We start from the raw sequence: 57103 nt of genomic DNA on the forward strand, positions 1-57103 counted from the left end.
TCTGGTGAATACCACCAAATCCGCCGTTACTCATCACCAGGATCGAATCGCCTGGCTGGGCTTTCTTCGCCACCATTTCCACCAGCGTATCGATATCCGCGCTCCACTGCGCTGGCTGAATGCACGCCTCGGCCACATCGGAAACCTGCCACGGAATATGGTGCGGCTGGAACAGGAACACTTCGTCTGCGCGGCCCAGCGATGGCGCTAATTCGTTCTTGCTCACGCCCATCTTCATGGTATTTGAGCGTGGCTCCAGCACCGCCAGAATGCGTGCGGTGCCGCCCACTTTGCTGCGCAGCGCCGCCAGCGTGGCGAGAATCGCGGTAGGATGGTGAGCGAAATCGTCGTACACCTTGATGGCGTTCACTTCACCGCGCAGTTCGAGACGACGACGCGCATTGATAAAGCTGCTCAGCGCTTCACCGGCATCCACCGGTTTCACCCCAACATGACGCGCCGCTGCAATCGCCATCAGGCCATTGTGCATGTTGTGCTCGCCCACCAGCGCCCAGTTCACTTCGCCGACTTTCTCGCCGTCGAGCCAGATCTCCCAATGTGAAGAGTCGGGCGTCAACTTTTTCGCCTGCCAGTGACCGTTATCGCCCACCGTTTCCTGCTCGCTCCAGCAGCCCATCGCCATCACTTGCTTGATGTTGTTGTCGTGCTCCGGCAGCAGGATCTTGCCCTGGCCCGGCACGATACGGATCAAATGATGGAACTGCTTCTGGATGGCGCGCAGATCGTCAAAGATATCCGCGTGATCGAATTCGAGGTTGTTGAGGATCAGCGTGCGCGGGCAGTAATGCACAAACTTGGAACGCTTGTCGAAGAACGCGCTGTCGTACTCATCCGCTTCGATGACGAAGAATGGACTTTTTCCTAATTTTGCCGAAACCTCGAAGTTTCCTGGCACACCACCGATGATAAAGCCCGGTTCCAGGCCGCAGGCCTCGAGAATCCACGCTGCCATGCCGGCTGTGGTGGTTTTGCCGTGGGTTCCCGCCACCGCCAGCACCCAACGATCGCGCAGGACGAAATCGTGTAGCCATTGCGGGCCGGAGAGGTAAGGAATGTTGCGTTCCAGTACCGCTTCGACACAAGGATTGCCGCGCGTCATCGCGTTACCAATGATCACCAGATCCGGTTGCGGATCGAGCTGGCTGGCATCGTAACCTTCAGTCAATTCAATGCCTTGCTGTTCCAGCAACGTGCTCATCGGCGGATAGACATTGGCGTCTGAGCCGGTCACTTCGTGTCCCAGCGAGCGCGCCAGCATCGCCAGTCCGCCCATGAAAGTGCCACAAATCCCGAGGATGTGAATACGCATAAAGAGATCCATTACTCAAAAGTTCGGCGCACAGTGTAACGCCGAGTTGAGAGGGAAGAAACGGATTAGGACTATGGTTTTTAAAGTTCAATCGGCTAAACTGCGCTCATACGTTGGTAGCTTGTTACAGCTGCTGCCACTCCATCGTAGATGCAGGGAATGTGTTATGAAAACGTTAGGCGAATTCATCGTCGAGAAGCAACACGACTTTCCACACGCCACAGGTGAACTGACGGCGCTGATTTCTTCCATTAAGCTTGGCGCTAAAATTATCCACCGCGACATCAACAAAGCGGGTCTGGTGGATATTCTGGGTGCCAGCGGCGTGGAAAACGTGCAGGGTGAGCAGCAGATGAAGCTTGATCTGTTTGCCAACGAAAAGCTGAAAGCCGCCCTGAAAGCACGCGGCGTGGTGGCCGGTATCGCGTCGGAAGAAGAAGACGAGTTCGTCATCTTTGAAGGCTCTGAGAATGGCAAATACGTTGTATTAATGGATCCGCTGGACGGTTCTTCAAACATCGACGTTAACGTTTCCGTCGGCACCATTTTCTCTATCTACCATCGCATCAGCGAGCCGGGCACGCCAATCACCGAAGCCGACTTCATGCAGCCGGGCAACAAGCAGGTTGCCGCGGGTTACGTGGTTTACGGTTCTTCGACCATGATGGTTTACACCACCGGCGTGGGCGTGCATGCGTTTACTTACGATCCGTCGCTCGGCGTATTCTGCCTGAGCCACGAGCGCATGACCTTCCCGGAGAAGGGTTACACCTACTCGATCAACGAAGGTAACTACATTCGCTTCCCGCAGGGTGTGAAGAAATACCTGAAGTTCTGTCAGGAAGAAGATATCGCCACCAAGCGCCCGTATACCTCGCGCTACATTGGTTCACTGGTGGCCGATTTCCACCGTAACCTGCTGAAAGGCGGCATCTATCTCTATCCAAGCACCGCCAGCCACCCGAAAGGCAAGCTGCGTCTGCTGTACGAATGCAACCCAATGGCCTTCCTGGCGGAGCAAGCGGGCGGTAAAGCCAGCGATGGTGCCAATCGCATCCTCGACATCCAGCCAGAAACGCTGCATCAGCGCTGCCCGTTCTTCTGCGGCAACGACGCAATGGTAGGCGACGTTGAACGCTTTATCCGTGAATATCCGGACGACCATTCAGCCTAAGTCTTTTCCCGCTGTGCAAAGCCCGCCTCCGTGCGGGCTTTTTGTTGCTGCCTACGAAAGCAGAGACGCGACTACACGGAATTGCGCCATCGAATCCTGCAACTGCTGCGACTGCGCTTCCAGCGATTGGGTGGCAGCGCTGGCTTCTTCGACTAACGCGGCGTTCTGCTGCGCGGCTTCATCCATCTGCGTCACCGCCTGATTCACCTGCTCGATACCGCGACTCTGCTCTTCCGAAGCAATGGAGATCTCTTTCATCAGCGTAGTCACGCGCATCACTTCGCTGGAGATCTCATCCATGGTTTCACCGGCGCGCGTGGCCATATCGCTGCCTTCTTGCACCCGCGTCTGCGATTCTGCGATGAGCTCGCGGATCTCTTTGGCGGCGGTGGCGCTACGACCAGCCAACGTGCGCACTTCATTAGCGACCACAGCAAAACCGCGCCCTTGTTCACCGGCACGCGCGGCTTCAACCGCAGCGTTCAGTGCCAGGATGTTGGTCTGGAAGGCAATGCCATCAATCACGCTGAGGATGTCGCCAATGCGATTGGCGCTTTGGGTGATCTCCTGCATCTTCTCCATCACGTAGCCAACCACTTCGGCACCGCGATCGGCACTGTCGGAGACATTGCTGGCGAGCTGATTGGCCTCTTTGGCGTTGCTGGCATTGAGACGCACGGTGGCGGTGAGCTGTTCCATGCTGGCCGCGGTTTGCTCCAGCGAAGCGGCGGACTCTTCGGTACGCTGCGAGAGATGCACGGTGCCCGCCGCTAACTCGCGGCTTCCCACGTCAATCTGCAAGCTGGCTTCGCGCACCTGACTGACCGAACTGCTGAGCGCCAGCTGCATATTCGCCAGCGCCTGATTGAGACGGCCTAATTCACTCTTTCCGGCTGCGGGCAGCGGCTGGGATAAATCGCCGGCCGCAATTTGCTCCAGATGCACAATCGCGCCATCAAGTGGACGCAGCAGCAGACGACGCAGCAGTTGCCAGGCAATGACGATCAGCAATAGCGTCAACGCCATCGCCACGCCAATCATGATTTTCATCTGCCACTCATTGTGTGCAGCTTGCGCCAGACGTGTAGCTGAGACTTCATCAGCATAAACGGCAAAATCATGCACGGCTTTCGCGTAGTTGCTTGCCAGCGTTGAGAGGTTGCCTTCCAAAACCTGGTAATATTCGTCGGTATACTGCTTTTGTAACGCATCCATCATCGGCACGATAGCGCCCTTATGATAGGCAGCGAACGAAGTAGCCACGGCATCGGCGAGGATTTTACCCTGAGCCGTTACCGTTCCGGCATCAATAAAGGCTTTCAGATGACGCTGGGAGCTGGTGACATCCTCCTCAGCTTGTTTGGTGACGCTGGCGCCATCCTCCAGTAATCCGATTTCGATTTTGCGCACGGCCAATGCGGCGCTGCCACGCGCGCGCATGAGATCGGCGTTGCTTTGGTACAAACTGTTCAGTTCGATTCCCTGAATGCGGTTAATAGCATCCAGTGATTGATTGCCTGCGTTGATGGCAGAGATGCCCATCGCGCTGACTGCCAGCAGCAGCAGCGTCATAAAAGCCAAAAGCGTGAGTAATGCAGTACGAATTGATAGCTGTTTGAACATGATTATCCCCGTTTGCAAGAAAAGGCAGAAATCCGCTGGCCCTAAAACGGAAAGATTATCGGCAGTTGATCGCGGAAACTTTATCCATTGTTGATGGTCAACTGGCTGACGATCATCCAGACTTCACTTTTACTGAACTCTGCCCCCGCAAAATTTAAGGAATGAAACGATGAAAAAATGGCTCCCGATGGCGTGTTTGTTGGTCAGTGGTTTTGCGGCAGCGCAACAAAACCCTATCGATCAGCAGCTCGATCAGTGTCTGAATAAGGAATCCAGCACCGCCGGCATGTCTCAATGCTACGGCACCGCTAATAAAGCCTGGGATAAAGAGATGAACGCGCAGTACACCCAAGCAATGAAAAAATTAACCGGCGCGCCTAAAGACAAATTGCGCAGCGCCCAGCGCGCGTGGCTGACCTATCGAGACAGTTGGCTGGATGCCAGCCGCAGCTATTTTGTTAGCAGCCAGGGCACGATGGCCGCGCTGTCAGTTGGTGCGCAGGGCGTCAGTCTGGTGCGTAATCAGGCGCTGATGTTGCAATCAATTAACAAAGGCAGTTGCGCCAACCCCGACGATTGTTGATTAATGTAAGCGTTTAATACGCTTAGCGCTGGCATCGGCCAGCGCGCCCATTAATCTGCAGGGAGAAACCATGGCTGCTTATGCCTCCACCATCATTCTTGTTTGCCTCGCCGTCCTCAGCTATTTCGTTCATAACAGCGCCGTTACCATCTCGATTCTGATCCTGCTGGCGATCAAGCTCACCCCGCTGTCGCAATTCTTTCCCTATGTGGAAAAACAGGGCATTCAGATTGGCATCATCATCCTCACCGTTGCGGTGATGGCGCCGCTGGCCAGCGGTACGCTGCCGGCTTCTTCGCTGTTGAAATCGTTCGCCAACTGGCAATCGATTATCGCGATTGTGGTGGGGATTTTCGTTGCCTGGCTGGGCGGACGCGGCGTGAACTTTATGAGCGTGCAGCCGTCGGTGATTGGTGGGCTGTTGATTGGTACGGTGATTGGCGTGGCCTTCTTCCGTGGTGTGCCGGTTGGGCCACTGATTGCGGCGGGGATCGTCTCGCTGTTTGTCACGGCGAAGTAGCGGGTTGGAGCATTCCGAAACGCCAAAAAGGGGGCATACTTTCAGAGTCAGTTGGCTATAATAGCCGTCACTCAACATATGACTAATGAAGGAAAGCCAGATGAGTTTGAACCAGGTGCCTGCAGGTAAAGAGTTGCCAGAAGATATCTACGTTGTCATTGAGATCCCGGCTAACGCCGATCCGATCAAATATGAAGTCGACAAAGAGTCTGGCGCCCTGTTTGTAGACCGTTTCATGTCTACCGCCATGTTCTATCCGTGCAACTACGGCTACATCAACCATACCCTGTCTCTGGATGGTGACCCGGTTGACGTGCTGGTGCCAACCCCTTATCCGCTGGTGCCGGGCTCAGTGATCCGCTGCCGTCCCGTTGGCGTGCTGAAAATGACCGACGAGTCTGGCGAAGATGCCAAACTGGTTGCGGTGCCGCACACCAAGCTGAGCAAAGAGTACGATCACATCAAAGATGTGAACGACCTGCCAGAACTGCTGAAAGCGCAGATCACCCACTTCTTCGAGCACTACAAAGATCTGGAAAAAGGCAAATGGGTGAAGGTTGATGGCTGGGACAACGCAGAAGCGGCCAAAGCTGAAATCATCGCCTCTTACGAGCGTGCGCAGAAGAAATAAGATTCTTTTCTGCCACGCATAAAAAAACACCGTCCAATGGACGGTGTTTTTATTTATGCCTCTGTTTCGCCATCTCGCCTTAACCAGTCACCGCTCGCGATATGCGTGCGACCCGCGACTGAACGCTGATAGACATACAGCCAGGCACTGCCGTAAGGCGTCTGAATAAGCTGGCGTTTGTATTCGCCATTTTTGGTGCGCAAGGCATCCAGTTCGCCGAGCGTGCTGGCGTCAATGCGATACACCTCGCAATAAACGCTGCCTTCTCCTTCCACCACGCCCGGATAGTGACCCAGATTGTAGAGATCAAACCCCACAATCTGATGGTCGCCGAGCCACTGCGCATTCGTCATCCAATGACTGTTTCCCTGTTTGCGCCGTAAACTGCCATAGACAATTATTCGCATTGCTAAAACTCAAACTGATAGAGCAGATCCAGTGCCTGATCGAGACCCGACACGGCTTCTAAATAGAGTTTGGGCATCAGGCGATAACGCAAGGTTAAGGTCGCCAGTGAATCAAATATGCCAACACCGTATTTTACTTGTAGACCCGGCAACACGTAACCACTCACCTGCACCTGCTGGCTATCGCCTACGCCAGCGGTATCAACCGCGAGATTACTGACACCGAAGGTCTCGCCGATTTTACCCACAACCTGACCACTTTGCGCAACCCCCAATCCCACCAGCGCGGAAGTTAATGCGTTGCTGTCGCCATCGCTGTTGAGTCCCTGACCACGTAACAGGTAAGAAAGCGCCTCTTGCTGTGACATCGCCGGATCGGAGAACACTTCCACTTTCGGCTCATCCGCCAGCCCGGTTACCCGTAATCCGGCGGTGACATCATCTTCAGTGGCCTCAGGATTACGGATCGCCTCGAGATTGACGTAAGGCTGGTCCGGCGGTCCGGCGAATTGCAGCTCACCTTTACGCACCAGCAGATCCTGACCATAAGCGTGGAAGCGGCCGGATGGGATGTTGATCTGGCCATTCAAGCCGAGGCCGTTTTTATCCTGCACCAGTTTGAGATCGCCATTCAGCCTGGCTTTTAGGCCAAATGCCGAGAGCCGCACATCATTACCGACGTGGATCACCAGATTGCTGTTGATCGGAATCGCCGCCGTTTTCGGCTGAATCGGCTTGAGATTTTGATCCAGCATCACTTCATCAGAGGAGACGCCGGTGGCGCTTTCCGGCACTTCCTGCACGGTAATGCGCGCCCACGGAATATCCACTTTGCCGTCAAGGCTGAACGCGGCCGGCGTGGCTGCAAACACCAGATCCGGCGAGACATCCATGCGCACCATTGGCGGCACGGTAACGCGGATACGGCTACCTTGCGCCGCCACGCGCGCGCGCCAGTTATCCAGCTGGCTCCAGTCGGCGTTGCCGCTCAGGTTAAGATTGCCCTGCGCCGTCTGAATCATGCCGTTGAGCGTTGAGCTCATGCCGTTGAACACCATGTTAAGGTTGGCGGCGGTGAGATCGACCGGCATAAAGCTGCCGTCGACATCCACATCGCTCAGCCCCAACTGACCAAACACCTGCGGCTGCTGCAACGTGCCGCCAAGGCGCAGGTTGCTGTTCAGGTTGCCTTTAATCTTCTCGCCCTGCATCAGCGCCGGATTCAGCATCGCCAGCGAAATATTGCTGATGCCGATGTTGCCCGACAGCTGACGCCGATTCTCAGGATCGGCGATCTGCACATTGCCGCTCAGTTGGCCGTTGTTGACGATATGGATCAACCAATCAAGCTGTGCGCGACCGTTACGCAGCGCCGCATTCAGGTTCAGCGTGTCGAAGGCGATAGGCAAACTGTTGCCCTGCACGTCTTGCTCCACTTTCACGCCGCTGCCTTTCAGCGCTAAGGTGCCGGTTGGCAGCGCGCCGTCGGCGGTCCAGTTAACGCGCGCATCACCACTGAACACGCCGTTCAGTTTGGTGGCATCGGTGAGGAACGGTTTGATCATCGCCAAATCGAAGCGATTGAGCACCACATGCGCATGTCCGCTGGCACCGGCTTCAATCGGTTCCGGTACGCACAGCTGCGCGTTCGGGTTCTGCCAGCAGTGCGGCCCAATGGTGGCGGTCTGCTTGCTGTTGAGGTAATCAATCGCCATCGCCCGCGTCAGTCGCCATTCGCCTACCGGCGTGTCGAAACGCGTGTTGTTGAGATTGCCCTGCCAGCGCTCGGTTTTGCGATCAAAGCTGCCGTTCAGCGCCAGCTGACCGGAAACCGGTTCGCCCTGTACCTCGAGCCTCAGCTGATGCTGCTTTTCGTTGCCGTCGGCGTTCAGCGTTAACAGGTTCACTTTCAGCGCGTCCTGCTGCAGCTGTTCCACGCGCAGTTGCAGCTTACCGGCGATCTGATCGCTGGATTTCACATCGCCCTGTAACGCCACGCGACGGATCTGCAACTGCTGCCAGCGCAAACCGGTAGCCGTGAGATCGGCCAGCAGCTGCGGCGCTTGTAAGGTGCCGCGTGCTTTGATGGTGCCTTTGGCGACGCCGCCCAGGCCCGGCAGCGCGTTATCCAGCTTTGGCGCATCAATGCTGGCGTCGAGATTGAGCGTGTCGCCCAGCTCGCCCTTCACGTCCAGATGGTTGCGACCCAGCGCAATGTTAAGGCCGGGCACTTTCCACTGGTTATAGCTGTTGCCAGTCAACGTACCTTTGGCGCTCACCGCGTTCTGCTTAACATTTCCTTTCAGCTCCAGCTGCGGCACGCTGAGCTGCCAGGTTCCGCCGTACAAGCTGCCGCGCGTGGCAATTTTGCCCTCCAGCTTCGCTGGCCAATCCGGATACTGTTTGGCGGTGTTGATGCCGGACAGCGTCAATTCGCTGCGCCAGCTGATGGCTTTGCTCCAGTCCACCAGCGCCGTCAGATCGATATTGCCCTGCAGTACCGCCACGCGCAGCTTATCAAGATTGAACTGCTGCTCGTTGCCTTTGCCGTCCAGCGCAATACTGGCAGGCGGCACGCCTTCGCCTTTCACCGCAGTGCGCAGCGACATCACGTAATCGGTGGCTTTGCCTTTGAACTGATAATCGAGATTATCCGCCTGATACTGCACCGCGCCGGTGAGCGGCCAGCGCAGCTGCGGGCTGTTGAGTTTTAGCGCCAGCGGCAAACCAGCGACCGCAGGCTGCGTGGTCGCATCCAGCTGCGCACGCACCGGACCGGAAAGATTCAGCCCGAGCTTCAGCTCGTCACGCATCGCGCCTGCAAGGTTCATTTTGATCTTCTCGCCCTTAATTGGGTCGAGATTGAGCGTGCCGTTCAGCGCAAAATTCACCGGCCAGTTATCGGCCAACGTTGCTTCACCGCTGGCGTTCACCTGCCCTTGCGGCGAATCGACATCGAAGGTTTCTAACTGCAGATGACGATCGGCGGTTTTGGCTTTTAACAGCAGACGCGTGATTGAGATGTCGGTATCGCCGGTGATGCGCAGCTGTTCGCCCAACAGTTCCTGCACGGTGATATCCAGCGGCAGCTGGAAGTCCGGCATCTCTGGTAATAGCGGCTTAGCGAACATCGCCTGCAGCGTTTCGCCCAGCGGCTGTTCATCCGGCTGCGGCTGCTGCACTTTTGGCTGCACCACCTGCTCATCCACCACTTTGGCCGCTTTCGGCAGCGCGATCAGCAGGCTTTGGATATGGGTTGGCGTCAGCGTCAGTGCGCGATCCTGCCACTGCAGGCCGCTGGTAAAGTCGAGCAGGGAAATTGCGGTGTCATCCACTTTTACGTTGATGTTATGCAGGCCGACTTTGCTGAGCGTGATTGGATACGGCGTGCTGAGATTGGTGCTGCCGCTCTCCTCTTCCGGCGGCGGGGCGCTGGCCGGTGCCATTTTTTTGCTATCGACCACCACGCTGACATCCTGCAGCGCGATGTCATTGACACACACCGACGAATGCAGCAGGCAGTTGAGATTCAGCGCCAGGTGGAAACGTCCGGCATCCACACTGACGCCCGGCATTTCATACTTCACGCCGCTTAGCGTTAGATCGCGCCAGCCACCTTCCACCTGTTTGATCGACAAACCTGGCACCCAGCGATCGGCGCCTTTCAGCAGCAGATGCAAACCCGGCGTGGTGCCCACCAGAAACGCGATGCTGCCCAACAGCAGCACCAGAAAAATACCGATGCCAATCAGGACCTTTTTCCACAGCTTCATAGTTCAGGCCCCAATCCTACATAAAATTGCAATCCATGCTCCTTGTCGTCGCCAATCGGCCGCGCGATATCAAACTTGATCGGCCCGACCGGAGAAGACCAGCGCACGCCGAAGCCGGCGCCGGTTTTCAGGTTGCTCTGCTTGATGTCGTTGACCGCTTCACCGGAATCGACGAACACCGCGCCCCACCATTTGCCGGTCACGTTGTATTGATATTCAAGCGAGCCGGTGGCCATTTTCGAGGCGCCGGTCAGCTTGCCGTTATCATCACGTGGCGATACGTCTTTATATTTGTAGCCGCGAATACTGCGATCGCCACCGGCGAAGAAGCGCAGATCCGGCGGCACTTTGTCGAAGTCGTTGGTTTCGATCCAGCCCACATTGCCGCGCGCCACAAAGCGATGCTTATCGGCGAGCGTGCGAATCCAGACGTTTTGCGCCTGCATGATGACGAAATCAACGTCCGAACCCCATGTGGTATCCGACACGTCCACCGAGTAGCGCTGCGAATCACCCCACGTCGGCATCAGACCGCCGCGCGAACGGGTGCGGTTCAGGCTAACGCCCGGATAGAGCAGCATAGTGGTGTTGGTCACGCTGGCCTGGGTAAAGTGATCGAGGCTCCAGCGCAGGTTGATTGCCTTCTGCCAGCCGCTGCTGCTGTCCCAGTTTCGCGACATCGCCAGCGTGGTGGTATCGGCTTTGGTGTCGTTGAGATCGGTACGCTTCACACCGCCGGAGAAGGTGTAATACTGCTCCAGCGGACTTTTCAGCAGCGGGACTTTGTAGCTGAGATCGAGCTGCTGCTCCGGCGCAGAAACGTAGGCGCTGGCGGCCAGGCTGTGGCCGCTGCTGTTAATCCACGGTTTTTTCCACGTGCCTTTAATGCGCGGCCCGACATCGGTGGAGTAACCGACGCCGGTTTCAATGGTGTTCTCCACGCGTGGCGATACCACCGCATTCAGCGGCAGCACTTTGCTTTGACGGCCTTTATCAAACTCAGGCGCGACCACCACCGAGTTGAACCAGCCGGTCGCCGACAAGCGGCGGTTAAGTTCGGCCAGATCGCGCGAGCTGTAGTAATCGCCCTTTTTGAACGGCACCAGATTTTGCAGATAGGCTTCGTCGATTTGCGAGCCCTGGAAACCGACATCACCGAAACGGTAGCGCGGGCCGCTATCGTAATTGATGTCCCAGAAGGCTTCGCGCCGTTCAACCGAAACGCCAAGCTGGCTTTGCTTAAAGTCACCGTCGAAGTAACCATTACGCAATGCCAGGCTGGAGAAGCCGTTTTTAAATTTGTCATAGGCGCCGTGATTCAGCTGTGTACCGACTTTCGGCGTGCCCTGTTTGACCCAGGCTTGGTAATCCTTGTCGGTGCGGGCTTCACCTTCGATCACAATGGTGCTGCCGCCGATCTTGACCGGTTCGCCGGGCTTAACGTGTGCGATCAATACCGGACGACCACCTTGCGGCGGTGCCGGGCGCGATTCAAAATCGATCTCCGGTTCGTAATAACCCAGTGCCCGCAGGCCTTCTTTGATCGCTTCCGCAACGCGCGCGCGGAAACGGCCGTCGTTCGACACCTCGTCACTGCCGATGGTGGACAAGCGTGCCCTGACGTTCTTTTGCAAATCCCCGCTAAGACCGTCCAGCTGCAAGCGCACTTTGGCTGCCTCAACGGCAGGTGCAGCAAGCAACAGGCTGGCCAACCAATAAATATGAAATCGTGGCACACGTACTCCTGTTAATAATGCCGGCCCCTATTCCGCAGGGGCATTTATTCTCTGGAAGGGTATCACCAGCGCGCGTTTACCCATCAGCATAGCCGCTCTTTTCCCCCTACTGGCGCAAATTTAGCGACTAAGCCAAATTGTGACCTATTGTGGGTAAATGTGCTAAACGATACAACAACCAAGGCGATTCTTGAGCTCGCGAATGACGCTCACTCAGATTAATCCGACCCCCTGATGCGCGCCTATAGCGGCATGATAAGCGCTGCTGCTATAATCAGCGACCAGCAGGCCTCGCCTGCACCCTTTCTGCCCCGACGTTAACCTTATCTTGTCGAAATGGCGCAGACATTTTTGGCACGGATAGCCTGTTTGACTGGCAAGTACCGGACGTACGCCCATTCCCGCGCTGCCCAGGCCAAAAATGACAAGTGATTAACCCAACGGACCTTTTATGCTCGATAGCTTGCTTGTCATTCTTTTACTGATCGTCATCAGTTCATTTTTCTCCCTTTCGGAGATCTCGCTGGCCGCCGCCCGTAAGATCAAACTGAAGCTGCTGGCTGACGAAGGCAATATCAATGCCCAGCGCGTGCTGAAGATGCAGGAACAACCTGGCATGTTCTTCACCGTAGTGCAGATTGGCCTGAATGCCGTGGCGATCCTCGGCGGTATCGTCGGCGATGCGGCGTTTTCGCCCGCCTTTAATAGCTTATTCAGCCGCATCATGGCACCCGAATTGGCTGAACAGCTCAGTTTTATCTGCTCCTTCACCATCGTGACCAGCCTGTTCATTCTGTTTGCTGACCTGACGCCAAAACGCGTCGGCATGATTGCACCGGAAGCCGTAGCGCTGCGCATTATCAACCCGATGCGCTTCTGCCTGGTGGTGCTGCGTCCGCTGGTGTGGCTGTTCAACGGCCTGGCGAACGTCTTCTTCCGTCTGTTCAAACTGCCGATGGTGCGTAAAGACGACATCACCTCCGACGATATCTATGCGGTGGTGGAAGCCGGTGCGCTGGCGGGTGTGCTGCGTAAGCAGGAACATGAGCTGATTGAGAACGTGTTTGAGCTGGAATCGCGTACCGTGCCGTCATCAATGACCTCGCGCGAGAACGTGGTGTGGTTCGATTTGCACGAAGATGAAACCACGCTGAAAACCAAAATCGCCCAGCATCCGCACTCGAAATTCATCGTCTGCGATGGCGATATCGACCACATCGTCGGCTATGTCGATTCCAAAGAGCTGCTGCTGCGTGTACTCGGCAATCAAAGCCTGACGCTGAACAGCGGCGTACAGATTCGTTCAGCGCTGATTGTGCCGGATACGCTGACGCTTTCTGAAGCGTTGGAAAGCTTCAAAACCGCTGGTGAAGACTTCGCGGTGATCATGAACGAATACGCACTGGTGGTGGGCATCATTACGCTGAATGATGTGATGACCACGTTGATGGGCGATTTGGTGGGTCAAGGTCAGGAAGAGCAGATTGTCGCGCGCGATGAGAACTCATGGCTGGTCGAAGGCGGCACGCCAATTGATGACGTGATGCGCGTGCTGGATATCGATGATTTCCCGCAGTCTGGCAATTATGAAACCATCGGCGGCTTCATGATGTACATGCTGCGCAAGATTCCGAAGCGTACCGACTTTGTGAAGTTTTCCGGCTACAAGTTTGAAGTGGTGGATATTGATAGCTACCGTATCGACCAACTGCTGGTTACGCGTATTGATGAACGCCCGCCGGTGCTGAATGTGAACAAAAATACGGTGGATGAATCTGAGTCGTCCCAGGATCGCAATTGATGGCGACAAGCCAACAACCGCACTAAAAACTGAGGGCGCCATCGGCGCCCTTTCTTATGCTTACTTAGTTGTACTCGGCTTGCAGCCGCAGCACCTGGCGATTGATTTCTGACATCACGCTGAGATGCTGTTTATCTTTGACACGCGGCAACATCACTTTGCCCTTATCAAACTCGAACGCGCCCACGTCCTTGATGTACAACCTTCCTCTAAATAGCGTTTTGACATATTTCGCAATTTGCAGCGGATTATAGCGCTGGAAGATCTTCATGCTGTTTAACTCCTAAAATGTTTAATACGCTCCGTCGTCACCAAATTTGGTACGAACCCGTGAAGCGCAAATGAGGCATAACTATAGAGCATCCTTTCTTAGCCGTGTTCCGAAAAGGTGAATTATTTACTGAATTGACACATCATTACAGAATACTCTGTTATCAGCCTCACTAAACCCAGTATAAACCTTCACTCATTATGGAATTGTGGCATAGGTTGCAAACCTGTTAACTCATTGCGACAGACGCATCATCCACGCCTAATATTGCAGGAACATGAACAACTGGTCGGATCACCAAGGAGAGTAATAAATGCGTTTGAGACACACTGTGATAGCACTGGCACTCTTGCTGCCGGGCCTGGCTGCGGCACATGCCTTCAAACTGGGTGAACGCGTGCCAGCCGTTGGCGTTAACGACAAAGGAGAGCTGGTTTATCAACAAGATGAAGATAAGTTTAGCTACAAATCCTGGAATAGCGCGCAGCTAAGCGGAAAAGTTCGCGTTATCCTGCATATTGCCGGGCGCTCTTCTGCTAAAGAGCAGAATGCGGCGTTAATTGAAGCCATCAAAGCTGCGCATCTGCCGCACGATCGTTATCAAACCACCACTATCGTCAATACCGACGATGCGATTCCGGGCACCGGCATGTTCGTGCGCAGCAGCCTTGAGAGCAACAAGCAGCAGTTTCCATGGTCGCAGTTTATCGTCGATAGCAACGGCAGCGCGCGTCAGGCCTGGCAGTTGGAGAAAGGCGGATCCGCGATTGTGGTGCTGGATAACACCGCACATGTGCGCTACGTCAAAGATGGTCCGCTAACGCAGGACGAAGTGCAGCAGGCGATGAAGTTAATTCATGAGTTGTTGCAGAAGTAAACGGAAGTTGCCGTGGACGGCCAATACGAATGCATCCAGGCATTGCACATTCTTTAGCGGCGCGATTTATTGCGTACTAAATTGCGCCGCTGAAAGCTTAAAACAATGAAACGCGGAAACCGGGATTGAGGAAAGATTCGCGTGGGGTGTAATCGAGGGTTTTCCCCTGCCAGTCATGCACATGCGCACCAGCCGCAATCGCCACCGCATGGCCTGCGCCGGTATCCCAGATGTTAGTGGGCCCGAAGCGCGGATAGAGTTGCGCGCTGCCTTCGGCTACCAGACAGAACTTCAGCGATGAACCAATCGCGGTGGTTTGATGCTCGCCGAGCTGGTGCAAATACTCCTGCAACTCGGTATCGCTCTCAAAATGCGAACGGCTAACCACCACTAACGGTGGACGCGCTTCACGCGCATGAATCTGCGTCTGCTGGCCGTTCTCTTCCTTCCAGGCTTTACCTTCAGCCGCCGAGTACATCACGCCTAGCACGGGCGCATACACCACACCCAATACCGGTTTGCCATTTTCGATCAGCGCAATGTTGACCGTGAACTCGCCGTTGCGCTTGATGAACTCTTTGGTGCCATCCAGCGGATCGACCAGCCAGTATTTCTGCCAGTGCTGACGCACATCCCAGCTCGGGGGATCCTCTTCAGATAGCACCGGCACCCCCGGCGAAAGCGCCGTCAGACCTTGCACAATCACGCGATGCGCCGCGAGATCGGCCGCGGTAACGGGAGAATCATCCGACTTGCGGGTCACGTCAACCGGCTCTGCGCCGTTATAAATCTGCATAATGGCATCGCCCGCATCACGCGCCAGCTGACAAATTTTATCTAACATTCTTTACCTCTTTTCCGCTGATTCTGCCTGTCAGACACCAACCGCCAATCTGTCCTTATTCTAGCAGTTGTCATTCAACAGCCTGCGACTGTGCTGTCTGCTACGGCAATCTATTTGAATATCAATACCATAGTTCATCATCGGCGGCTATGGCGGGATGCTGAATGCGCTTTTAGCGCGGCCCGGCGGGAGATATTGGATGAAAGTCCGAGCTTCATCACAAATTGAAATGATAATTCGTCATGGTTTTACATTATTTTGAGAGGCCCATTGGACCGAACAAGGAGCAAGCGATGTTCAAAGCGAGCATGTCGTTATTGGCACTCTGTATAACTGCCGCCACGGTACAGGCTGCTACCGTGGATCTGCGCATTCTGGAAACCACCGATCTGCACAGCAACATGATGGATTTCGATTATTACAAAGATACGCCGACGGAGAAATTTGGCCTGGTACGCACCGCCACCTTAATTCAGCAGGCCCGCGCGCAAGCGAAGAACAGCGTGTTGGTCGATAACGGCGATATTATTCAGGGCAGTCCGCTGGGCGATTACATGGCGGCGAAAGGGCTAAAACCGGGCGAAGTTCATCCGGTATATAAGGCGATGAATACGCTGGATTACGCGGTCGGAAACCTCGGTAATCATGAGTTCAATTACGGTTTACCTTATCTGCAAAAAGCGCTGGCCGGCGCGCGTTTCCCTTACGTCAACGCCAACATAATCGATGAAAAGAGCGGAAAACCGCTGTTTACGCCCTACTTAATCAAGGAAACCACCGTTACAGACCGTGACGGTAAGCCGCATACGCTGAAAATTGGTTACATCGGCTTCGTTCCCCCGCAGATTATGGTTTGGGATCGCAACAATCTGCAGGGAAAAGTGCGGGTTGATGACATCACTGAAACAGCGAAGCGCTATGTGCCGGAAATGCGCGCAAAAGGTGCTGAAATAATCATCGCTATTCCGCACTCCGGTTTGAGCAGTGAACCCTATCATGCCATGGCCGAAAATTCGGTCTATTACCTCAGCCAGGTTGCTGGCATCAACGCCATCATGTTCGGTCACGCTCACGCGGTGTTCCCGAGCAAAGAGTTTGCGGCAATTAAAGGCGCTGATATCGCCCAAGGCACACTTAACGGTATTCCGGCGGTGATGCCCGGTATGTGGGGCGATCATCTGGGTGTGGTCGATCTGGTGCTGAATAACGAGGGCGGAAAATGGCAGGTTGCGCAGGGCAAAGCCGAGGCACGTCCAATTTATGACAGCGCGGCGAAAAAATCGCTGGCTGCCGAAGATGCCGATCTGGTGAAAGTGCTGGAGCAGGATCACCGCGCCACACGCGATTTTGTTGCCAAACCGATCGGTAAATCCGCCGACGTGATGTACAGCTACTTGTCGCTGGTGCAGGACGATCCCACGGTGCAGATCGTTAACAACGCGCAGCGCGCTTACGTCGAGCACTTTATTCAGGGCGATCCTGATCTTGGCCGCTTGCCGGTGCTCTCCGCCGCCGCGCCGTTTAAAGCTGGCGGCCGCAAAAACGATCCCGCCAGCTATGTCGAAGTGGAGAAAGGTAACCTCACTTTCCGTAACGCCGCCGATCTCTATCTCTATCCCAATACGCTGGTGGTGATGAAAGTCAGCGGCGCACAGGTGAAAGAGTGGCTGGAGTGTTCAGCCGCGCAGTTTAATCAAATCGATCCGCACAGCAGCAAACCGCAAGCGCTGATTAACTGGGATTTCCGTACCTATAACTTTGATGTGATCGATGGCGTGCAGTATCAAATCGATGTCACGCAGCCGGCGCGCTATGACGCAGAGTGCTCGCTGATTAACAAGGGGGCTTCGCGCATTAAGGATCTCAGCTGGCAAGGCAAACCTATTGATCCTCAGGCCAGTTTCCTGGTCGCCACCAATAACTATCGCGCTTATGGCGGCAAGTTTGCCGGCACCGGCGATAAGTATGTCGCCTTCGCGTCGCCGGATGAGAATCGCTCGGTGGTTGCCGCTTATATCAGCAGCGAAACCAAAGCGCATGGCGAAGTGAAACCGCAGGCCGATCACAACTGGCGTTTAGCGCCGATTAACAGCAGCACGCCGCTGGATATCCGTTTTGAGACCGCGCCCGGCGCGAAAGCAACGAAGTTTATCGAGCAGCACGCCGATTACCCGATGAAAGCAGTGGGCAGCGATGAGATAGGTTTTGCGTTGTGGCAGGTGGATTTGCAGAAGAAATAGTTGTTATAAGCGGGTTGCCAGATGCGTAGCTGGCACCCTGCTCTGATGTAATACCGCCAAAATAATAATGCCTTTCTGGCCTGGCTGGTAATAAACCATGTGGCTGACATAGGGAAAGCTGAGCACACCTTCTGCAACATCCAGCGCTCTGCTTTTTCCCAATGCCGGCATTTCTGCCAGCGTGCGTAACGTCTCCTGCAAACGCCTTAAATAGATTTTTGATTGCGCATCACCCCAGTTCTGCATAGTGAACCGGCGAATATCGACAAGATCCTGTCGCGCTTCATCCGTAAGCTGATAATTAGCCATTTAATCCAGCAGTTGGTCGAAAAAGGTTTCACCATCGGTCAGTTGTCCGTTGGCAATATCATTTCTGGCTCGGGCAATTTTTTCCTGCAAAAATTGCTGCTTCATGGCCTCTATCGCCTGATACTCCTCAGCGGAGATGACCACTGCTACCGGCTTTCCATTACGGCTAATCTGGACCGGCTCACGCTGCGCTTTCAGCAGCATATCGCCAAATTGGGTTTTGGCTTCGTTGGCGGAAAGTGAATGCATACCGCACCTTTCGTGTGAATCGTTCGATTCGCACATTATATACGCTGATTAATTTAAAATCAGCTTGTTCTACAGATATAAAAAAACCGGCACGATCGTGTGCCGGTTTTGAGAATCAACTTGGCGACTTACAGGATTTCCAGCAGCTCAACTTCGAAGATCAGGGTGCTGAATGGCGGGATGGAGGCGCCAGCACCGCGTTCGCCGTAAGCGAGGTTGTGTGGAATCGCCAGTTCCCACTTGGAACCGACTGGCATCAGCGTCAGCGCTTCGATCCAGCCGGCGATTACGCCGCTAACCGGGAATTCTGCGGGTTCGCCACGCGCGACTGAGCTGTCGAATACCGTGCCATCGATCAGTTTGCCGGTGTAATGCACGCGCACACGATCCTGACGTGAAGGAATTGGACCTTCGCCCTGCGTGATGACGCTGAACTGCAGACCGGTTTCGGTGCTGCTTACGCCTTCGCGTTGTGCGTTCTGCTCAAGGAAAGTCTGACCTTCAGCCGCCATCGCTTCTACACGCTCACGACGCACGCCTTCAGCGCGCTCGTGCACTTCACGCAGTGCGCGATGTACCACGTCAACCGGGACGGCCGGTGAGTTCCCTTCCAGCGCGTCGCGCAGGCCGGCGAGCAGTGCTTCTGGCTGCAGACCCTGCAGTCCAGACTCTTGCAGCTGCTGGCCTACCTGTAAACCGATACCGTAACTTGCTTGTGATTCGACGCTGTCGAATGAAGGGGTCGTCATCTTGATTCCTTAATCCCGGAGAAAAATAGAACCGGCAGCATACCAGCGCGGGCGGCTGGCGTAAAATCTCACGCGCCGCAGATGACATTTCCCGGCGAAACGGAAACAATACAGCGGTCAAATTTTTCAATGCTGCCAGGCACTTCCTGTCAGCATTGCTCATACTATAGCTGTGGCGTGGTTTTCACCCGCCACCGTCGGAACAAGAGAGAATACATGGGCCAGATCGCCCCACGACGTCGCAGGACGCGCGCACCGCGTACTTTATTACCTTGGTTGCAACGTTGGCTGCCGCGCATTCCGCGCCAGGCCGCCAGCGAGGAGGATTCACGAATGGCTTCCGATCACCCTTCCCGCGTTCCCGCCGCACTACAGCGCGTCTGGCATTTGCTGGATGATGTGCGCTGGATGGATCCGCTACCCGCTTTGCATCGTCGCGGCATCGTCATTGCCCTGCTGGTGCTGCTGCTGGCGTTTCTCTGGCCGAGCAGCACGCCGCAATATCCGGTTGAGCGTCCGGCGGACACTGGCGCTAAAGAAGTGCCGATGCAGGCGGAGATCTACGACAATAATCAACAGCAAAACACGCCGGCGAAAACCGATTCGCAGGGCGAGTGGCGCACCTATAATGTGGCATCAGGCCAGACGCTGGCGCAGCTGTTCCGCGACAATAATTTACCGGTGAATGATGTGTTTGCCATGGCGCGAGTCGAAGGTGATGGGCAGCCGCTGAGTGCGTTACAGAATGGTCAGCAGGTGAAGATTCGTCAGAACGCGCAAGGCGTAGTGACCGGTTTAACGGTCGATGGCAGCAACGGTCCGGTGCTGTTTACGCGTCAGCCGGATGGCAGCTTTATCCGCGCTCAGTAAAACGCAGAAACAAAAACGCCGGCACATGGCCGGCGTTTTCGCATTACTGAGTGAACTTACTCAGCAACTACATTCACAACCAGTTTAGCGAAGACTTCGCTATGGATCTGGAAGTCAACTTCGTGCTCACCGGTGGTGCGCAGTACGCCTTCTGGAAGACGAACTTCGCTTTTAGCCACTTCAACGCCAGCTGCAGTTACTGCATCAGCGATGTCACGGGTACCGATGGAACCGAACAGCTTACCAGCGTCGCCTGATTTAGACGCGATGGTTACGTTGCCCAGTGCGTTGATTTTCTCTGCACGTGCGTTAGCAGCAGCCAGAACGTCAGCCAGTTTGGCTTCCAGTTCAGCGCGACGTGTTTCGAAGAACTCAACGTTTTTCTTGGTAGCAGGAACAGCTTTACCCTGTGGAACCAGGAAGTTACGAGCGTAGCCCGCTTTAACGTTAACCTGATCACCCAGGCTGCCCAGGTTTGCTACTTTATCAAGCAGAATAACTTGCATTACCTTATCCTCTTAAAGTCGTTAATGGACAACTACCGATTACTGATGACGATCAGTGTACGGAAGCAGGGACAGGTAGCGAGCGCGCTTGATGCAACGAGCGAGCTGGCGCTGGTATTTTGCACGAGTACCGGTAATACGGCTCGGGACAATTTTACCGCTTTCGGTAATGTAGTTTTTCAGTGTAGCGATATCTTTGTAATCAATCTCTACAACGCCTTCCGCGGTGAAACGGCAGAACTTGCGACGACGGAAATAACGTGCCATTTGGCTAGTCTCCAGAATCTATCAAATCAATCTGCTCGGCATGTAACACCATTCTGCTCTGACCATTGCGTGCCTGATGGCAGCTAATAAAGCCTTCGAGAGTGAGTTGCGTGCCGACCGTTATATGTTGAGTAATCACCTGATGGGTGCTGCCGCTGATAATCACCGGCATTTGACACCAGGCTTGCCGGTGGAAACCGGCTTCCTCTTGCACAGAACGATGCTCAAGCACGAACTGGCAATGAGGAATCCCTGACGGACTGACTTTTCGAACCGGCGTCTTGCACACAGTGCCAGACAGGCGCAGTCGATTTGCCGTCATGTCGGATTACTCTTCAGAATCCCCAGCATCTGAGTCATCAGCCGATTCGTTAGCAAAGTCTTCGCGGCGATCACGACGCTCATCTTTAGCTTTAACCATCGGAGATGCTTCAGTTACCGCGTGCTTAACGCGCATAACCATGCTGCGGATAACGGCGTCGTTGAAGCGGAAGTTAGTTTCCAGCTCGTCAATCACTTCCTGCGGCGCTTCTACGTTCATCAGAACATAGTGAGCTTTGTGCAGTTTGTTGATTGGGTAAGCCAGCTGACGGCGGCCCCAGTCTTCCAGACGGTGAATCGTGCCCTGTGCACCGGTGATAGCACCAGTGTAACGCTCGATCATACCTGGAACCTGTTCGCTCTGGTCAGGATGGACCATAAATACGATTTCGTAATGACGCATCGATAGCTCCTTACGGATTATTCAGCCTCCTGTCAGGGTCAGCTGCGGCCCACGGAAGCAAGGAACGTTATAGGTTGCGAATCATTTAAAAAATGAAACACACCTCTGAATGCAGCTGAAAAATTGACGCGTAATCATACTGGCGTCCTTGCGGAAACTCAAGCGCACAATTCATCAAATGGCGACTATCGTGCCAGCTGATGCGGCTTTTTGTGCTAAGTGAAATGCATCAGTGAGTTAGAGAAGGTTTTATCAAATTCTCTGAAGAAGGCGTTCAAAGGGACGATCTGGCGGCAAATTGGTTAAGAACTACACTGTTTACAGGCGCAACGAATTCCGCTTTTCGCCGCGTCTGAGAGTGCAATCCCTGGAGTGAGGAGTCGATAATGAAAACGATCATTTTCGCCACTTTACTGGGTCTCTTCCTGTCTACACCCGCTCTTGCCAGCTCCGCTGACTTCGCGCAGCAGATGAGAAGTCACAGCAGCAACGCGGCATCAGGCTATGTCTACGTCAATCGGCTGGATGCGCCTGCAAGCAGTAACCCAGTCAGTGCCAATACCAGCGCCGCCGAACGGTTGTCATCACAACTCTGATTCGGCAACCTAAACGGGCTGGCGCCAATCACGCCAACCCGCATTTTTATAAATGATGTTTAAAGAAACTGACCAGCGCCGTCAGGGCCGCTGGCGTGATTTTATGGCCGATGTTTTTTTCAGATAGCGTGGTCACATGGTGATCGAGTTCTGCCTCGCCTAAGGCTTTCTGCAAACGCGCCGTTTCAGCAAAGGGCACCACTTCATCCGCTTCGCCGTGCCACAACAGCAAAGGTCGATTCGCCAGTTTCTCCAGCTGTTCGCTGGGATCGTAAGGCGCCAGCGGTGCTAAACGCGCGGCAAAAGCCTCTTTCTGCTCTGGCGTGCGCGCCACCAGCGGCGGAAACAGCGTATGACTCAGCTGCATGAAATAGCCGGAACCCATCAAACACGCCACGCTGTGAATCTGTGGATAGCGTGCCATCGCGCCCAGCGCGGTCATGCCGCCCATTGAGGCGCCTGCCACGGCAAAACGCTCATCCGCAATCCAGTCGTTATCGCGCAGCGCCTTTTCCAGCAACGGCACTTCATCGATGTTCTGTTTAAGGATCTCCCAGAAGTGGGTCATCCTCGCGTCGGTATCACCGTTGTAACGTGCGCCGTGCATGTCCGCATCGGGCATGATCACGCGGAAACCAGCCTGCGCCAGCGCCACGGCAAAGTAGCTGTAAACCTCTTTCGATGAGGTAAAACCGTGATAGAACAACACCGTCGGCAAGCGCGCCTGGCGCTGCCCGGCCGGTGATGCGTGGATACATTCAATGCCTGCCAGATGCTCCGTTGCCAACTCAATCATACCGCCTCCATTGAGAATGATTATCACTGGACTCAGTGTAAGCGCTGCCTGACAAAATGCGAGCCACTTCACATTAAGTTTGAATAATTTCTGCCCTAAACATTTAGCCCACTTTGCCGTTGATCTTGTACCCCTTCAATAATCTCAAAAGGTACTTTATGAAGCGTCTTTCTCTCAGCGCCATGGGTCTCGGAATCAAGCTGTCTGTATTGACGTCTTTGAGCGTGGCAATTGTGCTATTTACGCTGACCTTGACCCTGAGCCATAACGCGGCACGTCAGCTGGAGCAGCTGGCAACCGACGATATGCAGAATCAGGTGCAAGGCATTAATGAAATGGCCACCATGTTCAACGCCACGCTGTCGGAAGAGGTGGCAAATTACACCAAACTGTTCCAAAGCTTCCTGCCAAAACGTTTTAGTCGTGACGACAGCGAACGTGTGCAGGTAGGTGAATTCAGCACGCCAACGCTGCGAGCGGGATTGAAAACCCTCAACCTCGATCAGATCGCGGTAGATGATTTTCTCGATCGTACTGGTGCGGTATCCACCATCTTCGTGCGTGACGGCGAAGATTACATCCGCATCGCCACCTCGCTGAAAAAAGAGGATGGCAGCCGCGCGGTGGGCACCAAACTGGATCGCAGCAGCGCCGCCTGGCGCAGCGTCAATCAGGGCACGGTCTATCGCGGCCTGGCGACGCTGTTCGGCCATCGTTACATTACGCAATATCAGCCGGTGCAGGATAGCAGCGGCGCGGTGATCGCTATTCTGTTCGTCGGGGTACAGATCGACGCGCAGTACGCGCTGATGCGTGACAAAGTGCTGGCGCGCCATCTTGGTGACAGCGGCACCTTCTCGGTGTTGAATGGGACGCCGGGCAGCAGCCAGGGCCAATATCTGTTTGATCGTCACGCTGAAGGCAAACTGCCGCGCTGGGATAACGCCACGCAGCAGCAATTGCTTAGCCAGCCGAGGGGATTAGTGGCGATTGAACTGGATGGCGAAACCAAACTGCTGGCGTGGCAGCAGCTGCCGGGCTGGAACTGGATCATCGCCGGAGAAGTGAGCCGTGCCAGCCTGCTGGCGCCAATCACGCACAGCCGTAACCTGTTTATGGCGATTGGCCTGGCGCTGGTGATCGCGTTTGCCATTGGCTTTATGTGGTACAGCCGCCGCGCCATCACGCGTCCGCTGCAGCAGGTGATCCATCTGGCAGAACAGTACGCCGCTGGTAATCTACAGGCACATCTCGACTCTTCACGTCGTGATGAGATTGGTCAGCTGGTCAGCGCGATCAACGGCATTGGCGATGGACTGGAGAAAGTCGTTAGTCAGGTACGTTCGGCGGCGCGGGAAATCAGCAGCGGCACCGATACCATCGCCGCCAGCAGCTCCAGCATCAGCGAGCAGATTGGCCGTCAGGCCAGCAGCGTGGAGGAAACCTCGGCCAGCATGGAGCAGTTTGGTGCCACCGTGGCACAAACCGCTGCCAACGTGCGGCAGGCGATGGCGCTGGTCGGTGAAGCGGCTAATACCGTGAATCACGGCGGCAGCACCGTGGCACGTTCGGTGGAAACCATGTCGGAGATTCGCGTGGCGTCGCAGAGCATCGCCGATATCACCCATGTGATTGAGTCGATCGCCTTCCAGACCAACATTCTGGCGCTTAATGCCGCGGTTGAAGCCGCTCGCGCCGGTGAACACGGTAAAGGCTTTGCCGTGGTCGCGGCGGAAGTGCGCGCGCTGGCACAGCGCAGTGCTACGGCAGCCAAAGAGATTGATGGGTTGATTGCCAGCTCCATCGATAAAGTGGCGGCCGGCCATACGTTATCTGAGCAGACGCGCGATGCAATGAGCCATATCGTCAATCACATCGAGCAGGTTAAAACGCTGATGGGTGAGATCAATATTGCCGCGCAGGAACAGGCGGCGGGCATTGGTCAGGTGAACCTGGCGATGAATCACATCAGCCAGGCCACGCATCAAAGCAGCGATATGATTAACCAGTCAGAAACCACCGCCAATCATCTGAGTAAGAAAGGGCATCATCTGACGCAGCTGGTGAGCATTTTTCATCTGAAGGACTAAAAGCCACAGGAAGATGGCTTACACTTGAGCCATCTTCCTGCTTCAGGAGTTGCTATGCGTACTCTCTATTTGGCCTTAATGCTGCTGCTCAGCGGCTGCGCCGCTTTCACCACCACGCCACAAGCTCCGCCGCCGCCCACGCAGCACGCGCAGGAGATTTCACGCGCGCAAAGTGTTGGTCTGCCAAAGCTCGGCACTATCACCGCCACCACACGCGGATCGCCGGATGATGCGCAGCGCGCTATTGCCGCTAAAGCCAATCAGGCGGGTGCGGTTTACTATCAAATTCTGATGCTGGATGAAACCACCCTTCCCAGCTTCTGGTACGCCACTGCCATTCTGTATGGCGCGCCTTCAACCGGCGCTGCAGCGCAACAGTAAGCGCGCGCAGAGATCGTCGCTTAATGCCCGTGTGCCGCGCAGATCAAGCTGCTGCTGACACCAGCCATCGGCCAGCGGCGGCTCTGCCACTTTCAGCAGAATCGCGGCACTTGCCAGCTGCAGTAACTCGCGCGTGATTTCTCGCGCCTGCCCTTCACGCGGGTTCGCGAGCTGCAAGCGTAATTGCCGCCAGCGGCGATCAAAGTGACGATTACTGCCCTTCACCGCCTCAAACTCATCGTGCAGCATGGTCATCACCTCGGCGTGACGACCGAGCACCCGCATGACATCCAGGCACATCACATTGCCGGCGCCTTCCCAGATACTATTCACTGGCATCTCACGATAAAGACGCGGCAGCTCGCTCTCTTCGCAATAGCCAATGCCGCCCAACACTTCCATCGCTTCTGCCACAAAAGGCATGCCCGCCTGGCAGATCACAAATTTGGCGGCGGGTGTGAACAGACGTGCGTATAAGCGCTCATGTTCGCTGGCCGGTGTTGACCAGGCGCGCGCCAGCCGCAGCAGCAGTGCGGTTTGCCCTTCCAGCTGTAGTGCCTGTTGCGCCAGCACCGCGCGCATCAACGGTTGATCGATAAGGTTCTTGCCCATCACCTGACGCTGCTGCGCATGATGCACGGCAATCGACAGCGCACGGCGCATCTGTCCGTGACTGCCCAGCGCGCAGTCGAAGCGCGTCATGCCGCCCATTTTGAGGATCAGCCGTACACCTTCGCCCTCTTCGCCCATCAGCCAGCCGATAGCATCCTGAAATTCCACTTCAGCGCTGGCGTTGGAGCGATTGCCGAGCTTGTCTTTAAGGCGTTCGATGCGAATGGCGTTGCGCGTGCCGTCCGGCAGCAAGCGTGGCAGGAAGAAGCAACTCAATCCCTGTGACGTTTGTGCCAGAATCAGATGCGCATCGCTTTGCGGGACCGAGAAAAACCATTTATGGCCGGTGATGCGATACGCTTCGCCCGCCCCGCGCACGCCGAGCGTTTCGGCGCGTGTGGTGTTGCTCAACACATCGGTGCCGCCCTGTTTTTCCGTCATGCCCATGCCAATCAACAGACCGCGTTTCTTGTTGCCAGGCAGATGATGCGCATCGTAACGATCGCTGAGCAGCGCTTCGCGCCAGTCCGCGTAGGGTTCAGGCAGATGATTCTGTAGCAGCGGAATGGCGGCGTGCGTCATCGTCACCGGACAGAGCGAGCCGGCTTCCACTTGGGCATGCAGGATAAATCGTGCGGCACGCGCCACCATCGCCTGTGGCTGAACGTCGGGCTGCCAGCTGAGATTGTGAAGCCGACTGGCGCATAATCCCTGCATCAGCAGATGCCAGGCGGGATGAAAACGCACTTCGTCGAGGCGTTCACCGCGCGCGTTGTAGCGCAGCAGTTCAGGCGCTTCGACGTTAGCTAAGCGGCCTAGTTCAAGGGATTCGGCGCTGCCAAGTTGCAAGCCGACGGAAGCCAGCCATTCGCGATCCCAGCTGGCACCTTCGCGTGCAACGGCCTCGCACAGGGCGATATCGCGCGTGAACAGATTGCTGTTACTGAGTGGATGGGGCTGATTAAATACGGTGTGAGTGGTCCAAATCATATAACGTCCTCCTCATACTCATTTTTCAAGTATGAAGAGGATGTGCAGTTATGCCTGGCCTGGAAAATTTTTTGCGGCGGGGATCACGCCTGACGCTGACGAACGGCTTCGAACAAGCACACGCCGGTGGCAACTGACACGTTGAGTGACGAGACGCTGCCTGCCATTGGGATGCTGATCAGCTCATCGCAATGCTCACGCGTTAAACGACGCATGCCTTCACCTTCCGCGCCCATCACCAGCGCCATTGGGCCGGTCATTTTGCTTTGGTAAACGGTGTGATCGGCTTCGCCTGCGGTGCCCACCACCCAGATGTTGTATTCCTGCAGCAAGCGCAAGGTACGCGCCAGGTTGGTGACGCGAATCAACGGCACGTTTTCCGCTGCGCCGCTGGCCACTTTCTTCGCGGTGGCATTCAACGGTGCTGCGCGGTCTTTTGGCACGATGACCGCATGCACGCCCGCAGCATCCGCGCTGCGCAGGCAAGCACCGAGATTATGCGGATCGGTAACGCCATCCAGCACCAGCAGGAACGGCTTCTCAAGGCTCTGCAGCAGATCCGGTAAATCACCTTCCTGATACTGCTTGCCCGGCTTCACGCGCGCCACGATGCCCTGATGCACGCCGCCTTCAACCTGGCTATCGAGCCATTGACGGTTCGCCACCTGCACCGGGATTCCCTGAGCTTCCAGTGCGAGGATCAGCGGCTGCAGGCGACGATCGTCGCGGCCTTTAAGGATAAAGACTTCCTGAAAACGCTGAGGATCACGCTCCAGCAGCGCCTGCACGCTATGAATACCAAAAATTATTTCACTCATTACTTTGCTCAAGGTTGGATTTAGATCGTTGAATTCGGAGATTCAGGTGCGCATGAATGCGCACCCTACAACGGTTTCGTCAGGTCGCCCTGCAAGGCGACCAAACTATCAGGCTTCGTCAGGCTGCTTCTTCGACGCGCGCTTAGACTTGGTGGCGGCGGCGATTTTACGGGTTTTCTCGGAGACTTTTTTGCCTTTTTTCTCGGTTTTAGCCGGTTTTTCAGCAACCGCAGGCTTTTTCTTCTCGCTGCGGAACGCTGAATCAGGTTCGAAAGTGCCCTTCTTGCCGGCATCACGACGACGCTTGGCTGGCGGTTTGCCACCGCGTTTCTCACGCTCACGTTCGGTTTTGCCTTCGCCGCGCGGTACACGCTTGCTGGAAATCAGCGCGAAGTCGATTTTACGCTCGTCCATATGCACGGCTTCAACGCGCACTTCCACCGCATCGCCCAGACGATAAGTACGGCCGCCGGATTCACCAATCAGACGCTGACCCACCGCATCGAAGCGATAATAGTCGTTATCCAGCGAGGAAACGTGCACCAAACCATCGATAAACAGTTCGTTAAGACGCACGAAGAAACCAAAGCCGGTCACACTGGAGATCACGCCGTTGAACACGTTGCCGACCTGATCCTGCATGAAGTCACACTTCAGCCAATCGGCAACATCGCGCGTGGCTTCATCAGCACGGCGCTCGGTCAGTGAACAGTGCTGGCCCAGCTGCAGCATCTGCTGCATGTCGTAGTGATAGCCGCCGGTCGGCGTGGTGATGCCATCCACTTCGCCGCGCTCTTTTGCCAGCAGATATTTGATGGCGCGATGCAGCAGCAAATCCGGGTAGCGGCGAATCGGCGAGGTGAAGTGCGCGTACGACGCCAGCGCCAGGCCGAAGTGACCCCGGTTTTCAGGATCGTAAACCGCCTGTTTCATCGAACGCAGCAGCATGGTTTGCAGCATTTCTGCGTCTGGCCGATCGGCCACTTGCTTCAGCAAGGCGGCATAATCGGTCGGGTGTGGCTTAGTGCCACCCGGCAGGCTTAAGCCCAGCTCGTTCAATACGGTACGGAAGCTTTTGATGCTGTCTTCGCTTGGACGATCGTGATCGCGGAACAGCGCAGGCTCTTCATTTTTCTCAACAAAACGCGCTGAGGCGATATTGGCGAGAATCATACACTCTTCAATCAGCTTATGCGCATCATTGCGTGACGTGCGCTCAACGCGCTCAATGCGACGCTCGGCGTTGAAGATGAACTTGGGTTCATCGGTCTCAAACGAAATGCCGCCACGCTGCTCGCGCGCGGTTTCCAGCACCTGATACATGTTGTGCAACTCGTGCAGATGAGGAACCTGAGCCGCGTATTGTTCACGCAGATCGGCATCACCTTGCAGAATGTTCCACACTTTGTTGTAGGTCAGTCGCGCATGGGAATTCATCACCGCTTCATAGTGTTTGAAACCGGTAAGTTTGCCGCTGGAGGAGATGGTCATCTCACACACCATGCACAAACGATCAACCTGCGGATTCAGCGAGCACAAGCCGTTGGAGAGAATCTCCGGCAGCATCGGGATAACCTGCGACGGGAAATAGACCGAGGTGCCGCGCTGATGCGCTTCATCGTCCAGCGGCGTGCCCGGACGTACGTAATAGCTGACGTCGGCAATGGCCACCCATAAACGCCAGCCACCGCCGCGCTTCTTCTCGCAGAAAACCGCATCATCAAAGTCACGCGCATCTTCACCATCAATGGTGACCAGCGGCAACTTACGTAAATCAACACGTCCCAGCTTCGCTTCTTCCGGTACTTCTTCTTTCAGCTTAGCGATCTGCTTCTCAACTTCTTCCGGCCATGTGTGCGGGATTTCATGGGTGCGCACCGCCATATCGACCGCAAGGCTGGTGCCCATATCGTCACCCAGCAGCTCGGTCACTTTACCGATCGCTTTGGTGCGACGCGTCGCACGTTGGGTGATTTCAACCACCACCACTGAACCCATACGCGCGTTAAGCGTTTCTTCTTGCGGGATCAGGATGTCGAAACTCAGGCGGCTGTCATCCGGCACCACAAAACCGGTACCTGCATCGGTAAAGTAGCGGCCGACGATCTGGCTGTTACGTGGCTCAAGCACGCGCACCACGCGCGCTTCACGACGACCTTTACGATCGGCGCTGCCTGGCTGCGCCAGAATCACGTCGCCGTGCAGGCAGAATTTCATCTGCTCAGCAGAGAGATAGAAATCATCTTTCTGACCTTCTACGCGCAGGAAGCCATAGCCATCGCGATGGCCAATCACTTTACCGCGAAGCAGATCAAGACGTTCTGGCAGGGCGTAACATTGACGGCGAGTAAACACCAACTGGCCATCGCGCTCCATGGCGCGCAGACGACGACGCAGCGCTTCCAGCTGCTCTTCGCTGGTGATATTCAATTCCTGCGCGATGTCATCGCGGCTGGTCGGCTTTTCGCGTTTTTCCAGCAGTGCCAGAATAAATTCGCGGCTTGGAATTGGGTTTTCGTATTTTTCAGCTTCTCTATCCTGATAAGGATCTTTTGACATTACGGTTCCTCCGATGTCATTTAATTTGGATTGCCACCGGCGGTTCGGACAATAAAAGTTGGTACAGCGAATCGTTATCTTTGACCAAATCGGCCAGCGTATACTTGTCCAGTTCCTTGAGGAATAGCTGGACCGCATCGTGCAATGCTTTACGCAAACGACAGGCTGGCGTGATCACACACTCGTCGCAGTTCACGAGCTGCAATGGCTCCATTCTTCGCACCACATCGCCAATGACGATTTTTTCCGGGTCCATGCCTAAACGAATTCCGCCGTTTTTACCGCGTGTTGCGGCGACAAAGCCAGCCCGGCTAAGTTGATTGATGATTTTAACCATATGGTTACGCGACACCCCGTAGGTATCGGTGACTTCGGTAATGTTGGTCTGCTTACCTTCCGGTAACGTCGCCATGTAAATCAAGGCACGCAGACCATAATCGGTAAAACTTGTTAGCTGCACATATACCTCAGTGAATCATCGAACGTTATGGTTATGCGCCGGTCGGCGTGATGTTTAAATATGATGATAAACCAGAGCGTGGTGGCCGGTGCGTTTTTTTCCGGCAAGTATCGATATTTGCAAGAAAAAATAGAGTGAGTGGAGTCAAAGATTAGAAATACAAAGGCCGGACAGAGTCCGGCCTGAGGAGATTATGCGTCGAACGGGTCGCGCAGAATCATGGTCTCACTGCGGTCTGGGCCGGTAGAAATAATATCAATCGGCACACCGGTCACTTCTTCTACACGTTTGATGTAGTCACGTGCAGCTTGCGGCAGACCTTCCAGCGTCTTGACGCCGAATGTGGTCTCGCTCCAGCCTGGCATGGTTTCGTAAATCGGCTCAATGCCTTCCCAGCCTTCAGCTGCCAGCGGCGTGGTGGTCATTTCGCGGCCATCTGGCATGCGATAAGCCACACAGATTTTCACTTCTTTCAGGCCATCCAGCACGTCCAGTTTGGTCATGCAGAAACCTGACAGGGAGTTGATCTGTACGGCACGGCGAACGGCAACCGCATCCAGCCAGCCGGTACGACGACGACGACCGGTGGTCGCGCCGAACTCGTTACCTTGTGCACACAGGAACTCACCGGTTTCATCGAACAGTTCGGTCGGGAATGGACCGGCACCCACGCGCGTTGAGTAGGCTTTCACGATACCCAGCACGTAATCAACATAGCGTGGACCAATACCTGAACCCGTCGCTACGCCACCTGCGGTGGTGTTTGAGGAGGTCACGTATGGATAGGTACCGTGGTCGATATCCAGCAGCGTACCCTGCGCACCTTCAAACATGATCAGGTCGCCACGCTTGCGCGCGCCGTCCAGCAGATCGGACACATCAACCACCATGCTGGTAATGATATCGGCCACCGCCAGCGTATCACTCAGCACTTTTTCGTAGTCAACTGCGTCGGTTTTGTAATAGTTAACCAGCTGGAAGTTGTAGAAATCGACGATCTCTTTCAGCTTCACCGCAAAGGTTTCTTTGTTGAAGAGATCGCTCACGCGCAGACCGCGACGTGCCACTTTATCTTCATAGGCAGGACCGATACCGCGACCGGTGGTGCCGATAGCTTTAGCGCCACGCGCTTTTTCGCGCGCCACATCCATTGCTACGTGGTACTGCAGAATCAATGGGCAGGCTTCAGAGATCAACAGACGTTCACGTACCGGCACACCGCGCTCTTCCAAACCTTTCATCTCTTTCATCAGCGCTTCAGGCGACAGGACAACGCCGTTACCAATGATGCTGGTGACGTTTTCACGCAGGATGCCAGATGGAATTAAGTGGAGGACGGTTTTTTCACCGTTGATGACAAGTGTGTGGCCTGCATTATGGCCACCTTGGTAACGCACGACGTAATTCGCGCGCTCTGTCAGAAGGTCTACGATCTTACCTTTACCCTCGTCACCCCATTGGGTGCCCAGTACGACGACGTTCTTACCCATTTTTTCAAAATCACCGATTGCTTAAAAATGGATTCTACCACCTGACTTTTACTCTTTCAGCACTTTTAGCATACGATTGCGCTGTTTTTTGCCTGAGTTTTGCTCAGCTCACAACATGTTGGGGGAACAGCGGCCAACAGACACAATTGAGTCGGGCGGCCTCACATAATTTCAGGCTGATTAACGCGCATGCATGCTGATCATGGCGTAAATCACCACGCCGGCCACCACTAAACCGCCACCAAAACGATGTAAGAGACGATCGGGCAACTGCGTCATCGCCAGAATCATCCGCCGCCACACGCGTGGCATTAACATCGGTCCAAGTCCTTCCAGCACCAAAACCAAAGCCAGCGCCATCCAGATGGTTGAGTTCATGATTTTTTCCCAAAAAAAAGGCCGACAACATTGTCGGCCTGGACTTTATATCAGTTCTTAACGCGTGGCGTTAGAGGGCGCTTTCATATAGCGGAAGAAATCGCTATCCGGGCTCAGCACCAGCACATCCTGGTTGTCTGAGAAGCTATTCTCATAGGCGCGCAGGCTGCGGATAAAGGCATAGAAATCCGGATCCTGGCTGAAGGCATCAGCAAACAGTTTTGCCGCTTCACCATCACCTTCACCGCGCGAAATCAGCGCTTCACGCTGTGCTTCTGCCAGCGTGCGCGTAACCTGATAATCGGCCTGTGCACGCAGTTTCTCTGCCTCTTCCTGACCTTGTGAACGCTGACTACGCGCTACCGCTTCACGCTCGGCGCGCATACGGTTGTAGATCGCGTCAGACACTTCAGTCGGCAGGTTGATCTGCTTGATGCGCACGTCGACAACTTCAATACCTAACGCAGCCATGCTGTTCGGGTTTGGTGCCGGCTCACTGCTGTTGGTTTCACGTTCTACACGTGCTGCAGCACTCGCAATCGCATCATCCGCTGCTGGCGTCTGAACGTCATCATCATTGCCAGCGCTGCCGGTGTTCAGGGCATCACGCACGTCGGTGGTTAAACGGCCACGTGAATCAGTCACGATGTCTTTCACATCCAGACGACCCATTTCAGAACGCAGACGGTCACTGAACTTACGTTTCAGCAGCACTTCTGCCTGAGAAACGTCGCCACCACCGGTTGCCAGGTAGTAACGGCTGAAGTCACTGATGCGCCACTTGATGTAAGAATCAACGATCAGGTCTTTCTTCTCTTTGGTAACAAAGCGGTCAGCCTGGTTATCCATGGTCTGAATGCGCGCATCCAGTGATTTCATGGTTTCGATAAACGGAATTTTGAAATGCAGACCCGGTGCGTACACCAGCGGTTTGTTTTCGTCATCACGCAGAACCTTACCAAAGCGCAGCACGATGCCGCGTTGGCCTTCCTGCACCACGAACAGTGACGCGTAAAGCACCACCAGCACTACAATAATTACGGCGATGATTGGCTTACGCATCGATTACTCCCTCCCCTGGCGCTGGGTATCGTTGCGCAGCGCATTGGCGCGACGCTGATCCATGATGCTGTCTGGACTGTAAGATGAAGAATCTCCACGGCTCGCATTACTATCGGACGACGAAGGAGACTTCATTAGATTCGTCATTTTCTGACCGCCCTGGCCAGATGCCTGACCACCGCGCATCAGTTGATCCAATGGCAGGACCGTCAAATTATTACCACGATCGCTGATCAATACCTTGCGGGTATGACTCAGCACACGTTCCATGGTTTCAATATAGAGACGCTCTTTCGTGATTTCTGGTGCAGCTTTATATTCAGGCAGCAAGCGAGCAAAACGCGCCACTTCACCCTGCGCTTCTAACACCGTACGTTCTTTGTAAGCACGACCCTCTTCGAGGATACGTTGCGCCTGACCATTAGCACGCGGCTGAACTTCGTTCGAATAAGCTTCAGCTTCACGAACATACTGTTCACGGTTTTCACGCGCGGCAATCGCATCATCAAACGCGGCTTTTACTTCTTCTGGTGGACGCGCCGCCTGGAAGTTTACGTCCAGCAGGGTAATACCCATATTGTACGGACGGATAGTTTCGTCAAGCTCACGCTGAGTTTCGCTACGTACCACGGTACGACCTTCCGTCAGGATGCGGTCCATGGTTGAGCGACCAATCACGCCACGCAAGGCGCTGTCGGTGGCCTGACGCAGGCTGTCGTCGGCGCTGGTCACGGCATACAGATAACGCTCAGGATCCGTCACGCGATACTGCACGTTCATCTCAACGCGCACTACGTTTTCATCCGACGTCAACATCACGCCAGACGCGGCCAGTTCACGTACGGCTTCTACGTTTACGGCGCGAACCTGATCGACGAAAGTCGGTTTCCAGTTGAGGCCTGGCTCAACCAGATGGCTAAATTTGCCAAAGCGTGTGACGACGCCACGTTCCGCTTCTTTGATGGTGTAGAAACCGCTAGCCGCCCAGATAACGACTGCCGCTACGGCAACAATGCCAACCACTTTGCCACCGCTACCGCCGCTGCGCTGGCCATTGTCATTCTGTTTGCCACCGCCCAGTCCGCCGAGTTTTTTACTCAACTTTCGGAAGATATCATCCAGATCAGGTGGTCCCTGATCGCGACCTCCTTTATTTCCCCCAGAGTTGCCGCCTTGATTATTGCTGCTTCCCCACGGGTCGCGGTCCTGTCCGTTATTTCCGGGCTGATTCCACGCCATGTTTCTACTCCATTTATTGTATTTACGTTTTTTACCCTTCATCTTTCGGATTGCAGCTTCGTTGGCTGCCTTCGTTCACCCCAGTCACTTACTGATGTAAGCTCCTGGGGATTCACTCAGTTGCCGCCTTGCTGGAATCCGAAATATTCGGGTAAATCCTGCACATACGGCCTGCAACGATAATGACGACAATCTAAAAGATATTGAGTAAAGGCGTTTGGGCAATTTCAAACAATATAACTGGCTAGCGACGGCTCTTGTTTACACAGACGACGCCAATCAACTATCGGCATACGCACGTGCAAACTCACACAGCCATCATCTTCATTCCATTCTTTTTCTATAGCATGCAACTGATAAAAACGACTGCGCAAACGGCCCGCTTCCGGCGGCAGACGTAAATCGTACTGCGCGATTTCACCGGCTAAACGCTCAGAGAGCGCCTGCCACAGCAACGGCAGACCCACGCCGCTCTGTGCAGATAACCACACACGAATCGGCTGGTTCTCTTCGTTGCGATCGATACGCGGCACAAAGTCCTCCAGCATATCGATTTTGTTCATGATCAACAGCGCCGGAATTTCGTCAGCTTCAATCTCTTCCAGAACTTCATTTACCGCATCAATGTTGTCATTCACGCGCAAATCGGCAGCGTCAATCACATGCAGCAGCAATGTCGCCTGACGCGTTTCCTGCAGCGTGGCTTTAAACGCCGCGACTAAGTCGTGCGGCAAATGACGGATAAAACCAACGGTGTCTGCTAAAACCACTTCACCCACATCCGCCACATTCAGACGGCGCAATGTTGGATCAAGTGTCGCGAACAGTTGATCCGCTACGTACACATCCGCAGAGGTAATCGCGTTGAACAGGGTGGATTTACCGGCGTTGGTGTAACCCACCAGCGAAACGGTTGGCACGTCAGCTTTGGCACGCGCTTGTCTGCCCTGATCGCGCTGTTTTTCGACGCGTTCAAGACGGGAGAGAATCTGACTGATACGGCCACGCAGCAAGCGTCGGTCCGTTTCCAGCTGAGTTTCACCCGGACCACGTAAACCGATACCGCCTTTCTGGCGTTCAAGGTGTGTCCATCCGCGAACCAAACGGGTTGCTAAATGGCGTAGTTGTGCCAGCTCGACCTGCAATTTACCCTCATGGGTGCGGGCGCGCTGGGCGAATATATCGAGAATTAAGCCGGTGCGATCGATTACGCGACATTCGCACAGCCGTTCAAGATTACGTTCCTGAGCAGGAGTTAAGGCATGATCGAATAAAACGACCGATGCTCCACTCGCTTTTACCGCATCGGCAATTTCAACTGCCTTTCCTTCACCGACAAAATATTTGGGATGTGGCGCTTTACGGCTGCCCGTAATGACTTGCAGCGCTTCAACGCCCGCAGAAGAGACAAGAGTTTCAAACTCCTGCAAATCTTCCAGCTCTTTGTCTTGGGAGAACCAGATGTGTACCAGTACGGCCTGCTCACCGGCATCATAACGGTCAAACAAGCTATAACCTCGCTAAAATAAAATAACCAGGACAGGAAAACGTGCTCGTTCTCCAGCCCTGGCTTTACGGCAGCGCAAAATTATTCTGCGTTATCGCCGTCTTGTTGTGGCTGCGACTGAGCGCTTTGATTGCTTCCGCTGTGATGATAGTTGCTGCTACCACCGCTGCCGCCCGCGTTATTGCTATGGTGCGACACTGGACGAGAAGGAACCACTGTAGAGATGGCGTGTTTATACACCATCTGGCTGACCGTGTTTTTTAACAGAATGACGAACTGATCAAAGGATTCAATTTGCCCTTGCAGCTTAATACCATTCACCAAATAGATCGAAACCGGTACACGTTCACGACGCAATGCGTTCAAAAACGGGTCTTGTAAAGATTGCCCCTTAGCCATTCTATCTTTTCCTTATATGCTTGTTGTTTGTTGCTTTAAGAACCGTGGTTCAGAAAAACTGCGTAAAAATTTGCGCACGATAACGGACCAATTGTACACAATCATCCCTGCTACGCACTAACTACCTTAAGCACCGCATTACGCGCTAACTCTGGCTCATCACTGTTTAACCAGTGTACTTCAGGCCAGCCACGTAACCAGGTCATCTGGCGTTTAGCGAGCTGCCGAGTGGCGCAAATTCCCCGATAAACCATTTCGTCGTAATCGATTTCACCTGACAAATAAGACCACATCTGGCGATAACCAACACAACGAATGGAAGGCATGTCCGTATGCAAATCACCTCGCGCAAACAGTGCACGAGCCTCCGCTTCAAATCCTGACGCTAGCATCTGGTCGTAACGCAACGCAATGCGTTGATGTATCAGTTCACGACTCGCAGGTGCGATAGCAAACTGGTACACGTCGTAGGGTAACGCTTCGCCGGAGGTTTTTGTCAGTTCCGTTAAAGTTTTACCCGAAATAAAAAAAACTTCCAGTGCTCGCGAAAGTCTCTGCGGATCATTCGGATGAATACGACTACCGGCGACCGGATCGATTTCACACAGCTGACGGTGCAAGGCTTCCCACCCTTTCTCCGCCGCCATTTGCTCTATTCGCTGACGCACCTCGGGATCGGCCGAGGGCAACGGCGACAATCCTTCAAGTAATGCCTTGAAGTAGAGCATGGTTCCACCAACAAGCAACGGAATCTTCCCCTTCCGGGTGATATCCGTCATTTCTGCCAACGCATCGCGACGAAATTCTGCGGCGGAATACGCTTCCGCCGGATCGCGAATGTCCAGCAAACGATGGGGCGCCAGTGCTAACTCTTCTGCCGACGGTTTCGCCGTGCCAATATCCATCCCGCGATAGATTAAGGCAGAGTCAACGCTAATAAGTTCCACCGGAAGTTGCTGACGCAGCGAAATCGCTAATGCCGTCTTACCGGAGGCGGTAGGCCCCATCAAAAAAATTGCCTTTGGCCGGCTAGCCTGGTTTAGTTCACTCATGCTTCAACGCGTTTAGCGCGCTCTCAATCTCAATGGTCTGTAACAGACCTGAAGGCGGCGACTTCAGCAGTTGCGGACAAAGCCTTTCCAGCTCTGCCAGCAGTGCAATCGCCTGCGAGTGATTCCAGTGAGCGTCTTCTGCATCATCTCGACGCGCCAGCCATTGGGCCAACGTGGATGCAGAAACCTCTTGCTGCCGGGCCAGGTAGCCTAACAGTTCTGGAATCAAGATTTGTAAATTTTGTGTTCGTAACGGTAAAGGCACCGCGCGCAACGTCACGTGTTGCCCTTCTCGTTGTAAATCAATGCCCATCTGGCTCAGCAGCGCGGCATGATCGGCTATGGCGGCCAGCTCGGGCGCAGCAATTTTCAGGCGCACCGGGATCAGGAGCGGCTGCGGTTTTAAACCCTCTTCCCCTGGTTCAAGCTGGGCCTGTTTTAGCCAGCGCGCCGCCACGGCCAGCGATAACAATTGCAATGCGCTACCACGTTCCAGCAGCGCATAACGATCCTTCAAAACGCTTAACACGCGGCCGAAACTTTGCGCATGAGCGGCCAGCGGCGCTTCATGCTTTTCCGGCAAACGCACCGGAGCCACGGCAGGAACTGGCGCCGCGCGCGGCGTTTCTACCATCGGCGTTTTCATCAACTGCTTATAGGCATTACCCTCACGCGCACTGTAAACCGGCTCTTTGTTCTGCCAGTTCGCACTCGCGGCCGCAGAAGCGCCGCCGCTGCGTGGCGTGTTGCTGGGTTGTGTAAAGTGGTTCGCGCCTGCCGCCTGACGGTTTTCTGGCTGCCACTTCGGCGCAGGTTCTTCGGCGTGGGCGATGGGCAATTCCGGCGCGCGTCTGGCTTGCAGCGCACTCATCACGCCTTGCCAGATAAAATCATGTACCAGACGCGACTGATGAAAACGCACCTCGTGCTTAGCCGGATGGACGTTGACATCCACCTGATGCGGGTCGATCTCCAGATAGAGCACGTAAGCTGGCTGCTGATCGTCACCAAGCTGCGTTTGATAAGCCTGACGAATCGCGTGATTGATGAGCTTGTCGCGCATCATGCGTCCGTTGACGTAGCAATATTGCAGATCGGTAACCTGGCGCGAACCGTGAGGATCGGCGACCCAACCGCGCAGCGCTAAATCATCGTGCTGCCACTCAATGCGTAAAGCGTGCTGCATAAACGTGGTGCCGCAAATGGCCCCTAAACGCCGCTCCCGCTGCGCATCTTCACTGACCGCGCGATACTGACGCATTAACTTACCGTTGTGGCTAAGCGAAATAGCGACGTCAAAGCGTGCCAGCGCAATACGACGAATCACCTCATCGATATGGGTAAACTCGGTCTTTTCAGTGCGCATGAATTTGCGGCGAGCGGGCGTGTTATAGAACAGGTCGAGCACTTCCAGCGAGGTACCTACCGGATGCGCAGCCGGTTTCACCGTCACATCCATGTCGCGCCCTTCCGCGTAGGCTTGCCAGGCTTCGCTTTGGTCGGCGGTGCGTGAAGTCAGCGTTAAACGAGAAACGGAACTGATACTAGCGAGCGCTTCGCCACGAAAGCCGAGGCTCATGATCGCCTCAAGGTCATCAAGCGAAGCAATTTTGCTGGTCGCATGCCGCGCCAATGCCATTGCAAGCTCGGCTTTGGCGATGCCGCAGCCGTTGTCGCGAATGCGGATGAGCTTCGCGCCACCTTTCTCAATATCGACATCAATGCGCGTGGCACCGGCATCAAGGCTGTTTTCCACCAGCTCTTTTACGACCGACGCCGGGCGCTCAACCACTTCGCCTGCGGCAATCTGGTTCGCCAGCTGCGGCGGTAAAATCTGTATTGGCATGGTGGTGATCCTTCTGGCTGGTTGGCTCACGTGGAGCCAACAATCAGGATTGCGGAATTTTTAAGTTTTGCCCCAGCATCACATTGCTCGACTTCATATTATTCGCCTGCATGATGGCTTTTGAGCTCACGCCATAGTGCGCGGCAATCGCCGTGAGGGAATCACCGCGCACCACTTTATGCCGGGTTGGACGACTCGCCGCCACGCTGACGCTGGATTTCGCGGGCACCTTCAGGCGCTGTCCCACCCAAACCACATCGCGCTTCAGGCTATTCATCTCACGTAACGTCGCCATGCTCACGCCATATTTTGCCGCGATGCCCGACAGCGTTTCGCCACGCGTGACGGTATGACGCTGCGTTGCGCCGGTATATTGCACCGTACCGGTCGCCGGGTTGCTGGCGACGCTAACCGCTGGTGCGCTGTCCAGCGGCCGGTTTTCCTCCTTTGGGATCGATTGCAGCGGATGCGTAAGGAAATAATTGCGCAGGCCTTTATAAATCGACTGAGCAATCTTCTCCTGATACGCGCTGCTGCCAAGCAGCCGCTCCTCCGCGGCATTACTAATAAAGCCGGTTTCGACCAGTAAAGAGGGAATATCCGGGGAACGTAAAACGCCAAGGCTGGCATGTTCCGGCAGACGCTTATGCAGCGGCGTAATACCGCGCAACTGCTGCAGGACTTTGACGGCGACGTCATAACCTACACGCTGTGAATGACCAAACTGCAAATCCAGCACTGCCTGGCTAAGATAGGGATCGGCCTGGCTGTTCGCCAGCAGATCCCCTGCGCCGCCCAGCAGCTCAGATTGTTTTTCTTTCTGTTCCAGCCAGTTCGCCATTTCGTTATTGGCGCGGCGGTTAGACAGCACCCAAACCGATGCGCCGGTGGCTGAGTGATTTGGCGCGGCGTCGGCGTGAATGGATACCAGCAGGTTCGCGTTCTCTTTACGCGCCACTTCTGAGCGGCCCATTACCGAGATGAAATAGTCGCCGTTACGCGTCAGCACCGGTTTGAACATCGGATCCTGATCCATCAGCGCTTTCAACTTACGCGCAATTGAGATGGTGACATTTTTCTCGTGCAAACCGTGCTGGCCGGATGCGCCGGGATCCTGACCGCCGTGCCCGGCATCAATCGCCACAATTACCACATCGTTGCGACTAACCGAGTTGCCGGGACGCACGGTGGTATTGCTGCTGGTCACCGCTGTCACCTGATTGGCGTTGAACGGATTGCCCTGGCTGCTGCTGCTCGGCTGGCTTTCACGCGCGGTGGTAACAGGCGCGGCTGCGGCCGGGCGCTTCGCTGGCTGCGTCCCACGAATGGTGAACACCACGCGATAATTATTGCCATCGCGCTGCGTGCTGGCGCGCGTCTGCGCGGGCTGCGTCAGTTCGAACACCAAACGCAGGCTTTGCTTATCCTTCGGCTGGCTATGGCGAATGCGCTGCACAATATTTTCGCCACTAAAATTGAGCGGCAAACCTTTAATCGCGCCGCTTTGACGAATATCCAGCACCACACGATTGGGATTGTGCAGCGGAAAAAAGCCATATACGGGCTGACCGTTAAAGCTCAGCGTGACGGTGGCCTGGCTATCGCCATTTTCGACTTTGATATCCGATAACGTGGCAGACAACGCCGAGGCAGAAAACAGGCACAGCAAGCCCAGTACAATGATTTTCATCCGTGACATCATGCCGGATCCCTGCCTTGCTGGAATTGGGTTAACAGCGCTTCGCCCGTGGCGGAAACCGCGCTTATTTCGGCTTCACGCGCCGCATCCACGTAGCGCAACGTCAGCGCTAAATCGGGCTCAGGCAGCACGCCGGTGCCCCTCTGCGGCCACTCCACCAGACAGAGCGCATCGCCGGCGAAATAGTCGCGGATGCCCATGAACTCTAGCTCTTCGGGATCGGCAAGACGATAGAGATCGAAATGGTACAGCGTGCGAGAGCCGAGCTCGTAGGGCTCGACCAGCGTATACGTTGGGCTTTTTACATTGCCTTGATGGCCGAGCGCCTGCAGAAAACCACGGCTAAAGGTGGTCTTACCGGCACCCAAATCGCCATAAAGATAGATCACCAGCGCGCTGTTGCAGACGCGCGCCAATTGCGCACCCAGATTCAGGGTTGCCGCCTCATCGGGCAAAGGGATAACACAGGTCTTCATGCTTTATTGTTGGATCATCTCTGGATTAACAAACTGCCACAGCAGCTCGAATAAATCAGTGGCTAACATGCCGCGAGTACCGCGCTGATGCGCGACGGCATCGGCTGTTGCCCCATGCGCGACACAGCCTGCGCAGGCTGCATCAAGTAATGTCAGTTTCTGGCCGAGCAGAGCGGCAATAATCCCGCTCAGCACATCGCCCATGCCGCCAGACGCCATGCCCGCGTTGCCCACATCGGCAATGGCGATGTCACCCGCCGCGCTGGCAATCACCGTGCCCGCGCCTTTCAGAACCACCACGCCGCCGTAGCGTTTCGCCAAGGCGCGCGCAGCGTGTAAGCGGTCACTCTCAATCTCGCTGGTTTTCACCCCTAGCAAGCGCGCAGCTTCGCCGGGATGCGGCGTAATGATGCGATTCTGACGGTTATCCTGCTTGATTGCCAGCAGGTTAAGCGCATCCGCATCCCAAAGCATCGGCTTTTCACTGACCGCGATCTTTTTCAGTGCCTTCTGAGCCCAATCGCGCTGGCCGAGCCCCGGTCCAACGGCGATCACATCCGCCCACTCCAGCGCCTGATCCAGCCGTTCATCGCTCAGCGCATCAACCATTAACTCCGGTCGCGCGGTGAGAATCGGACCAATATTATCTTCATGTGTCAGCACGCGCACAAGTCCGGCGCCGGTTCGCAGGGCGGCTTCACCGGTCATGCGAATCGCGCCCGCCGTGCCGCTGTCGCCGCCGACCACCAATAGCCGCCCCTGATCACCTTTATGAGAGGTAGCGCGACGTGGTTTCAGCCAGCACGTTAAATCCCCGGCGTCATAGCGTGAAATCGGTGCCTGCTCAGCGGCAAGATATGCCGACAAGCCCAACTCATGGTTGTGCAGAACGCCAACGTAATCGCGCGCCTTGCCGGTCAGTTGGCCGGGTTTCAGCGTAATCATGCTCAACGTGTGATCGGCGATGACCGTTTTGCCCGGCGCCGTGCCATTAGCCGCCAGCAAACCAGAGGGAATATCGATCGCCAGCACCGGTGCGGCATGCGCGTTGATGAGTGTGATCAGGCGATCGTAAGGATCGGCGGGCGCGCGATTCAGGCCGGTGCCGAGCAGCGCATCGACGATCACCTCAACCTGCTCCGGCCAGGGCGCATCCGCCGCATGAATCACACCGCCCGCCGCCAGCCATGCGTCTTGCGCCTGCTGCGCCTCTTCTGGCAAGGCTTTGCTGCCTGCGCACGCCAGCAGCGTCACGTTCAATCCTGCTGCCTGCGCCAGTCGCGCCACCACATAACCATCGCCGCCATTGTTGCCGTGCCCGCACAGGATCAACCAATGCTGCGCCTGCGGCCACAGCTGGCAGCCTAATTCATAGCTGGCTTGGCCAGCACGTTGCATCAGCTCAAACAGCGTTAAGCCCAGGCTATCGGCGGCATCGCGTTCCAGTTGCGCCATCGCCTGCGCAGGCCAGACAGAGTGTGTTAAACTGCGCGCGTTTGCTTCAATTGCCTGGTTTCTCATGTCATATCCTCTCGATCTTCAACAGCTCGCTGAACAAATTAAACAGTGGGGACGCGACCTCGGCTTCCAACAGGTCGGTATTTGCGATACCGATCTGAGCGCCGAAGAGCCCAAACTGCAGGCGTGGCTGGATAAGCAATATCATGGCGAGATGGATTGGATGGCGCGCCACGGCATGATGCGTGCGCGGCCGCATGAGCTGCTGCCTGGCACGCTGCGCGTGATTAGCGTACGCATGAATTACCTTCCAGCTAAAGCCGCCTTTGCCAGCACCTTAAAAAATCCGCAGCTGGGCTATGTAAGCCGCTATGCGCTGGGCCGCGACTATCACAAAGTATTGCGCAATCGACTGAAAAAGCTCGGAGAAATGATTCAGGCGCACTGTGGCGAACGCAATTTTCGTCCGTTCGTCGATTCCGCACCGATTCTGGAACGCCCGATTGCCGCTAAAGCCGGTTTAGGCTGGACCGGCAAACATTCGCTGATCCTCAACCGTGAAGCGGGTTCGTGGTTCTTCCTCGGCGAACTGCTGATTGATCTGCCGTTACCGGTCGATCAGCCCCAGGAAGAGCAGTGTGGACGCTGTGTCGCCTGTATCACTATCTGCCCCACTTCCGCTATCGTCGAACCTTACGTGGTCGATGCGCGTCGCTGCATCTCCTATCTCACCATCGAGTTGGAAGGCGCAATTCCTGAAGAGTTCCGTCCGCTGATTGGTAATCGAATTTATGGCTGCGATGATTGCCAGCTGATCTGCCCGTGGAATCGTTACGGCCAGTTAACCGATGAAGATGATTTCTCGCCGCGCGCGGTGCTGCATGCGCCGCCGCTCACCGATCTGTTCAAATGGGATGAAGCCAAATTTCTGCGTATCACCGAAGGTTCAGCGATTCGGCGTATTGGGCATTTGCGCTGGTTGCGAAATATTGCGGTGGCATTGGGCAATGCGCCCTGGGCAGAAGAAAATATGGCGGCATTAGCATTGCGCAGCGGCGAACATCCCCTGCTTGATGAGCATATTGAATGGGCGATTGCACAGCAGTTGCAGAAACGCGCGGCGCAAGCGATAGAAGTGCAGCCAGCGAAGAAACAGCGGCTGGTGCGCGCGGTCGAAAAAGGCCTGCAACGTGATGCGTGATTGAGCAGCCGCACAGGATAAAACGCTTTTCCACATGCTGTGAATAAAATTATCCCACTTAATCGTGACGGAGATCGTAATTTCGTCTTAAGGGCAAGATCACAGTCTGAAATAGTTATAACTACTTACAAATCAATCAATTAAGCGATTATTGTAAATATTCACATCGTATTTAGCGCGCAGGGGTTTGTCCAGAGCTTGTGGATAACTCTGTTCAAAACAGTTTTAAACAACGGGGAAAACGCCGTCAGAAGCTTGCAGGCGCATTGTGGATAACCTGTAAGATAACTGCATCAGACAACAAGCATTATCGCTGCTAGCGAGGCGTGCAAAATTTCCAGAAAAAAACGGTATCGCATACGATCAAAAAGATCTGCAGCAGTTTTAATTCTGATTGCGCCTAAGGGCAAATAACATTAGTGAATATGAAAATCTGGAGCGGGAAACGAGACTCGAACTCGCGACCCCGACCTTGGCAAGGTCGTGCTCTACCAACTGAGCTATTCCCGCATAATCTTCGTATTTTAGTCTGCTACTGCGTTGGCTGCCTTCACTCACCCAGGTCACTTAGTCATGTAAGCTCCCAGGGATTCGTTCAGTTGCCGCCTTGTTGCAAACTAAAATACTCGATTCTGACTCTTCGTATTTTTGTCACAACAATCACGCTAACGACTAAATCCGTGATTTGGATGGTTTACTACAAACTCTGGAGCGGGAAACGAGACTCGAACTCGCGACCCCGACCTTGGCAAGGTCGTGCTCTACCAACTGAGCTATTCCCGCATTAGAGGTTTACTACTCAACGAAAGTTTGGAGCGGGAAACGAGACTCGAACTCGCGACCCCGACCTTGGCAAGGTCGTGCTCTACCAACTGAGCTATTCCCGCATAATCATCGCCTGTTTATCTGCTGCTGCGTTGGCTGCCTTCACTCGCACAGGTCACTCACTAATGTAAGCTCGCTGTGAATCGTTCAGTTGCCGCCTTGCATCAAATAAACATGCTCGATTCTGAACTTCGCCGTTACTGCTTTTACTTTCTCGTTCCGAATTCCGAATCAAATTCTTCACCGGTACGGGGTGCGCATTATACGAGAAATCCTTTCAGTCGCAAGAGTCTAAAAGCAAAATTTTGCGCTTTCCGCGCGTTCGCTGCTTTTATCGACAACCTGATGATTTCCTGCGCACCCGCGGCGGTTAAAGCTGCAGGAAGTGCTCGCGATAGTACGCCAACTCGGCGACGGACTCGCGAATATCATCCAGCGCCTGATGGCTACCGGACTTTTTAAAACCTGGCAAGATATCTGGTTTCCAGCGGCGCGCCAGCTCTTTCAGCGTGCTGACATCAAGATAGCGATAGTGGAAATAGGCTTCCAGTTCAGGCATGTACTTAAACAGGAAGCGACGATCCTGACCAATACTGTTGCCGCAAATCGGAGAGGTGTTCGCCGGCACCCACTGTTTCAGGAACTCGATGGTGGCCAGTTCCGCCGCACGGTCATCGTGCTCGCTGGCTTTGACGCGCGCCACCAATCCGCTATTGGTGTGCGTGCGCACGTTCCAGTCATCCATCAACGCCAACTGATCGTCAGATTGATGCACCGCGAACACCGGGCCTTCTGCCAGGATGTTAAGGTTGGCATCGGTCACGATGGTAGCGATCTCAATTATGCGATCGCGTTCCGGATCCAATCCGGTCATTTCGAGGTCGATCCAAATCAGGTTGTTTTCATTTCCAGCTGTCATGCGTTTCCCGCCTGTTGCCAAAGTCGTCATTAAACTCATTTCAGGTGTATCATAGACGTTTTGCCCAGCAGGGCGAAACCTGGCGAAAGCCGTGAGAGGATGCGTGAGTAAAAACAAACTGTCGAAAGGTCAACAACGTCGCGTAAGCGCCAACCATCAGCGTCGTCTGCAGCAACGGAGCGATAAGCCGGAGCCGGATGATAGTCTGTTTGGAGAAGCGGCTGATGGCGTGGTGATCAGCCGTTTCGGCATGCACGCAGACGTGGAAGATAGCGAAGGCGTTGTGCATCGCTGTAACATCCGCCGCACTATTCGCTCGCTGGTCACTGGCGATCGCGTTTTATGGCGCGCTGCCATTGGCGGCGGCAAAGGGATCGTCGAAGCGGTACACGAACGTAAGACGGTGCTTACGCGCCCAGACTTCTATGACGGCGTGAAGCCGATCGCCGCCAACATCGATCAGATCATTATCGTTTCGGCGATCCTGCCAGAGCTGTCACTCAACATCATCGATCGTTACCTGGTCGCCAGCGAAACCCTTGGCGTGGAACCGCTGCTGGTGCTCAACAAAACCGACCTTTTAGATGCCGAAGGCCGCGCGTTTGTTGATGAGCAGATGGAGATCTATCGCAACATTGGTTATCGCGTCTTGATGGTTTCCAGCCACGCCAAAGATGGCCTGGTTGAACTGGAAAGCGCCTTAACCGGCCGCGTCAGCATCTTTGCCGGCCAATCTGGCGTGGGTAAATCGAGCCTGCTGAATAACCTGCTTGGCCTGGAGGTAGCAGCTGAAATTCTGACCAACGATGTGTCGAACGTTTCTGGTCTGGGTCAGCACACCACCACCGCGTCACGCCTCTATCACTTCCCGGCGGGCGGCGATGTGATCGATTCGCCGGGCGTGCGTGAGTTTGGTTTATGGCATCTGGAGCCGGAACAAGTGACGCGCGGATTTGTCGAATTCCGTGAATTCCTTGGCGGTTGTCGTTTCCGCGACTGTAAGCACGATACCGATCCTGGCTGCGCCATTCGCGAAGCGGTAGAAGAGGGCAAGATTGATATCTCCCGCTTCGATAACTACCACCGAATTCTGGAAAGTATGGCGCAGGTAAAGACGCGTAAAAACTTTTCCTCCGACGCAGATTAAGCAGTACAACGGCACATTCGCCAACGCGCTGGGGCGCTGCTACAATCCGCCCCCTTTTTTGTTAACGACACGTAATTAAGCCAGGAGGCAACGGTGTTTGATCGTTTTAAACTCGGCCTGAATCATATTTTGCCTAAAAAAGGGCTCACCGAGCTCGCCGGTTGGGGTGCCAGCCGCCGTGGTGGCTGGCTCACTAAAGCGGTCATCGACCTATTTGTCTGGTACTACAAAGTGGATATGGCGGAAGCCAGCAAGCCACATACCGGCAGCTACCGCACCTTCAATGATTTCTTCGTGCGTCCGTTAAAAGAGGGCGCGCGTCCGATCGATACTGATGCCTCTTTACTGGCGCTGCCCGCCGATGGCGCGATCAGCCAGCTGGGCCGCATTGCCGGCGATCAGATCTTCCAGGCCAAAGGCCACACTTACAGCCTGCAGGCGCTGCTGGCCGGTAACGACGATCTGGCGGATCAGTTTCATGACGGCGAGTTTGTTACCACTTATCTCGCCCCGCGCGATTATCACCGCGTGCATATGCCGTGTAACGGCATCCTGCGCGAAATGATCTATGTGCCGGGCGATCTCTACTCCGTCAACCCGCTGACCGCACGTAACATCCCGAATCTGTTTGCGCGTAACGAGCGCGTGATCTGCGTATTCGATACCGATCATGGCCCGATGGTGCAGATCCTTGTCGGTGCCACCATTGTGGGTAGCATCGAAACCGTGTGGGCGGGCACCATTACGCCACCGCGCGAAGGTGTGATTAAACGCTGGCGCTATCCGTCTGCCGATCATGATGGTGCGGTGGTGCTGCTGAAAGGCCAGGAAATGGGTCGCTTCAAGTTGGGTTCAACGGTGATCAACCTGTTCGCGCCGAATCGCGTGAAGCTGGCAGAAAGCCTTGAAGCCGAAAGCAAAACCCGCCTCGGTCAGCCGCTGGCCATCGCCCTGCCTCAGCCTGGCGACAGCGTCTCACTTAGCAAATAACCCGGAATCTCTCCCGTGCGTGTTTTCCTCTCCTTGCTGCTGAGCCTTGTGCTCAGCAGTTCTGTATTTGCAGCCACCGTTCCGCAATCCAGCCAGCTAAAGCAGGAACTGGATGCGGCTAAATCGGCGAAAAGCTCACCCGCGCAAACCGAGCAGGTGCAGGCGCTCGAATCGGCGATCAATTTCCTCAACGAGCGCGATGAGTCGCTGGAGCGCGCGAAGCAGTATCAGCAGGTGATTGATGATTTCCCGCGGCTGGCGCGCGAATTACGTCAGCAGATCGCCACGCTGACGGACAGCAGCAAGGCGGTGCGCAGCAATATGAGCAGCGCCGAGCTGGATCAGGAGCTGTTGCAGGTTAGCAGCCAGCTGCTGGAGGAAGGCCGCCAGGCGCAGCAGGAGCAGGATCGCGCGCGCGAGATCAGCGATTCACTGTCGCAGCTGCCGCAGCAGCAAACCGATGCACGCCGGGCGATGACCGAAAGCGATCGTCGCGCGCAGAGCGCTTCGACGGCGACTACGCCGCTGGCGCAGGTGCAGATTTACGCGCGTCAGGCGGAAAACGCCGCCAACAAAGCGCGCGTGGACGAGTTAGAGCTGGCGCAGCTTTCGGCGAATAACCGTCAGGAACTGGCGCGTATGCGCGCTGAGGTGCATCAGCGTAAAGCGACTCAACTGGATAACTATCTGCAGGCGCTGCGCAATCAGCTCAACAATCAGCGCCAGCGCGAAGCTGAACTGGCGCTTGAGCGCACCGAGCAGCTGGCGGAAAACAGCGGCGATCTGCCGAGTTCGATCAGCGATCAGTTCCGCGTTAACCGCGAACTCTCCGCCGACCTTAATCAACAAGCGCAGCGCATGGATTTAGTCGCTTCGCAGCAGCGTCTGGCCACCAATCAGACCTTGCAGGTGCGTCAGGCGCTGAGCACGCTGCGTGAGCAGTCGCAATGGCTGGGGGCGTCCAATCTGTTGGGCGAAGCCTTGCGTGCGCAGGTTGCCCGTCTGCCAGAGATGCCGAAATCTCAGCAGATTGACAGCGAAATGGGCCAGCTGCGCGTGCAGCGTCTGCATTATGAGGATCTGCTGGAGCGCCAGCAGGAACTGCGCAAAGCCAAGCAGGATGACGGCACGCCGTTCAGCAGCGATCAGGTACGTATCCTCGAAGCGCAACTTAAAACCCAGCGCGAACTGCTGAACTCACTGATTTCCGGTTGCGATACGCTGATTCTGGAAATCACTAAGCTCAAAGTTTCCAATACGCAGCTGCAGGATGCCTTAGCCGAAGTTAAAGATGCGACGCATCGCTATCTGTTCTGGACCGCTGACGTTAATACCATCGGCCTGAATTTCCCGGTGGAGATGGCGCAGGATCTCAAGCGTCTGTTGTCGCTGGATACCGCCGGCCAGCTCGGCAAAGCGCTGGCGATGATGTTTACCAATCGCGAAACCGTGTTACCGATTATTGGTGCGATTCTGCTGGTTGGCTTCAGCATCAGCTCTCGTCGTCACTACAACGCCTTTATGGAGCGCTCCGCCAGCCGCGTCGGTAAAGTGACGCAGGATCGCTTCAGCCTGACGCTGCGCACAGTATTTTGGTCGATTCTGGTGGCGGTGCCGCTACCGGTATTGTGGGCCGCGCTCGGTTACGGTTTACAGCATGCCTGGCCTTATCCGTTCGCCGTGGCGATTGGCGATGGCATCACCGCCACGCTGCCGCTGCTGTGGGCCTTTATGATCAGCGCGGCGTTTGCGCGTCCCGATGGCTTGTTTGTGGTGCATTTCCGCTGGCCGCAAGCGCGCGTGGCGCGTGCCATGCGCTATTACTCGCTGTCGGTGGGGCTGATTGTGCCGCTGATCATGCTGCTGATCGCCTTTGCCAATCTCGACGATCCGCAATTCTCCGGCACGCTGGGACGCGTGTGCTTCATCCTGATTTGTGGCGCGCTGAGTATCGTTACCGTTAGCCTGAAACGCGCCGGTATTCCGCTCTATCTGGATAAAGAGGGCAACGGCGATAACTTCGTAAACCGCATTTTGTGGAACCTGATGATTGCCCTGCCGCTGGTGGCTGCCCTCGCCTCCTGCATCGGTTATCTCGCCACCGCGCAGGCGCTGCTGGCGCGTCTGGAAACCTCGGTGGGCATCTGGTTCTTCCTGCTGGTGGTGTATCACATCATCCGCCGCTGGATGCTGATTCAGCGCCGCCGCATCGCCTTTGACCGTGCACGTCAGCGTCGTGCCGATATGCTGGCCAACCGCGCGCGCAGCGAAGAAGAGAAAGAGCAATCAACGCCAGCGAATGCCGACACCATCGAAATCGATGAGCCAAGCATTGATCTTGATGAGATCAGCGCACAGTCGCTGCGTCTGGTGCGTTCAATCCTGACGCTGATTGCGCTGGTTTCGGTGATTGTGCTGTGGTCAGAAATCCACTCGGCGTTTAGCTTCCTTGATAACATTCCGCTGTGGAATGCCAGCACTACCATTCAGGGCGTGGACAGCGTGCAGGCGATTACGCTGGGTGCGGTGTTGATTGCGATTCTGGTGCTGATCATCACCACGCAGCTGGTGCGTAACATGCCCGCGCTGCTGGAGCTGGCGCTGTTGCAGCATCTCAGTTTGGCGCCGGGCACCGGTTACGCCATTACCACTTTGACCAAGTATGCTTTGATGCTGATTGGCGGCTTGATTGGCTTCTCAATGATGGGCATTGAGTGGTCGAAGCTGCAGTGGCTGGTTGCTGCGTTGGGTCTGGGGTTGGGCTTCGGGATGCAGGAGATTTTCGCTAACTTTATCTCCGGCCTGATTATCCTGTTTGAGAAACCGATCCGTATTGGCGATACCGTGACCATTCGCGACCTGACTGGCAGCATTACGCGCATCAACACGCGTGCCACCACCATCACCGATTGGGACCGCAAAGAGATCATCGTGCCGAACAAGGCTTTCATTACTGAGCAGTTCGTGAACTGGTCGCTGTCGGATTCAGTGACGCGTGTGGTGTTGACGATTCCAGCGCCCGCCAGAGTCAACAGTGATGAAGTGACCAACATTCTTAAGCAGGCAGCCGATCGCTGCACCTACGTGCTAGATATGCCAGCGCCGGATGTGTTCCTGGTCGATCTGCAGCAAGGTATTCAGCTGTTTGAACTGCGCGTGCATGCGGCGGAGATGGGGCATCGCATGCCGCTGCGCCATGAACTGCATCAACTGATTCTGCGCGGCTTTGAGGAGCACGGCATTGAAATGCCGTTCCCACCATTCCAGGTACGCATGGAGACGCTCGGAAAGCAAAACCCCGCGACTAACGGTGCGCCCGCTAATAAGACCTTCAAATCTGGCGGATTATAAAAACAAAACGCCCGGCAGATGCCGGGCGTTTTGTTTTGCCGCTTAGAGTTCATCACTTCACAAACTCTTCGCCCTGCGAGATATCTTTCTTCAGCGTTTCCAGCATGCCGTTTAGCGCCTGCTGTTCAAAGGCACTCAGCGTGCCCAGCGGACGGCGTTCAACGATGCCGTTTTTGCCCAGCAGCAGCGGCTGCGAGAAGAAGCGGGCATATTCGCCATCGCCTTCCACATACGCGCACTCCACCACGTTGGCTTCGCCTTGCAGGGCACGAATCAATGACAGGCCAAAACGGGCCGCCGCCTGTCCCATCGACAGCGTCGCCGATCCGCCACCGGCTTTGGCTTCCACCACTTCGGTGCCCGCGTTCTGAATACGTTTGGTGAGATCCGCCACTTCCTGCTCGCTGAAGCTCACGCCTTCCACCTGCGACAGCAGCGGCAGAATCGTTACGCCGGAATGCCCGCCCACCACCGGCACTTCAATCTCGTTAGGCTGCTTGCCTTTTAGCGCCGCGACAAAGGTATTGGCACGGATGATATCGAGGGTGGAAACGCCAAACAGGCGATTCTTGTCATACACGCCGGCTTTTTTTAGCACTTCGGCCGCAATCGCCACCGTCGTATTCACCGGATTGGTGATGACGCCAATCAGCGCTTTTGGCGCGGTACTGGCAACCTGTTCGATCAGGTTACGCACGATACCGGCGTTGACGTTAAACAGGTCGGCGCGATCCATGCCCGGCTTACGTGCCACACCCGCGGAGATCAGCACCACATCAGCACCATGCAGCGCAGGCGTAGCATCTTCACCGCTAAACCCTTCCACGGTGACTGCCGTTGGGATATGACTGAGATCGACCGCCACACCGGGCGTTACCGGGGCGATATCGTAAAGTGAGAGAGCTGAGCCTGCGGGTAATTGCGTTTTGAGCAGCAGTGCGAGCGCCTGGCCAATACCACCAGCGGCACCGAGAACGGCAACTTTCATCCTGAACTCCTTATTAAGGTGGGGCAGAGATATGCCGAAAATCCATCAGGTTACGAGTTTAATCAACTTCTCAGGCGATAGCGACTAAACCTGTCGCGCACTAAACACTACGCCGCAATCGGCTCCCGAGACATCTCCACTTCAGAAGTCGCCTGAATGATTCATTCGCAGCCAGAAGACAATGGACGGCAATGATCATCGATATTGTTGTTACCACTTCAATAATATAACAACTTTGCAACCTTCGCTTTGCGCGTCCACCCGCGATTTTGGTGCAACATCATATTCTGTTATGATGCCCGCCCCGCAGGTCATTACCGCGATTCTCTTGCCAGACTTATTGCATAAAAATTCATCTAAATGCATAATAATTTATCTGCCGTTGGCCTGTTGCCCTCTGCAACCCCTTTTTAATTGGTAGCTTATGCGAAACCCATCGAAACAAGACGACTTGATTAAGGCGTTTAAAGCCTTATTGAAGGAAGAGAAATTCAGCTCCCAGGGCGAAATCGTGCAGGCGCTGCAGGAAGACGGCTTCGAGAATATTAATCAGTCCAAAGTTTCTCGCATGCTGACCAAGTTTGGCGCGGTGCGCACGCGCAACGCCAAGATGGAGATGGTTTACTGCCTGCCTGCTGAACTCGGCGTGCCCACCACCACCAGCCCGCTGAAGAATCTGGTGCTGGATATCGATTACAACGATGCGTTAGTGGTGATTCACACTAGTCCGGGCGCGGCGCAGCTGATTGCGCGCCTGCTGGATTCGCTGGGCAAAGCGGAAGGCATTCTCGGCACCATTGCCGGTGATGACACCATCTTTATTACTCCCGCGCGCACCTTCTCGGTAAAACAGTTGTACGACGCGATCCTGGTTTTATTCGAACAAGAGCTATAAAACCCTGCTGCATACCGGCAGTTCCTCTGCCGGTAATCTTGCCCTTTGCGCTTCATTCGTAACCATTCTGTTACAAATCCCTTTGTAAATAATAAGTTATCCATATGCCTGTCGGTTCTTTTCAGCCGCTATCATTGGTACGACCTTTGTGCCCGTTTAACCTTATGCGCTATTTTACGCTGCTTTACACATTGTGCTCAGTGTCTTTCCCTTCTCTAGCTGTATCAGCCAGCGAGATCAACCACGATCTTTCGCACTAAAAGATAATTTTATGTAGATCATTGTTTTTACGGTGAAATAACCACCTCAGGTTAAGATCCAGGCGTTTTTTATAACTTCAGGTTCTAAAAAAGTGCCATAAGGATAAAGAATTACAACCAAACATTATTAGCTCGGTATTAATTTCATGGGTGATTAGATCTATACTTGTTTTCGTGATGCAAATCACACGAAAGAAAAAGATAAAAACAGACGACGAGGAAAATTATCATGAACGTTAAAACTACTATCGCGACTTTAAGTGTTCTCTCTGCCCTGTCATTTGGTGCTTTTGCAGCAGATTCTATTAATGCCGAACAGGCAGCGAATCTGCAACCTGCGGGCACCATCAGCGTCAGCGGCGTGGGCGGTTCTCCAATGGATATCCGTCAGCAGTTAAACGATAAAGCCGACCAGCAAGGTGCTAAAGCCTATCGCGTGGTTGAGGCGAATACCGGTGACAGCTACCACGCAACCGCTGAGCTGTACAAATAAGTTATTGACTTAAAAAACAATGTGAACGGCGACCCGTTTGAGACGCTCTTGCCTCTCAGGTTGCCGGCCCCCATTTCAGGAGAGTGAATCATGAAAACCAAATTAGCTATCGCAGTACTGGGCCTGGCTTCTGTTCTTTCTTTTGGCGCGAGTGCCGCCAGCCTGGTTTCAAACCAACAAGCTGAACAGCTGCAATCTCTGAACCAAACCATCAGCGTGAGCGGTGTTGACGGCGACCAAACCAACGTGCGTCAGGAACTGTCACAGAAAGCCGATGCGCAGGGTGCCAGCCATTACCGCATCATCGAAAGCAACCGTGGCGATACTTTCCACGTAACTGCTGAACTGTACAAATAATCACTAATTGAACGTCCGGTGCCTTGATGGCGCCAGGCAATAGATCGACGACCCGCCCCCCCTTTTCTGCCGCAGGTTGTTGATTAAACGAGGAGAAAATTATGAAAATCAAAACAACCATCGCAACTGCTACCCTGCTTTCCCTGTTCGCCTTTGGTGCTTCTGCAGCACAACTGGTCACCGAACAACAGGCGCAGAATCTGCAACCTACCGGCAGCACCATTTCAATCAGCGGAACCGGCGGTTCGCCAATGGACTATCGTGCCGAGCTTTCTCAGAAAGCGGATGAGCAAGGTGCCAGCGCTTACAAAGTGATTGAAGCGAAAACCGGCGACAGCTACCACGTGACAGCTGAGCTGTATAAGTAATTCCTCGTCAATTAAGACGAACCCTTTGGCCCCGCTCGCCGGGGCCCTTTTTACTTTATATTGAAGCGGAGCTGGCCTTCCAGCTCCTCTTCTGCTTCATCAAATAGCAGGATCAATGCGCCATACCGGCGTTTCTGCCCTTTCCCCAGATTTACAAATTCAATCTCCAGCGGCAACGGCAGTTGCTCACCTATAATCGCATCCCAAAGATCGTCAAGATCGTTGATGGCGAGATCGGCTAACGCAAAACGATCGCTAAACTGTCGATAAAAATGGGCTTGATCGACAATCTCGTCGAAATCGAAACGCTCGGTTCTCATCATGACGCCCTCTTGGTTGTTGCGGCTAGCTGAGTCCGCCGAGGTGCAACGCTTTAACTTCCAGATACTCTTCCATCCCCAACACCGATCCTTCGCGTCCCAGTCCAGACTCTTTCACGCCGCCAAACGGTGCCAGCTCAGTGGATACCGCGCATTCGTTAATGCCGATCATGCCTGCTTCCAGCGCCGCTGAGACGCGGAATACCCGCTGCAGATTCTGCGTGTAGAAGTAAGCCGCCAGGCCAAATTCGGTATTGTTAGCGCGCGCAATCACCTCGGCTTCATCGTCAAAGCGGAAGCAAGCCGCAACCGGACCAAACGTCTCTTCCTGCGCCAGCTTCATCTCTTCATGCGCTTCGCCAATCACCGTTGGTTGCCAGAAGTTGCCACCAAGAGGATGACGTTCGCCGCCGACCAGCAATTTGCCGCCTTTACTCAATGCATCTTTGACGTGCTCTTCCACTTTCTCCAGCGCGGACGGCTCAATCAGCGGGCCAACGATCACCCCTTCTTCCACGCCATTTCCGACTTTTAGTTTGCCCACCGCATCGGCCAGTTGATTAACGAAGCGATCGTAGACCGCGTTATGCACATAGAAGCGGTTGACGCTGACGCACACCTGTCCGGCGTTGCGGAATTTGTTGGCAATCGCGCCCTGCACCGCCGCATCAATATCGGCATCATCAAACACGATGTAAGGCGCGTTGCCGCCTAACTCCATTGAGACTTTTTTCATGGTTTCAGCCGCATTACGCATCAGCGTTTTGCCCACCGCGGTGGAACCGGTAAAGGAAATTTTGCGCACCGCCTTGCTGGCCATAATCGCGTCGCTGATGGCATGCGTATCGCCCGCCACCGCATTGAGTACGCCATCAGGCACACCGGCTTTCTGCGCCAGCGCCAGCAACGCGAAGGCGCTCAGCGGTGTGTTGTTAGCGGGTTTGATTATGCCGGTACAGCCCGCGGCCAATGCGGGGCCAAGTTTGCGCGTCAGCATCGCCATCGGGAAATTCCACGGCGTGATCGCCGCGACCACACCAATTGGTTCGCGCGTCGCCAGAATGCGCGAGCCCGGTTTAGCCGGCGGGATGATTTCACCGTTGGCGCGTTTCGCCTGCTCGGCAAACCACTGAATAAAGCTGGCGGCGTATTCCACTTCACCTTCGGCTTCTTTAAGCGGTTTACCCTGCTCGGCCGTCATCAACTGGCCGAGCCAGCTTTTATTCTCGATGATCAGCTGATACCAGCGATAGAGGATTTCGGCACGCGCCTTGGCGGTTTTATCGCGCCAGGCGGGAAACGCACGCTGCGCGGCGGCAATCGCCTGTTCGGTTTCTTGCTGGCCGGCTTTCGCCACGTTAGCGATAACTTCGCCGGTGGCAGGATTGGTCACCTCAAAGGTGGCGCTGGCGTTATGCCACTGACCATCAGCGAAATAGCCGGTCTTGAAAAATTCGTGTTGTTGCAGGGAAGTGGACATCGGTTTTCTCCTGTCAGTTTGCGTCCTGTCAGGAAAGTATAGATGCCAATATCAGAGGTTTTTGTGTCAGCGTGGGATCTAAAAGGCCGCTGCAGGTTGCAGCGGCCAGTTTCAGAT

Annotated in this window: 54 protein-coding genes and 3 tRNA genes (2 of these 57 cut by a window edge); 19 read left to right on the plus strand and 38 right to left on the minus strand. The window is 55.0% G+C overall.

Going from position 1 to position 57103, the window contains the following annotated elements:
* Nucleotides 1-1330 carry the 5' portion of a UDP-N-acetylmuramate:L-alanyl-gamma-D-glutamyl-meso-diaminopimelate ligase gene (gene mpl, locus KVT28_RS19745; RefSeq protein WP_137386589.1) on the minus strand. It extends 26 nt beyond the left edge of the window, so only the first 1330 of its 1356 coding nucleotides appear in the window; the start codon lies at nucleotides 1328-1330; the stop codon falls past the left edge of the window.
* Between the two features lie 166 nt (nucleotides 1331-1496).
* On the opposite strand from mpl, the gene fbp reads away from it, so the two are divergent.
* Entirely contained in the window at nucleotides 1497-2504 is a 1008-nt protein-coding gene (fbp, locus tag KVT28_RS19750) for a class 1 fructose-bisphosphatase (protein ID WP_008103565.1), read from the plus strand.
* A 51-nt stretch (nucleotides 2505-2555) separates the two neighbouring features.
* Here fbp and KVT28_RS19755 read toward each other — a convergent pair whose 3' ends face one another.
* Nucleotides 2556-4127 carry a methyl-accepting chemotaxis protein gene (locus KVT28_RS19755; protein WP_217549759.1) on the minus strand — a complete coding sequence of 524 codons (1572 nt, stop codon included), beginning with the start codon at nucleotides 4125-4127 and terminating at the stop codon, nucleotides 2556-2558.
* Nucleotides 4128-4296: 169 nt separating this feature from the next.
* On the opposite strand from KVT28_RS19755, the gene KVT28_RS19760 reads away from it, so the two are divergent.
* The 3 genes from KVT28_RS19760 to ppa all read left to right on the plus strand — a co-directional run bounded on the left by KVT28_RS19760 (nucleotide 4297) and on the right by ppa (nucleotide 5861).
* Nucleotides 4297-4710, plus strand: coding sequence for a lysozyme inhibitor LprI family protein (locus KVT28_RS19760; protein WP_101762885.1), 414 nt, complete (start codon nucleotides 4297-4299; stop codon nucleotides 4708-4710).
* Between the two features lie 70 nt (nucleotides 4711-4780).
* A complete protein-coding gene (locus KVT28_RS19765) occupies nucleotides 4781-5230 on the plus strand; it encodes a DUF441 domain-containing protein (RefSeq protein WP_064738397.1) in 450 nt (149 codons plus the stop codon).
* Between the two features lie 100 nt (nucleotides 5231-5330).
* Complete coding sequence (gene ppa / locus KVT28_RS19770) at nucleotides 5331-5861, plus strand: inorganic diphosphatase (protein WP_007892166.1); 531 nt, start codon at nucleotides 5331-5333, stop codon at nucleotides 5859-5861.
* A 53-nt stretch (nucleotides 5862-5914) separates the two neighbouring features.
* On the opposite strand, the gene KVT28_RS19775 is transcribed toward ppa, so the two are convergent.
* Genes KVT28_RS19775 through KVT28_RS19785 form a run of 3 tightly spaced genes read right to left on the minus strand, consistent with a single transcriptional unit; the run spans nucleotide 5915 to nucleotide 11777 of the window.
* Nucleotides 5915-6268: a gamma-glutamylcyclotransferase gene (locus tag KVT28_RS19775; protein WP_101762883.1), complete on the minus strand. Its 354-nt coding sequence runs from the start codon at nucleotides 6266-6268 to the stop codon at nucleotides 5915-5917.
* Nucleotides 6269-6270: 2 nt separating this feature from the next.
* Entirely contained in the window at nucleotides 6271-10041 is a 3771-nt protein-coding gene (locus KVT28_RS19780; protein ID WP_217549761.1) for a translocation/assembly module TamB domain-containing protein, read from the minus strand.
* Complete coding sequence (locus tag KVT28_RS19785; protein WP_101762881.1) at nucleotides 10038-11777, minus strand: autotransporter assembly complex family protein; 1740 nt, start codon at nucleotides 11775-11777, stop codon at nucleotides 10038-10040. The genes KVT28_RS19780 and KVT28_RS19785 overlap by 4 nt, the downstream gene beginning before the upstream one ends.
* 451 nt (nucleotides 11778-12228) lie before the next feature.
* On the opposite strand from KVT28_RS19785, the gene KVT28_RS19790 reads away from it, so the two are divergent.
* Nucleotides 12229-13578: a hemolysin family protein gene (locus tag KVT28_RS19790; protein WP_101762880.1), complete on the plus strand. Its 1350-nt coding sequence runs from the start codon at nucleotides 12229-12231 to the stop codon at nucleotides 13576-13578.
* A 64-nt stretch (nucleotides 13579-13642) separates the two neighbouring features.
* Here KVT28_RS19790 and KVT28_RS19795 read toward each other — a convergent pair whose 3' ends face one another.
* Nucleotides 13643-13849 carry a DUF1107 domain-containing protein gene (locus KVT28_RS19795; protein WP_007892150.1) on the minus strand — a complete coding sequence of 69 codons (207 nt, stop codon included), beginning with the start codon at nucleotides 13847-13849 and terminating at the stop codon, nucleotides 13643-13645.
* 313 nt (nucleotides 13850-14162) lie between these two features.
* On the opposite strand from KVT28_RS19795, the gene KVT28_RS19800 reads away from it, so the two are divergent.
* The gene (locus KVT28_RS19800) at nucleotides 14163-14726 is read left to right on the plus strand and encodes a YtfJ family protein (protein WP_101762879.1); all 564 of its coding nucleotides are present in this window, start codon (nucleotides 14163-14165) and stop codon (nucleotides 14724-14726) included.
* A gap of 97 nt (nucleotides 14727-14823) precedes the next feature.
* Here the strand turns inward: KVT28_RS19800 and cysQ are convergent, their stop codons facing one another.
* Entirely contained in the window at nucleotides 14824-15570 is a 747-nt protein-coding gene (gene cysQ / locus KVT28_RS19805) for a 3'(2'),5'-bisphosphate nucleotidase CysQ (protein WP_217549763.1), read from the minus strand.
* Between the two features lie 293 nt (nucleotides 15571-15863).
* Between cysQ and KVT28_RS19810 the strand changes: the two genes are divergently transcribed.
* Nucleotides 15864-17810, plus strand: a complete 1947-nt coding sequence (locus tag KVT28_RS19810; protein ID WP_210081727.1) for a bifunctional 2',3'-cyclic-nucleotide 2'-phosphodiesterase/3'-nucleotidase — start codon at nucleotides 15864-15866, stop codon at nucleotides 17808-17810.
* Between the two features lie 3 nt (nucleotides 17811-17813).
* On the opposite strand, the gene KVT28_RS19815 is transcribed toward KVT28_RS19810, so the two are convergent.
* The 3 genes from KVT28_RS19815 to fklB form a co-directional block, all read right to left on the minus strand.
* A complete protein-coding gene (locus KVT28_RS19815) occupies nucleotides 17814-18119 on the minus strand; it encodes a type II toxin-antitoxin system RelE/ParE family toxin (RefSeq protein ID WP_101762876.1) in 306 nt (101 codons plus the stop codon).
* Entirely contained in the window at nucleotides 18120-18368 is a 249-nt protein-coding gene (locus tag KVT28_RS19820; protein WP_101762875.1) for a type II toxin-antitoxin system Phd/YefM family antitoxin, read from the minus strand. It abuts the gene before it with no gap.
* A 128-nt stretch (nucleotides 18369-18496) separates the two neighbouring features.
* A complete protein-coding gene (fklB, locus tag KVT28_RS19825) occupies nucleotides 18497-19117 on the minus strand; it encodes an FKBP-type peptidyl-prolyl cis-trans isomerase (protein ID WP_008103590.1) in 621 nt (206 codons plus the stop codon).
* A gap of 216 nt (nucleotides 19118-19333) precedes the next feature.
* Here fklB and KVT28_RS19830 point away from each other — a divergent pair, with 216 nt between their 5' ends.
* Entirely contained in the window at nucleotides 19334-19987 is a 654-nt protein-coding gene (locus KVT28_RS19830; protein ID WP_158238609.1) for a LysM-like peptidoglycan-binding domain-containing protein, read from the plus strand.
* A 56-nt stretch (nucleotides 19988-20043) separates the two neighbouring features.
* Here the strand turns inward: KVT28_RS19830 and rplI are convergent, their stop codons facing one another.
* From rplI to rpsF, 4 genes are read right to left on the minus strand one after another with little or no spacing between them, the layout of a single operon-like run.
* Nucleotides 20044-20493, minus strand: a complete 450-nt coding sequence (rplI, locus tag KVT28_RS19835; RefSeq protein WP_008103594.1) for a 50S ribosomal protein L9 — start codon at nucleotides 20491-20493, stop codon at nucleotides 20044-20046.
* Between the two features lie 39 nt (nucleotides 20494-20532).
* Complete coding sequence (gene rpsR, locus KVT28_RS19840) at nucleotides 20533-20760, minus strand: 30S ribosomal protein S18 (RefSeq protein WP_002210155.1); 228 nt, start codon at nucleotides 20758-20760, stop codon at nucleotides 20533-20535.
* Between the two features lie 4 nt (nucleotides 20761-20764).
* Nucleotides 20765-21082 carry a primosomal replication protein N gene (gene priB / locus KVT28_RS19845; protein WP_007892027.1) on the minus strand — a complete coding sequence of 106 codons (318 nt, stop codon included), beginning with the start codon at nucleotides 21080-21082 and terminating at the stop codon, nucleotides 20765-20767.
* Between the two features lie 6 nt (nucleotides 21083-21088).
* Nucleotides 21089-21484 (minus strand): 30S ribosomal protein S6, encoded by a 396-nt coding sequence (gene rpsF, locus KVT28_RS19850; RefSeq protein WP_101762874.1) that lies wholly within the window; start codon nucleotides 21482-21484, stop codon nucleotides 21089-21091.
* 386 nt (nucleotides 21485-21870) lie between these two features.
* Here rpsF and KVT28_RS19855 point away from each other — a divergent pair, with 386 nt between their 5' ends.
* Nucleotides 21871-22080 (plus strand): hypothetical protein, encoded by a 210-nt coding sequence (locus tag KVT28_RS19855; RefSeq protein WP_101762873.1) that lies wholly within the window; start codon nucleotides 21871-21873, stop codon nucleotides 22078-22080.
* Between the two features lie 46 nt (nucleotides 22081-22126).
* On the opposite strand, the gene yjfP is transcribed toward KVT28_RS19855, so the two are convergent.
* Nucleotides 22127-22876: an esterase gene (gene yjfP, locus KVT28_RS19860; protein WP_137386602.1), complete on the minus strand. Its 750-nt coding sequence runs from the start codon at nucleotides 22874-22876 to the stop codon at nucleotides 22127-22129.
* A gap of 158 nt (nucleotides 22877-23034) precedes the next feature.
* Between yjfP and KVT28_RS19865 the strand changes: the two genes are divergently transcribed.
* Both KVT28_RS19865 and bsmA read left to right on the plus strand, forming a co-directional pair.
* Complete coding sequence (locus KVT28_RS19865) at nucleotides 23035-24966, plus strand: methyl-accepting chemotaxis protein (protein ID WP_217549765.1); 1932 nt, start codon at nucleotides 23035-23037, stop codon at nucleotides 24964-24966.
* A 54-nt stretch (nucleotides 24967-25020) separates the two neighbouring features.
* Nucleotides 25021-25347, plus strand: a complete 327-nt coding sequence (gene bsmA / locus KVT28_RS19870) for a biofilm peroxide resistance protein BsmA (protein WP_101762870.1) — start codon at nucleotides 25021-25023, stop codon at nucleotides 25345-25347.
* Here bsmA and KVT28_RS19875 read toward each other — a convergent pair.
* From KVT28_RS19875 to nnr, 15 genes are all read right to left on the minus strand, one after another.
* Entirely contained in the window at nucleotides 25321-26949 is a 1629-nt protein-coding gene (locus KVT28_RS19875) for an isovaleryl-CoA dehydrogenase (RefSeq protein ID WP_217549767.1), read from the minus strand. The two genes, bsmA and KVT28_RS19875, sit on opposite strands and share 27 nt — an antisense overlap.
* An 83-nt stretch (nucleotides 26950-27032) precedes the next feature.
* Complete coding sequence (gene rlmB / locus KVT28_RS19880; protein ID WP_137386606.1) at nucleotides 27033-27767, minus strand: 23S rRNA (guanosine(2251)-2'-O)-methyltransferase RlmB; 735 nt, start codon at nucleotides 27765-27767, stop codon at nucleotides 27033-27035.
* Between the two features lie 108 nt (nucleotides 27768-27875).
* Nucleotides 27876-30326, minus strand: coding sequence for a ribonuclease R (gene rnr, locus KVT28_RS19885; protein WP_192236125.1), 2451 nt, complete (start codon nucleotides 30324-30326; stop codon nucleotides 27876-27878).
* A 16-nt stretch (nucleotides 30327-30342) separates the two neighbouring features.
* Nucleotides 30343-30786 carry a nitric oxide-sensing transcriptional repressor NsrR gene (nsrR, locus tag KVT28_RS19890; RefSeq protein WP_008103609.1) on the minus strand — a complete coding sequence of 148 codons (444 nt, stop codon included), beginning with the start codon at nucleotides 30784-30786 and terminating at the stop codon, nucleotides 30343-30345.
* A 191-nt stretch (nucleotides 30787-30977) separates the two neighbouring features.
* Nucleotides 30978-32276, minus strand: coding sequence for an adenylosuccinate synthase (locus KVT28_RS19895; RefSeq protein WP_008103611.1), 1299 nt, complete (start codon nucleotides 32274-32276; stop codon nucleotides 30978-30980).
* 180 nt (nucleotides 32277-32456) lie between these two features.
* Nucleotides 32457-32654, minus strand: a complete 198-nt coding sequence (locus KVT28_RS19900; protein ID WP_101762866.1) for a DUF2065 family protein — start codon at nucleotides 32652-32654, stop codon at nucleotides 32457-32459.
* Between the two features lie 57 nt (nucleotides 32655-32711).
* Nucleotides 32712-33716, minus strand: coding sequence for a protease modulator HflC (hflC, locus tag KVT28_RS19905; RefSeq protein ID WP_101762865.1), 1005 nt, complete (start codon nucleotides 33714-33716; stop codon nucleotides 32712-32714).
* 3 nt (nucleotides 33717-33719) lie between these two features.
* The gene (gene hflK / locus KVT28_RS19910) at nucleotides 33720-34955 is read right to left on the minus strand and encodes an FtsH protease activity modulator HflK (protein WP_101762864.1); all 1236 of its coding nucleotides are present in this window, start codon (nucleotides 34953-34955) and stop codon (nucleotides 33720-33722) included.
* A gap of 227 nt (nucleotides 34956-35182) precedes the next feature.
* Complete coding sequence (gene hflX / locus KVT28_RS19915) at nucleotides 35183-36463, minus strand: ribosome rescue GTPase HflX (protein ID WP_007892011.1); 1281 nt, start codon at nucleotides 36461-36463, stop codon at nucleotides 35183-35185.
* 80 nt (nucleotides 36464-36543) lie between these two features.
* Nucleotides 36544-36861, minus strand: coding sequence for an RNA chaperone Hfq (gene hfq / locus KVT28_RS19920; protein ID WP_101762863.1), 318 nt, complete (start codon nucleotides 36859-36861; stop codon nucleotides 36544-36546).
* A gap of 110 nt (nucleotides 36862-36971) precedes the next feature.
* Nucleotides 36972-37913: a tRNA (adenosine(37)-N6)-dimethylallyltransferase MiaA gene (gene miaA / locus KVT28_RS19925; RefSeq protein ID WP_101762862.1), complete on the minus strand. Its 942-nt coding sequence runs from the start codon at nucleotides 37911-37913 to the stop codon at nucleotides 36972-36974.
* Complete coding sequence (gene mutL / locus KVT28_RS19930) at nucleotides 37906-39759, minus strand: DNA mismatch repair endonuclease MutL (protein ID WP_217549769.1); 1854 nt, start codon at nucleotides 39757-39759, stop codon at nucleotides 37906-37908. Before mutL ends, miaA begins: the two co-directional genes overlap by 8 nt.
* Before the next feature lie 43 nt (nucleotides 39760-39802).
* Nucleotides 39803-41461, minus strand: a complete 1659-nt coding sequence (gene amiB, locus KVT28_RS19935; protein ID WP_192236119.1) for an N-acetylmuramoyl-L-alanine amidase AmiB — start codon at nucleotides 41459-41461, stop codon at nucleotides 39803-39805.
* Complete coding sequence (gene tsaE / locus KVT28_RS19940; protein WP_101762859.1) at nucleotides 41458-41934, minus strand: tRNA (adenosine(37)-N6)-threonylcarbamoyltransferase complex ATPase subunit type 1 TsaE; 477 nt, start codon at nucleotides 41932-41934, stop codon at nucleotides 41458-41460. The genes amiB and tsaE overlap by 4 nt, the downstream gene beginning before the upstream one ends.
* Nucleotides 41935-41937: 3 nt before the next feature.
* Entirely contained in the window at nucleotides 41938-43455 is a 1518-nt protein-coding gene (nnr, locus tag KVT28_RS19945; protein WP_101762858.1) for a bifunctional ADP-dependent NAD(P)H-hydrate dehydratase/NAD(P)H-hydrate epimerase, read from the minus strand.
* Here nnr and queG point away from each other — a divergent pair.
* Nucleotides 43454-44593 (plus strand): tRNA epoxyqueuosine(34) reductase QueG, encoded by a 1140-nt coding sequence (gene queG, locus KVT28_RS19950; RefSeq protein WP_217549771.1) that lies wholly within the window; start codon nucleotides 43454-43456, stop codon nucleotides 44591-44593. The genes nnr and queG overlap by 2 nt on opposite strands.
* A gap of 434 nt (nucleotides 44594-45027) precedes the next feature.
* On the opposite strand, the gene KVT28_RS19955 is transcribed toward queG, so the two are convergent.
* The 4 genes from KVT28_RS19955 to orn form a co-directional block, all read right to left on the minus strand.
* A tRNA-Gly gene (locus KVT28_RS19955) sits at nucleotides 45028-45103 on the minus strand.
* A gap of 197 nt (nucleotides 45104-45300) precedes the next feature.
* Nucleotides 45301-45376, minus strand: a tRNA-Gly gene (locus KVT28_RS19960).
* Between the two features lie 28 nt (nucleotides 45377-45404).
* Nucleotides 45405-45480: transfer RNA gene (locus tag KVT28_RS19965), tRNA-Gly, on the minus strand.
* Between the two features lie 308 nt (nucleotides 45481-45788).
* Nucleotides 45789-46337 (minus strand): oligoribonuclease, encoded by a 549-nt coding sequence (gene orn / locus KVT28_RS19970; protein WP_101762856.1) that lies wholly within the window; start codon nucleotides 46335-46337, stop codon nucleotides 45789-45791.
* Between the two features lie 103 nt (nucleotides 46338-46440).
* Here orn and rsgA point away from each other — a divergent pair, with 103 nt between their 5' ends.
* The 3 genes from rsgA to mscM all read left to right on the plus strand — a co-directional run bounded on the left by rsgA (nucleotide 46441) and on the right by mscM (nucleotide 51825).
* Complete coding sequence (gene rsgA / locus KVT28_RS19975; RefSeq protein WP_101762855.1) at nucleotides 46441-47484, plus strand: small ribosomal subunit biogenesis GTPase RsgA; 1044 nt, start codon at nucleotides 46441-46443, stop codon at nucleotides 47482-47484.
* A 93-nt stretch (nucleotides 47485-47577) separates the two neighbouring features.
* A complete protein-coding gene (gene asd, locus KVT28_RS19980) occupies nucleotides 47578-48474 on the plus strand; it encodes an archaetidylserine decarboxylase (RefSeq protein ID WP_101762854.1) in 897 nt (298 codons plus the stop codon).
* A 15-nt stretch (nucleotides 48475-48489) separates the two neighbouring features.
* Nucleotides 48490-51825, plus strand: coding sequence for a miniconductance mechanosensitive channel MscM (gene mscM, locus KVT28_RS19985; protein ID WP_217549773.1), 3336 nt, complete (start codon nucleotides 48490-48492; stop codon nucleotides 51823-51825).
* Nucleotides 51826-51877: 52 nt separating this feature from the next.
* On the opposite strand, the gene mdh is transcribed toward mscM, so the two are convergent.
* Nucleotides 51878-52813: a malate dehydrogenase gene (gene mdh, locus KVT28_RS19990; protein WP_217549775.1), complete on the minus strand. Its 936-nt coding sequence runs from the start codon at nucleotides 52811-52813 to the stop codon at nucleotides 51878-51880.
* 424 nt (nucleotides 52814-53237) lie between these two features.
* On the opposite strand from mdh, the gene argR reads away from it, so the two are divergent.
* The 4 genes from argR to yhcN (KVT28_RS20010) all read left to right on the plus strand — a co-directional run bounded on the left by argR (nucleotide 53238) and on the right by yhcN (KVT28_RS20010) (nucleotide 55186).
* Entirely contained in the window at nucleotides 53238-53708 is a 471-nt protein-coding gene (argR, locus tag KVT28_RS19995; RefSeq protein WP_008101964.1) for a transcriptional regulator ArgR, read from the plus strand.
* Nucleotides 53709-54197: 489 nt separating this feature from the next.
* Nucleotides 54198-54461 (plus strand): peroxide/acid stress response protein YhcN, encoded by a 264-nt coding sequence (gene yhcN, locus KVT28_RS20000; RefSeq protein WP_101762851.1) that lies wholly within the window; start codon nucleotides 54198-54200, stop codon nucleotides 54459-54461.
* 90 nt (nucleotides 54462-54551) lie between these two features.
* A complete protein-coding gene (locus tag KVT28_RS20005) occupies nucleotides 54552-54818 on the plus strand; it encodes a YdgH/BhsA/McbA-like domain containing protein (protein ID WP_007891990.1) in 267 nt (88 codons plus the stop codon).
* Between the two features lie 101 nt (nucleotides 54819-54919).
* Nucleotides 54920-55186 (plus strand): peroxide/acid stress response protein YhcN, encoded by a 267-nt coding sequence (gene yhcN / locus KVT28_RS20010; protein ID WP_008101968.1) that lies wholly within the window; start codon nucleotides 54920-54922, stop codon nucleotides 55184-55186.
* A gap of 50 nt (nucleotides 55187-55236) precedes the next feature.
* On the opposite strand, the gene KVT28_RS20015 is transcribed toward yhcN (KVT28_RS20010), so the two are convergent.
* The 3 genes from KVT28_RS20015 to aaeB form a co-directional block, all read right to left on the minus strand.
* On the minus strand, nucleotides 55237-55506 hold the full coding sequence (locus KVT28_RS20015) for a hypothetical protein (RefSeq protein ID WP_217549797.1): 270 nt from the start codon (nucleotides 55504-55506) through the stop codon (nucleotides 55237-55239).
* A 25-nt stretch (nucleotides 55507-55531) separates the two neighbouring features.
* A complete protein-coding gene (locus tag KVT28_RS20020) occupies nucleotides 55532-56986 on the minus strand; it encodes an NAD-dependent succinate-semialdehyde dehydrogenase (protein WP_217549777.1) in 1455 nt (484 codons plus the stop codon).
* Between the two features lie 111 nt (nucleotides 56987-57097).
* Nucleotides 57098-57103: the 3' end of a p-hydroxybenzoic acid efflux pump subunit AaeB gene (gene aaeB, locus KVT28_RS20025; RefSeq protein ID WP_217549779.1), read on the minus strand. It continues 1947 nt past the right edge of the window; only the last 6 of its 1953 coding nucleotides appear in the window; the start codon falls outside the window, past its right edge — the gene reads right to left on this strand; its stop codon occupies nucleotides 57098-57100.

This window comes from Pantoea sp. GbtcB22 (genome assembly GCF_019091025.1).
Taxonomy (GTDB): domain Bacteria; phylum Pseudomonadota; class Gammaproteobacteria; order Enterobacterales; family Enterobacteriaceae; genus Pantoea; species Pantoea leporis.

Excerpts from the sequence above, each read along its gene's own strand:
- KVT28_RS19865 (WP_217549765.1), top strand. The coding sequence starts at position 23,035 with ATGAAGCGTCTTTCTCTCAGCGCCATGGGTCTCGGAATCAAGCTGTCT.
- yhcN (WP_101762851.1), top strand. The coding sequence starts at position 54,198 with ATGAACGTTAAAACTACTATCGCGACTTTAAGTGTTCTCTCTGCCCTG.
- priB (WP_007892027.1), bottom strand. The coding sequence starts at position 21,082 with ATGACGGCAAATCGACTGCGCCTGTCTGGCACTGTGTGCAAGACGCCG.
- rlmB (WP_137386606.1), bottom strand. The coding sequence starts at position 27,767 with ATGAGTGAAATAATTTTTGGTATTCATAGCGTGCAGGCGCTGCTGGAG.
- miaA (WP_101762862.1), bottom strand. The coding sequence starts at position 37,913 with ATGAGTGAACTAAACCAGGCTAGCCGGCCAAAGGCAATTTTTTTGATG.
- KVT28_RS19760 (WP_101762885.1), top strand. The coding sequence starts at position 4,297 with ATGAAAAAATGGCTCCCGATGGCGTGTTTGTTGGTCAGTGGTTTTGCG.
- hflK (WP_101762864.1), bottom strand. The coding sequence starts at position 34,955 with ATGGCGTGGAATCAGCCCGGAAATAACGGACAGGACCGCGACCCGTGG.
- KVT28_RS19830 (WP_158238609.1), top strand. The coding sequence starts at position 19,334 with ATGGGCCAGATCGCCCCACGACGTCGCAGGACGCGCGCACCGCGTACT.
- fklB (WP_008103590.1), bottom strand. The coding sequence starts at position 19,117 with ATGACGACCCCTTCATTCGACAGCGTCGAATCACAAGCAAGTTACGGT.
- KVT28_RS19855 (WP_101762873.1), top strand. The coding sequence starts at position 21,871 with ATGAAAACGATCATTTTCGCCACTTTACTGGGTCTCTTCCTGTCTACA.
- KVT28_RS19780 (WP_217549761.1), bottom strand. The coding sequence starts at position 10,041 with ATGAAGCTGTGGAAAAAGGTCCTGATTGGCATCGGTATTTTTCTGGTG.
- mutL (WP_217549769.1), bottom strand. The coding sequence starts at position 39,759 with ATGCCAATACAGATTTTACCGCCGCAGCTGGCGAACCAGATTGCCGCA.
- KVT28_RS19895 (WP_008103611.1), bottom strand. The coding sequence starts at position 32,276 with ATGGGTAAGAACGTCGTCGTACTGGGCACCCAATGGGGTGACGAGGGT.
- KVT28_RS19810 (WP_210081727.1), top strand. The coding sequence starts at position 15,864 with ATGTTCAAAGCGAGCATGTCGTTATTGGCACTCTGTATAACTGCCGCC.
- KVT28_RS19765 (WP_064738397.1), top strand. The coding sequence starts at position 4,781 with ATGGCTGCTTATGCCTCCACCATCATTCTTGTTTGCCTCGCCGTCCTC.
- KVT28_RS19800 (WP_101762879.1), top strand. The coding sequence starts at position 14,163 with ATGCGTTTGAGACACACTGTGATAGCACTGGCACTCTTGCTGCCGGGC.
- rnr (WP_192236125.1), bottom strand. The coding sequence starts at position 30,326 with ATGTCAAAAGATCCTTATCAGGATAGAGAAGCTGAAAAATACGAAAAC.
- nnr (WP_101762858.1), bottom strand. The coding sequence starts at position 43,455 with ATGAGAAACCAGGCAATTGAAGCAAACGCGCGCAGTTTAACACACTCT.
- KVT28_RS19775 (WP_101762883.1), bottom strand. The coding sequence starts at position 6,268 with ATGCGAATAATTGTCTATGGCAGTTTACGGCGCAAACAGGGAAACAGT.
- KVT28_RS19755 (WP_217549759.1), bottom strand. The coding sequence starts at position 4,127 with ATGTTCAAACAGCTATCAATTCGTACTGCATTACTCACGCTTTTGGCT.
- fbp (WP_008103565.1), top strand. The coding sequence starts at position 1,497 with ATGAAAACGTTAGGCGAATTCATCGTCGAGAAGCAACACGACTTTCCA.
- tsaE (WP_101762859.1), bottom strand. The coding sequence starts at position 41,934 with ATGAAGACCTGTGTTATCCCTTTGCCCGATGAGGCGGCAACCCTGAAT.
- KVT28_RS20020 (WP_217549777.1), bottom strand. The coding sequence starts at position 56,986 with ATGTCCACTTCCCTGCAACAACACGAATTTTTCAAGACCGGCTATTTC.
- amiB (WP_192236119.1), bottom strand. The coding sequence starts at position 41,461 with ATGATGTCACGGATGAAAATCATTGTACTGGGCTTGCTGTGCCTGTTT.
- KVT28_RS19795 (WP_007892150.1), bottom strand. The coding sequence starts at position 13,849 with ATGAAGATCTTCCAGCGCTATAATCCGCTGCAAATTGCGAAATATGTC.
- KVT28_RS19875 (WP_217549767.1), bottom strand. The coding sequence starts at position 26,949 with ATGATTTGGACCACTCACACCGTATTTAATCAGCCCCATCCACTCAGT.
- queG (WP_217549771.1), top strand. The coding sequence starts at position 43,454 with ATGTCATATCCTCTCGATCTTCAACAGCTCGCTGAACAAATTAAACAG.
- KVT28_RS19815 (WP_101762876.1), bottom strand. The coding sequence starts at position 18,119 with ATGGCTAATTATCAGCTTACGGATGAAGCGCGACAGGATCTTGTCGAT.
- ppa (WP_007892166.1), top strand. The coding sequence starts at position 5,331 with ATGAGTTTGAACCAGGTGCCTGCAGGTAAAGAGTTGCCAGAAGATATC.
- KVT28_RS19790 (WP_101762880.1), top strand. The coding sequence starts at position 12,229 with ATGCTCGATAGCTTGCTTGTCATTCTTTTACTGATCGTCATCAGTTCA.
- KVT28_RS20005 (WP_007891990.1), top strand. The coding sequence starts at position 54,552 with ATGAAAACCAAATTAGCTATCGCAGTACTGGGCCTGGCTTCTGTTCTT.
- yhcN (WP_008101968.1), top strand. The coding sequence starts at position 54,920 with ATGAAAATCAAAACAACCATCGCAACTGCTACCCTGCTTTCCCTGTTC.
- KVT28_RS19820 (WP_101762875.1), bottom strand. The coding sequence starts at position 18,368 with ATGCATTCACTTTCCGCCAACGAAGCCAAAACCCAATTTGGCGATATG.
- bsmA (WP_101762870.1), top strand. The coding sequence starts at position 25,021 with ATGCGTACTCTCTATTTGGCCTTAATGCTGCTGCTCAGCGGCTGCGCC.
- cysQ (WP_217549763.1), bottom strand. The coding sequence starts at position 15,570 with ATGTTAGATAAAATTTGTCAGCTGGCGCGTGATGCGGGCGATGCCATT.
- yjfP (WP_137386602.1), bottom strand. The coding sequence starts at position 22,876 with ATGATTGAGTTGGCAACGGAGCATCTGGCAGGCATTGAATGTATCCAC.
- KVT28_RS20015 (WP_217549797.1), bottom strand. The coding sequence starts at position 55,506 with ATGAGAACCGAGCGTTTCGATTTCGACGAGATTGTCGATCAAGCCCAT.
- orn (WP_101762856.1), bottom strand. The coding sequence starts at position 46,337 with ATGACAGCTGGAAATGAAAACAACCTGATTTGGATCGACCTCGAAATG.
- rplI (WP_008103594.1), bottom strand. The coding sequence starts at position 20,493 with ATGCAAGTTATTCTGCTTGATAAAGTAGCAAACCTGGGCAGCCTGGGT.
- hfq (WP_101762863.1), bottom strand. The coding sequence starts at position 36,861 with ATGGCTAAGGGGCAATCTTTACAAGACCCGTTTTTGAACGCATTGCGT.
- rpsR (WP_002210155.1), bottom strand. The coding sequence starts at position 20,760 with ATGGCACGTTATTTCCGTCGTCGCAAGTTCTGCCGTTTCACCGCGGAA.
- hflC (WP_101762865.1), bottom strand. The coding sequence starts at position 33,716 with ATGCGTAAGCCAATCATCGCCGTAATTATTGTAGTGCTGGTGGTGCTT.
- argR (WP_008101964.1), top strand. The coding sequence starts at position 53,238 with ATGCGAAACCCATCGAAACAAGACGACTTGATTAAGGCGTTTAAAGCC.
- mdh (WP_217549775.1), bottom strand. The coding sequence starts at position 52,813 with ATGAAAGTTGCCGTTCTCGGTGCCGCTGGTGGTATTGGCCAGGCGCTC.
- KVT28_RS19900 (WP_101762866.1), bottom strand. The coding sequence starts at position 32,654 with ATGAACTCAACCATCTGGATGGCGCTGGCTTTGGTTTTGGTGCTGGAA.
- rpsF (WP_101762874.1), bottom strand. The coding sequence starts at position 21,484 with ATGCGTCATTACGAAATCGTATTTATGGTCCATCCTGACCAGAGCGAA.